This is a genomic window from Streptomyces sp. NPDC031379 (assembly GCF_055569615.1).
The window spans coordinates 516116-572890 of the sequence record NZ_JBVIIT010000001.1 but is presented as its reverse complement, the minus strand read 5'-3'; the positions used below and the strand labels follow the sequence as shown (position 1 = coordinate 572890).

The 56775-nt window shown below is 72.7% G+C and carries 51 protein-coding genes and 1 tRNA gene (2 of these 52 only partly in view); 15 read left to right on the top strand and 37 right to left on the bottom strand.

Annotated features, from left to right (window positions below; translation table 11 throughout):
- Positions 1-202, top strand: partial view of a C40 family peptidase gene (locus tag ACZ5CW_RS02680; protein ID WP_468597686.1) — the 3' portion only. The gene continues 863 nt to the left of window position 1, outside the view; 202 of the gene's 1065 nt are visible here — the last part of the coding sequence; its start codon lies beyond the left edge, outside the window; its stop codon occupies positions 200-202.
- Positions 203-219: 17 nt separating this feature from the next.
- Here ACZ5CW_RS02680 and ACZ5CW_RS02675 read toward each other — a convergent pair whose 3' ends face one another.
- Complete coding sequence (locus tag ACZ5CW_RS02675) at positions 220-966, bottom strand: LuxR C-terminal-related transcriptional regulator (RefSeq protein WP_468597685.1); 747 nt, start codon at positions 964-966, stop codon at positions 220-222.
- Positions 963-2255, bottom strand: coding sequence for an ATP-binding protein (locus tag ACZ5CW_RS02670; protein WP_468597684.1), 1293 nt, complete (start codon positions 2253-2255; stop codon positions 963-965). The genes ACZ5CW_RS02675 and ACZ5CW_RS02670 overlap by 4 nt, the downstream gene beginning before the upstream one ends.
- 211 nt (positions 2256-2466) lie before the next feature.
- On the opposite strand from ACZ5CW_RS02670, the gene ACZ5CW_RS02665 reads away from it, so the two are divergent.
- Complete coding sequence (locus ACZ5CW_RS02665) at positions 2467-3969, top strand: PspC domain-containing protein (protein WP_468597682.1); 1503 nt, start codon at positions 2467-2469, stop codon at positions 3967-3969.
- The gene (locus tag ACZ5CW_RS02660) at positions 3956-4156 is read left to right on the top strand and encodes a hypothetical protein (RefSeq protein WP_468597681.1); all 201 of its coding nucleotides are present in this window, start codon (positions 3956-3958) and stop codon (positions 4154-4156) included. The genes ACZ5CW_RS02665 and ACZ5CW_RS02660 overlap by 14 nt, the downstream gene beginning before the upstream one ends.
- 108 nt (positions 4157-4264) lie before the next feature.
- Here the strand turns inward: ACZ5CW_RS02660 and ACZ5CW_RS02655 are convergent, their stop codons facing one another.
- Both ACZ5CW_RS02655 and ACZ5CW_RS02650 read right to left on the bottom strand, forming a co-directional pair.
- On the bottom strand, positions 4265-4798 hold the full coding sequence (locus ACZ5CW_RS02655) for a DoxX family protein (RefSeq protein WP_468597680.1): 534 nt from the start codon (positions 4796-4798) through the stop codon (positions 4265-4267).
- Between the two features lie 242 nt (positions 4799-5040).
- Positions 5041-6321 (bottom strand): hypothetical protein, encoded by a 1281-nt coding sequence (locus tag ACZ5CW_RS02650; RefSeq protein ID WP_468597678.1) that lies wholly within the window; start codon positions 6319-6321, stop codon positions 5041-5043.
- A 190-nt stretch (positions 6322-6511) separates the two neighbouring features.
- On the opposite strand from ACZ5CW_RS02650, the gene ACZ5CW_RS02645 reads away from it, so the two are divergent.
- The gene (locus tag ACZ5CW_RS02645; protein ID WP_468597677.1) at positions 6512-7399 is read left to right on the top strand and encodes a DUF4429 domain-containing protein; all 888 of its coding nucleotides are present in this window, start codon (positions 6512-6514) and stop codon (positions 7397-7399) included.
- Between the two features lie 46 nt (positions 7400-7445).
- Here ACZ5CW_RS02645 and ACZ5CW_RS02640 read toward each other — a convergent pair whose 3' ends face one another.
- Positions 7446-8240 (bottom strand): class II aldolase/adducin family protein, encoded by a 795-nt coding sequence (locus ACZ5CW_RS02640; protein WP_468597676.1) that lies wholly within the window; start codon positions 8238-8240, stop codon positions 7446-7448.
- 171 nt (positions 8241-8411) lie between these two features.
- Between ACZ5CW_RS02640 and ACZ5CW_RS02635 the strand changes: the two genes are divergently transcribed.
- Positions 8412-8876 (top strand): pyridoxamine 5'-phosphate oxidase family protein, encoded by a 465-nt coding sequence (locus ACZ5CW_RS02635; RefSeq protein ID WP_468597767.1) that lies wholly within the window; start codon positions 8412-8414, stop codon positions 8874-8876.
- A gap of 9 nt (positions 8877-8885) precedes the next feature.
- Here ACZ5CW_RS02635 and guaA read toward each other — a convergent pair whose 3' ends face one another.
- Positions 8886-10466 carry a glutamine-hydrolyzing GMP synthase gene (guaA, locus tag ACZ5CW_RS02630; RefSeq protein ID WP_468597675.1) on the bottom strand — a complete coding sequence of 527 codons (1581 nt, stop codon included), beginning with the start codon at positions 10464-10466 and terminating at the stop codon, positions 8886-8888.
- Between the two features lie 336 nt (positions 10467-10802).
- Between guaA and ACZ5CW_RS02625 the strand changes: the two genes are divergently transcribed.
- On the top strand, positions 10803-11105 hold the full coding sequence (locus tag ACZ5CW_RS02625) for a chorismate mutase (protein ID WP_468597765.1): 303 nt from the start codon (positions 10803-10805) through the stop codon (positions 11103-11105).
- Positions 11106-11698: 593 nt separating this feature from the next.
- Here the strand turns inward: ACZ5CW_RS02625 and ACZ5CW_RS02620 are convergent.
- The 4 genes from ACZ5CW_RS02620 to ACZ5CW_RS02605 all read right to left on the bottom strand — a co-directional run bounded on the left by ACZ5CW_RS02620 (position 11699) and on the right by ACZ5CW_RS02605 (position 17228).
- Positions 11699-13504, bottom strand: coding sequence for a GMC family oxidoreductase N-terminal domain-containing protein (locus ACZ5CW_RS02620; protein ID WP_468597674.1), 1806 nt, complete (start codon positions 13502-13504; stop codon positions 11699-11701).
- A gap of 42 nt (positions 13505-13546) precedes the next feature.
- A complete protein-coding gene (locus ACZ5CW_RS02615; protein WP_468597672.1) occupies positions 13547-15160 on the bottom strand; it encodes a succinic semialdehyde dehydrogenase in 1614 nt (537 codons plus the stop codon).
- 136 nt (positions 15161-15296) lie between these two features.
- Positions 15297-16280 carry a serine/threonine-protein kinase gene (locus tag ACZ5CW_RS02610; RefSeq protein WP_468597670.1) on the bottom strand — a complete coding sequence of 328 codons (984 nt, stop codon included), beginning with the start codon at positions 16278-16280 and terminating at the stop codon, positions 15297-15299.
- A 45-nt stretch (positions 16281-16325) separates the two neighbouring features.
- The gene (locus tag ACZ5CW_RS02605) at positions 16326-17228 is read right to left on the bottom strand and encodes an MBL fold metallo-hydrolase (protein ID WP_468597668.1); all 903 of its coding nucleotides are present in this window, start codon (positions 17226-17228) and stop codon (positions 16326-16328) included.
- Between the two features lie 71 nt (positions 17229-17299).
- On the opposite strand from ACZ5CW_RS02605, the gene ACZ5CW_RS02600 reads away from it, so the two are divergent.
- The gene (locus ACZ5CW_RS02600) at positions 17300-18211 is read left to right on the top strand and encodes an AraC family transcriptional regulator (protein ID WP_468597667.1); all 912 of its coding nucleotides are present in this window, start codon (positions 17300-17302) and stop codon (positions 18209-18211) included.
- Here ACZ5CW_RS02600 and ACZ5CW_RS02595 read toward each other — a convergent pair.
- The 6 genes from ACZ5CW_RS02595 to ACZ5CW_RS02570 all read right to left on the bottom strand — a co-directional run bounded on the left by ACZ5CW_RS02595 (position 18198) and on the right by ACZ5CW_RS02570 (position 30717).
- Positions 18198-19856: a serine/threonine-protein kinase gene (locus ACZ5CW_RS02595; protein WP_468597665.1), complete on the bottom strand. Its 1659-nt coding sequence runs from the start codon at positions 19854-19856 to the stop codon at positions 18198-18200. The genes ACZ5CW_RS02600 and ACZ5CW_RS02595 overlap by 14 nt on opposite strands.
- A 53-nt stretch (positions 19857-19909) precedes the next feature.
- Positions 19910-21685, bottom strand: coding sequence for a serine/threonine-protein kinase (locus tag ACZ5CW_RS02590; RefSeq protein ID WP_468597664.1), 1776 nt, complete (start codon positions 21683-21685; stop codon positions 19910-19912).
- 120 nt (positions 21686-21805) lie between these two features.
- A complete protein-coding gene (locus tag ACZ5CW_RS02585; protein WP_468597662.1) occupies positions 21806-23698 on the bottom strand; it encodes a serine/threonine-protein kinase in 1893 nt (630 codons plus the stop codon).
- A 162-nt stretch (positions 23699-23860) separates the two neighbouring features.
- Positions 23861-26515 carry a protein kinase gene (locus tag ACZ5CW_RS02580; RefSeq protein WP_468597660.1) on the bottom strand — a complete coding sequence of 885 codons (2655 nt, stop codon included), beginning with the start codon at positions 26513-26515 and terminating at the stop codon, positions 23861-23863.
- 163 nt (positions 26516-26678) lie between these two features.
- Positions 26679-28730, bottom strand: coding sequence for a serine/threonine-protein kinase (locus ACZ5CW_RS02575; protein ID WP_468597659.1), 2052 nt, complete (start codon positions 28728-28730; stop codon positions 26679-26681).
- Between the two features lie 277 nt (positions 28731-29007).
- Positions 29008-30717, bottom strand: coding sequence for a glycerol-3-phosphate dehydrogenase/oxidase (locus ACZ5CW_RS02570; RefSeq protein WP_468597657.1), 1710 nt, complete (start codon positions 30715-30717; stop codon positions 29008-29010).
- 283 nt (positions 30718-31000) lie between these two features.
- Between ACZ5CW_RS02570 and ACZ5CW_RS02565 the strand changes: the two genes are divergently transcribed.
- Positions 31001-32209 (top strand): nucleotide sugar dehydrogenase, encoded by a 1209-nt coding sequence (locus tag ACZ5CW_RS02565; protein WP_468597655.1) that lies wholly within the window; start codon positions 31001-31003, stop codon positions 32207-32209.
- Positions 32210-32396: 187 nt separating this feature from the next.
- Positions 32397-32948 carry a hypothetical protein gene (locus ACZ5CW_RS02560; protein WP_468597654.1) on the top strand — a complete coding sequence of 184 codons (552 nt, stop codon included), beginning with the start codon at positions 32397-32399 and terminating at the stop codon, positions 32946-32948.
- Positions 32949-33015: 67 nt separating this feature from the next.
- Here the strand turns inward: ACZ5CW_RS02560 and ACZ5CW_RS02555 are convergent, their stop codons facing one another.
- The 4 genes from ACZ5CW_RS02555 to ACZ5CW_RS02540 all read right to left on the bottom strand — a co-directional run bounded on the left by ACZ5CW_RS02555 (position 33016) and on the right by ACZ5CW_RS02540 (position 37633).
- Entirely contained in the window at positions 33016-34140 is a 1125-nt protein-coding gene (locus ACZ5CW_RS02555) for a GuaB3 family IMP dehydrogenase-related protein (protein WP_468597653.1), read from the bottom strand.
- Between the two features lie 115 nt (positions 34141-34255).
- A complete protein-coding gene (gene guaB, locus ACZ5CW_RS02550) occupies positions 34256-35764 on the bottom strand; it encodes an IMP dehydrogenase (protein WP_468597651.1) in 1509 nt (502 codons plus the stop codon).
- 163 nt (positions 35765-35927) lie between these two features.
- A complete protein-coding gene (locus ACZ5CW_RS02545; protein WP_030641278.1) occupies positions 35928-36515 on the bottom strand; it encodes a sigma-70 family RNA polymerase sigma factor in 588 nt (195 codons plus the stop codon).
- 506 nt (positions 36516-37021) lie between these two features.
- A complete protein-coding gene (locus ACZ5CW_RS02540; protein WP_003948568.1) occupies positions 37022-37633 on the bottom strand; it encodes a response regulator transcription factor in 612 nt (203 codons plus the stop codon).
- A gap of 381 nt (positions 37634-38014) precedes the next feature.
- Between ACZ5CW_RS02540 and ACZ5CW_RS02535 the strand changes: the two genes are divergently transcribed.
- Positions 38015-38344, top strand: coding sequence for a WhiB family transcriptional regulator (locus tag ACZ5CW_RS02535; RefSeq protein WP_468597649.1), 330 nt, complete (start codon positions 38015-38017; stop codon positions 38342-38344).
- Positions 38345-38430: 86 nt separating this feature from the next.
- On the opposite strand, the gene ACZ5CW_RS02530 is transcribed toward ACZ5CW_RS02535, so the two are convergent.
- Complete coding sequence (locus tag ACZ5CW_RS02530) at positions 38431-39339, bottom strand: LysR family transcriptional regulator (protein ID WP_468597648.1); 909 nt, start codon at positions 39337-39339, stop codon at positions 38431-38433.
- 79 nt (positions 39340-39418) lie between these two features.
- Between ACZ5CW_RS02530 and ACZ5CW_RS02525 the strand changes: the two genes are divergently transcribed.
- The 3 genes from ACZ5CW_RS02525 to ACZ5CW_RS02515 all read left to right on the top strand — a co-directional run bounded on the left by ACZ5CW_RS02525 (position 39419) and on the right by ACZ5CW_RS02515 (position 41739).
- Positions 39419-40087, top strand: coding sequence for an MOSC domain-containing protein (locus ACZ5CW_RS02525; protein ID WP_468597646.1), 669 nt, complete (start codon positions 39419-39421; stop codon positions 40085-40087).
- A gap of 96 nt (positions 40088-40183) precedes the next feature.
- Complete coding sequence (locus tag ACZ5CW_RS02520; protein WP_468597644.1) at positions 40184-40957, top strand: SDR family NAD(P)-dependent oxidoreductase; 774 nt, start codon at positions 40184-40186, stop codon at positions 40955-40957.
- A gap of 74 nt (positions 40958-41031) precedes the next feature.
- The gene (locus ACZ5CW_RS02515) at positions 41032-41739 is read left to right on the top strand and encodes an ester cyclase (protein ID WP_468597643.1); all 708 of its coding nucleotides are present in this window, start codon (positions 41032-41034) and stop codon (positions 41737-41739) included.
- Positions 41740-41798: 59 nt separating this feature from the next.
- On the opposite strand, the gene groL is transcribed toward ACZ5CW_RS02515, so the two are convergent.
- From groL to ACZ5CW_RS02495, 4 genes are all read right to left on the bottom strand, one after another.
- Positions 41799-43427: a chaperonin GroEL gene (gene groL, locus ACZ5CW_RS02510; RefSeq protein ID WP_468597641.1), complete on the bottom strand. Its 1629-nt coding sequence runs from the start codon at positions 43425-43427 to the stop codon at positions 41799-41801.
- Between the two features lie 123 nt (positions 43428-43550).
- Positions 43551-43859 (bottom strand): co-chaperone GroES, encoded by a 309-nt coding sequence (gene groES, locus ACZ5CW_RS02505; protein WP_039652762.1) that lies wholly within the window; start codon positions 43857-43859, stop codon positions 43551-43553.
- 229 nt (positions 43860-44088) lie between these two features.
- A complete protein-coding gene (locus ACZ5CW_RS02500) occupies positions 44089-44907 on the bottom strand; it encodes a polysaccharide deacetylase family protein (protein WP_468597640.1) in 819 nt (272 codons plus the stop codon).
- Entirely contained in the window at positions 44904-45845 is a 942-nt protein-coding gene (locus ACZ5CW_RS02495) for a polysaccharide deacetylase family protein (RefSeq protein WP_468597638.1), read from the bottom strand. Before ACZ5CW_RS02495 ends, ACZ5CW_RS02500 begins: the two co-directional genes overlap by 4 nt.
- A 90-nt stretch (positions 45846-45935) precedes the next feature.
- Between ACZ5CW_RS02495 and ACZ5CW_RS02490 the strand changes: the two genes are divergently transcribed.
- Positions 45936-47114 (top strand): THUMP-like domain-containing protein, encoded by a 1179-nt coding sequence (locus ACZ5CW_RS02490; RefSeq protein ID WP_468597636.1) that lies wholly within the window; start codon positions 45936-45938, stop codon positions 47112-47114.
- Between the two features lie 16 nt (positions 47115-47130).
- Here ACZ5CW_RS02490 and ACZ5CW_RS02485 read toward each other — a convergent pair whose 3' ends face one another.
- The 10 genes from ACZ5CW_RS02485 to tsaB all read right to left on the bottom strand — a co-directional run bounded on the left by ACZ5CW_RS02485 (position 47131) and on the right by tsaB (position 55434).
- The gene (locus ACZ5CW_RS02485) at positions 47131-48450 is read right to left on the bottom strand and encodes an RNA polymerase sigma factor (protein WP_468597635.1); all 1320 of its coding nucleotides are present in this window, start codon (positions 48448-48450) and stop codon (positions 47131-47133) included.
- Between the two features lie 45 nt (positions 48451-48495).
- Positions 48496-48852: a YciI family protein gene (locus tag ACZ5CW_RS02480; protein WP_468597634.1), complete on the bottom strand. Its 357-nt coding sequence runs from the start codon at positions 48850-48852 to the stop codon at positions 48496-48498.
- Positions 48853-49033: 181 nt separating this feature from the next.
- Positions 49034-50089, bottom strand: a complete 1056-nt coding sequence (locus ACZ5CW_RS02475; protein ID WP_468597632.1) for an LCP family protein — start codon at positions 50087-50089, stop codon at positions 49034-49036.
- 73 nt (positions 50090-50162) lie between these two features.
- A complete protein-coding gene (locus tag ACZ5CW_RS02470; RefSeq protein ID WP_468597631.1) occupies positions 50163-51512 on the bottom strand; it encodes a glycoside hydrolase family 10 protein in 1350 nt (449 codons plus the stop codon).
- Between the two features lie 102 nt (positions 51513-51614).
- The gene (locus tag ACZ5CW_RS02465; protein ID WP_468597629.1) at positions 51615-52646 is read right to left on the bottom strand and encodes a LacI family DNA-binding transcriptional regulator; all 1032 of its coding nucleotides are present in this window, start codon (positions 52644-52646) and stop codon (positions 51615-51617) included.
- Between the two features lie 144 nt (positions 52647-52790).
- A tRNA-Arg gene (locus tag ACZ5CW_RS02460) sits at positions 52791-52863 on the bottom strand.
- 82 nt (positions 52864-52945) lie between these two features.
- On the bottom strand, positions 52946-53203 hold the full coding sequence (locus tag ACZ5CW_RS02455; RefSeq protein ID WP_468597627.1) for a hypothetical protein: 258 nt from the start codon (positions 53201-53203) through the stop codon (positions 52946-52948).
- Positions 53200-54285, bottom strand: a complete 1086-nt coding sequence (gene tsaD / locus ACZ5CW_RS02450; RefSeq protein ID WP_468597626.1) for a tRNA (adenosine(37)-N6)-threonylcarbamoyltransferase complex transferase subunit TsaD — start codon at positions 54283-54285, stop codon at positions 53200-53202. Before tsaD ends, ACZ5CW_RS02455 begins: the two co-directional genes overlap by 4 nt.
- Positions 54278-54748, bottom strand: coding sequence for a ribosomal protein S18-alanine N-acetyltransferase (gene rimI / locus ACZ5CW_RS02445; protein ID WP_468597763.1), 471 nt, complete (start codon positions 54746-54748; stop codon positions 54278-54280). Before rimI ends, tsaD begins: the two co-directional genes overlap by 8 nt.
- Before the next feature lie 29 nt (positions 54749-54777).
- Entirely contained in the window at positions 54778-55434 is a 657-nt protein-coding gene (tsaB, locus tag ACZ5CW_RS02440; RefSeq protein WP_468597625.1) for a tRNA (adenosine(37)-N6)-threonylcarbamoyltransferase complex dimerization subunit type 1 TsaB, read from the bottom strand.
- Positions 55435-55547: 113 nt separating this feature from the next.
- On the opposite strand from tsaB, the gene ACZ5CW_RS02435 reads away from it, so the two are divergent.
- Complete coding sequence (locus ACZ5CW_RS02435; RefSeq protein ID WP_468597624.1) at positions 55548-56108, top strand: hypothetical protein; 561 nt, start codon at positions 55548-55550, stop codon at positions 56106-56108.
- 22 nt (positions 56109-56130) lie between these two features.
- Here the strand turns inward: ACZ5CW_RS02435 and ACZ5CW_RS02430 are convergent, their stop codons facing one another.
- Positions 56131-56304, bottom strand: a complete 174-nt coding sequence (locus ACZ5CW_RS02430; protein ID WP_468597623.1) for a hypothetical protein — start codon at positions 56302-56304, stop codon at positions 56131-56133.
- A 128-nt stretch (positions 56305-56432) separates the two neighbouring features.
- Positions 56433-56775: the 3' portion of a tRNA (adenosine(37)-N6)-threonylcarbamoyltransferase complex ATPase subunit type 1 TsaE gene (tsaE, locus tag ACZ5CW_RS02425; RefSeq protein WP_468597621.1), read on the bottom strand. 179 nt of this gene lie beyond the right edge of the window; only the last 343 of its 522 coding nucleotides appear in the window; its start codon lies off the right edge, out of view — the gene reads right to left on this strand; the stop codon is at positions 56433-56435.

Here is a 56775-nt window from a genome sequence, read left to right as displayed (position 1 = left end):
CTACGCCCAGATCAACGCGGGCCGACGCCTCTCCCGCTCCGAACTCCAGCCCGGCGACCTCGTGTTCTTCTACTCCGGCATCAGCCACGTCGGGCTCTACGTCGGAGGCGGACAGATGATCCACGCCCCCAACCCGTCGGCACCGGTCCGGCTGGCCCCGGTCGACGAGATGCCCTTCGCCGGGGCCACCCGGGTGGCGTGAGGGCGGCCCCGCAGGGGTCAGACGAGACGGCGCGCGGTCGCCCAGCGGGTCAGCTCGTGGCGGTTGGACAGCTGGAGCTTGCGCAGGACCGCCGAGACATGGGACTCGACCGTCTTCACCGAGATGAACAACTGCTTGGCTATCTCCTTGTAGGCGTAGCCGCGGGCGATCAGGCGCAGCACCTCGCGCTCGCGCTGGGTGAGACGGTCCAGGTCCTCGTCGACGGGCGGGGCGTCGGTGGAGGCGAAGGCGTCGAGGACGAACCCGGCCAGCCGCGGGGAGAAGACGGCGTCGCCCTCCTGCACCCGGAAGATCGAGTCGATCAGGTCGGCGCCGGTGATGGTCTTGGTGACATAGCCGCGGGCGCCACCGCGGATGACACCGATCACGTCCTCCGCCGCGTCCGACACGGACAGCGCGAGGAAGCGCACGGGCCGCTCGGCGTCGGCCGTCAACGCCGCGCACCGGCGCAGTACTTCGACACCGCCGCCGCCCGGCAGGTGGACGTCGAGGAGGACCACCTCGGGCCGGGTCGCGGTGATGACCGTGACCGCCTGGTCGACGTCCGCGGCCTCGCCGACCACCTCGACGCCGGTCTCGGCGGTCTGGCCGATCTCGGCCTGGACGCCGGTGCGGAACATCCGGTGGTCGTCCACGAGCACCACGCGGACGTGCCGCCCGCCCGCGCCGCCGCCGGCGGGCCGGCCGGACCCGGCCGCCTCCGCCGCTGCCGCCGTGCCGTTCGCCTCGGTCGCGTCACTCATGACGTCTTCTCCGCCCTCTCCATCTCCAGTTCGACCTCCGTGCCGCCGTCCGGTACCGCCCGCAGCCGGGCCGTGCCGCCGTTGCGCTCCATGCGGCCGATGATCGATTCTCTGACGCCCATGCGGTCGGCGGGTATCGAGTCCGGGTCGAAGCCCGGGCCGCGGTCGCGCACGGACACGAAGACCGTCTTCCCCTCGACTTCGGCATAGACCTGTACGGCGCCGCCCTCGCCACCGTACTTGGCGGCGTTCACCATCGCCTCGCGCGCGGCCTGCATCTGTGCGGCGGTCTTCTCGTCGAGCGGGCAGTCGCCGACGATGACGACCTCTATGGGCACGCCGTGCTTGTCCTCCACCTCGGCGGCGTTGCGCCGTACCGCCTCCGCGACGGTGTCCGGCTCGTCCGCCTCGTCCTTGCCGGTGCCCTCCGGCTTGTACAGCCAGGTGCGCAGATCGCGCTCCTGGGCGCGGGCGAGGCGGCGCACCTCGCCGGCGTTGTCGGCGTTGCGCTGGATCAGGGTGAGGGTGTGCAGCACGGAGTCGTGGACGTGGGCGGCGACCTCGGCTCGCTCCTGGGCACGGATGCGCATCAGGCGTTCCTCGGACAGGTCCTGCGTCATGCGGACCAGATAGGGGCCCGCGAGCAGCGTGATGCCGACGAGGACGGCGAGCGCGGCCTGCAGGACGGCGCCGAGGTGGGCGGCCGAACCCTGCAGGACGAAGATGGCGGAGACACCGGCCGTGACGAGCAGGACTCCACCGGCCGCCCGCAGCAGGGTGAGGGTGCGCCGGCGCCGGCCGACCTCGACCCAACGGGCCCGGCGGGCGTTGTCCGCCTGCCGCCAGACCAGGGCGACACCGGCCGCGACGAGCACGGCGGGCAGCAGATACGCCTTGGCCGCGCTGCCCAGGTTGACGCTGCCGACGAAGACCATGGACACGATGACCATGAGGAGCAACGCGACGATCTGTCCCCGGTCCGGCTTGCGGGCCACCAGTCTGCGGCGGCCGTCCGGCGAGGTCTCGGTGCCGACCAGCGTCGGCGGCTTCTGCTCGCCGACGCCGCCGACCCCGAGGGGGACGAAGAACCAGAACGCCGCGTACAGCAGCGCCCCGAGTCCGTCGGCCATGAACAGGCCGACGAAGACGAGCCGCACCCAGATGACGGGCAGCCCGAGATGCCCGGCGAGGCCCCGCGCCACTCCGCCGAGCCAGCGTCCGTCGCTGCTGCGGTAGAGCTTGCGCGGCGGCCGCGGGTCGTCGAGTGGCGGGCTTGCGGCTTCCGGCATGGCAACGATGGTCACATGGCCGGCGGGGCAGAGCATCAGGGTCGGCCCCGGAGACGCCCCTGATCTTCGGCGGGGTCGGCCCGGGCTGCGCCGGGCGGGGCCGGTCCGCTGCCGCTCGGACGCCTCCCCAGCCCGCCTCAGGGCCGATTTCAGGGTTCGCCCAGGGTCGTCCCGACTGCCGTCGCGGCGACCGGGCCGTCACCATGGACGCATGACGGATCACGAGCACGCCGCGACGGGTCCGGGACCCGGCACCGGCCCGCGCCCGGCCCCGGGCACCGGACCGACGGATGCCGCGCCCGCCGCGACGGGGAGGACGGGAGCGGCCGGCACGGACACCGGCGCCGGCACCCACACCGGCACAGGAAGCAGGACGAGCGCGGGCATCGGCACCGGCGCCTTTGACCCGGAGCGTGAGCGGGAGCGGGGCACCGCCGAGGTCCCTGCCCGGTTCCGGCGCGACCGCCGGCACAAGATGATCGCGGGCGTGTGCGCGGGGCTCGGCCGGCGGACCGAGATGGACCCGGTGATCTTCCGCATCACCCTGGCCGTGCTGTCGGCGACCGGCGGCATCGGCCTCATCTTCTACGGCTTCGCCTGGCTCCTGGTGCCGTACGAGGACGACGAGGAGAACGAGATCCGCAAGCTGCTGACCGGCCGGGTCGACGGCCAGGCGCTGGTCGCGGTGCTCTTCGCCCTGGTCGGCTGCGGAATCTTCCTGACCATGCTGAGAAACGGCGGGGTGCTGACCTTCGCCGTGGTGCTCTCCCTGCTGCTCGCGGGCGCCGGGTACTGGTCGCGCCGCCGTGGCGCCTCGGACCCCGACCCGCTGGCGGCACAGGCCGCCGCCGACGCCCCACCGGAGGCCCAGGCGCCGCCCGTCGTCACCTTCTACCCCTCCTGGTGGCGGGACCCCATCGTCAAGGACGGCACCCATGTCGGCGGCACCGGATATCTGTGGGGTCCCAGCGACGCCCGAGGGCGGGACCTCGCCCCGGACCTCGACGTCTCCGTCGCCACCCCCTGGACCCACCACGGCCCCCTGCGGCCGCCGCACGCCACCGCTCCTCCGAGACCGCGCGGCCCGCGCTGGATCGGCGGCCCGCTGTTCCTGCTCGCCCTGCTGGCGGGCGGCCTGGGCACCGGGCTGACCTGGGACACGCACCCGCTGGGCACCAGCCTGCAGACGGGCCTCGCCTGTGCGCTCGCGGTCTTCGGACTGGGCGTCGCGGTCAGCGCGTTCCTGGGCCGCACGGGGGCCGGGACGGTGTTCCTGGCGGTCGTCACGGCGGCGCTGCTCGCCGGGGCGTCGGCCCTGCCGAAGGACATCACCACGCACTGGCGGGAGGTGTCCTGGAAACCCGCCGCGGCGGCGCAGGTGCGGTCCGCCTACGAGCTGGGCACCGGGCGGGGCACGCTGGACCTGTCCCGGGTCCGTCCGGCCAAGGGACAGAAGGTCGCCACCGGCGCCCATGTGGGCGCGGGGCAACTGAAGGTGGTCGTGCCCGCGGACGCGACCGTGCGGATGAGCATCGACGTGGGAGTGGGCGACATCCGGTTGCCCGGGGACAGCAGGAAGGACGTGGACGTGCAGCCGGGCAGGCACAAGGACGTGACACTGACGCCGGCCGGGGGCGCCGAAGACTCCGGCACGCTGGACCTCACGCTGGACGTCGGTGCGGGACAGGTGGAGGTCAGCCGTGCTGCGTCATGAGTTCCAGCCCGGGAAGCTGGTCGCCGGGCTCTTCCTGACCGCCACCGGTGCCGTCTACGCCGGGGATGCGCGCGGTCTGTGGGAGACGCCGTGGTTCGTGGTCGTCCCGCTGGTGGTGGGCGGCCTGTGCCTGGCCGGCGTCACGACCGCGCTGACCCGCCGTATACGCGGGCGGGGCGGCGCCTAGGGCGGCTGCCGAGCCCGAGGGGGCGAGGACGTGGTGCTTCCCCGGACGCCGGACGCCGGGCGCCGTCCTACGGTCGCTGTGGGGGTCCGGGTGCTGACCGGTCCGCCTTCAGTGGCCGAAGCCGCCGGACCGCTGTCGGCGCCGGGCGCGCCAGGCCGCGTCCACGGAGAGGTAGGGGGCGCCGGCGAGGATCAGGGGCAGCCAGGCCATCAGGTAGGCGAGGTCGTTGCCGTAGTAGTAGGGGGTCGTCGCCCAGCTGACCGTCAGCCACAGGCTGAGCGAGATCAGCGCGCCGCCGAGCGCGGCCAGCCGGCCGAACAGGCCGAGCAGGGTGCCGATGCCGACGGCCAGCTCACCGAGGGCGATGGCGTAGCCGAAGCCGACGGGGCTCTTGAGGGCCAGGTCGATCAGGGCCGGGACGGCGGCGGAGCCGCGGGCCGCGTTCATGGTCTCGGCGATCGATCCGGCGCCCTGGGCCTTCAGGAAGGCGCTGTCGGTGAGCTTGTCCAGGCCGGCGTAGACGAAGGTGACGCCGAGGAAGACGCGCAGCGGCAGCAGGGCGTAGTGGGCGGCGGTGTCCCGTAGGCCGCGGCGGCCGTCGAGCCGGGGGGTGGGTGTTTCCGTCCGAATGCCATGAGTCATCGCTGCCAGCCGCCTTTCGCCCGCCATACCGCCACCCTCGTCTGACGATACGTATGACGAGGGGGGCCGGTTCAATCCTCTCCTGGAGGATTTTCCGGATTTCAGCTCTTCGTGCGAACGGCGGGGGGCGGGTCAGATCCGGGCGAGGATCTGCCGCGCCGGGCGGCCGGGGACCGGGCCCAGGGCGGCGCGTTCCTCGGGGGTGGGGAAGAAGCGTCGCGGGTTCCGGGCGGCGGTCTCGTTCACTCCGTCACCTGGACGACGCACCGGTTGGTGGCCACCCCGGCCGCGGTCACCACCTGGATCTCCACCGAGCCGGGCTCGACGTCGGCCGGTACGGGCACGGTCAGGACGGTGTCCGTGGGGTTGCGGAAGCCGCCCGCGACGGGGACGAGCGGCACATGGACGTCGACCACGCCGATGCGGACGACCATGCGCGAGAGCCGGTCGGCGCCCTGCGCACCGGGCGGGACGAAGCCGGTGCCGCGGATCTCGATGTCGTCGCCGGTGCGGATCGGTCCGTCCAGGTCGCCGGGTTCGCGGGCGCGGACCACGGAGAGGATGGCCGGGCGGCCGCCCTCGGCGTACTTGCCGGCCAGGTAGGTCGCGGCCGAGATCAGCACGATCACGCCCAGTCCCCAGGGCAGGTCGGGCAGCCGGTCGGGGCGGCGGGCGAGCCGTACGGCGGCGAACAGCAGGGCGCATGCGCTGATGGCGACGTACTGGATGTCGGCGAAGGCGCCCCGGCCGGAGTCGTCGGTGAGCAGGTCGGCGGCGCGCGGCCGGTGGGCCGGCACCTTCTGCAGCCGCTGGGCGAGGATGCGCAGGCCCACCACCCGGCGGACCAGGACGGCGATGCCGCACACCACGCACAGGACGGTCACGACGGCCGCGCCGCGCGCGAGGTCGAGCCCCGAGATCAGCGCGTCGCGTTCGGTGTGGTCGGAGGCGGCGGCCAGCCGGGCGGCCAGCAGCAGGACGGCGTAGACGACGAACAGCACCCAGCAGGCGGCCACGGTGCGGGAGGTGGACATCCGGTTGTCCTCACCGATCACCGGCGCGAGTGCCCCGCCGCGTGCCCGGTGCAGCCGGCAGGCGGCGGTCAGCGCGGCGGCGACGACCAGCGCGGCGAGCAGGGCCGCGGTGCGGGCGTCGGTCCAGCCCGGGCCGATCGCGGTGAGCGCCTCGGTGAGCAGCAGGACGGCGACCGCGCCCCACACCACGCACACCGTCCGCAGCCACAGCCGGGCGAGCCGTGCCGTGCCCTCCGCGCGGCCGCGTTCGGCGACGGCCTCCGCGCGCTGGGTCAGCTCCTCGGAGACCCACTGGCGGGATGCAGAGGCCGAGTGCGCCACCGCGGCCGGCAGGCCCTGCCCGGCCGCGAACTCGTCGCGGTGACGCAGGAACGCGGCGACGGCCCGCCGGTGCCCCTCCCGGGCGCCGTGCGGGCAGTCCCCGCAGGTACAGCCGCCCTCGTGGACCCCGTGGGGGCCCGTTCCCCCTCTCGCTTCCTGCACCGCCACGCCCGACGCCCGCCTTCCCCACGACCTTCCGGCACGGCCGCCGACACCCGCGACGGGCGCGTCGGGGCCGCGCAACTCCCCGGTGACGACAGCGAATTGTGCCCTACCCCGGACCTTCTGGGGGCGCGGGGCCGGGGCACCGCGGGTGAAGCACGCGCCGCCGTGTTGACCCGGCTGCGAGAATTTCCGTATGGCCGAGATCATCCAGCGGGACGGGACCTGGGCCTTCGACGGCAGCACGGTGAGGATCACCCCGGGGCTGCACCGTTCCGTGACGCTGTTCCGGCAGACGTACGGGGAGATCTCCGTTCCCCTGGAGGCGGTGGCGGGCGTCGTCCACGAACCCGAGCGCAGGCGCGGCCGGCTGCGGATGCGGCTGCGCGAGGGAGCGGACCCGCTGCTGCAGGCCACGGGCGGCCGGCTGCCGGACGCGGCCGACCCCTACCGGCTGAGCGTGGACAACGACCGCTCGGGGGTCGCGCAGTACGTCGCCGAGGAGATCCGGCACGCGCTGCTCCTCGAGGAGGTTCCCAAGGAGCCCACGACCGCCTATCTGCTGCCCGGACCCCCGGTGCCGGTGTCGGTGCGGTCCTCCGACGGCACGGTCTCCTTCGACGGCACCCAGGTGCGCATCGACTGGGCCGACACCTCCGACCGGGTCAAGCGCGCGACCGGCCCGCGGATCATCGGCCTCGGCGATCTGGTGCAGGTGGAGTGGCTGCCCAACTCCGGCCACGAGGACGGCTTCCTGCGGTTCGTGACCCCGGAGACGGCGTTCTCCAAGCTGCCGCCCGAGCGGGACCCCTACACCCTGGACCTGTGGGGCAGCGTGCGGCGGGATCTGCTGACCGCGCTGGTCGCGGCGGCCGTCACCGCCCGGCTGCCGCATCCCTCCACCCGCGCGGGCGGCGCGTACGACGGCCGGGACCGGCGGCGGGCCGTCGTACCGGCGCAGGCCGACCACCACGACGTGTTGCTGCGCCGGCTGCGGGAGCTGGGGGAGCTGCATCGGAGCGGGGTGCTCACCGACGAGGAGTTCGCGGTGACGAAGGCGGCCGTACTCAGAGGGTTCGCTTGAGCGGACCGTCTCAGAGGGTTCCCTCGAGCGGATCCGCTCAGGGGGTTCAGCTGAGCAGGTCGGGTTCGCTGCGGCTGATGTCCTGCCACAGCGGCTGGTAGTTGATCCAGGCCACGAGGTCGCCGCCGAGCTGTTCGCGGGTGGCGACGGCCAGTTTGTGGTCGATGAGCACCGGGCGCCCGGCCGCTCGCGCCATGAGCTGCACCTGGCAGGACCGTTCCAGGGACAGGAACCACCAGGCGGCCGCGTCCACGGAGTCGCCGACGGTCAGCAGCCCGTGGTTGCGCAGCACGAGCGCCTTGCGGGAGCCGAGGGCGTTCGCGATCCGGCGGCCCTCCTCGGCGTCGACGGTGACACCGCTGTAGGCGTCGTAGAGCGCCACGTCCTCGTAGAAGGCGCAGCTCTCCTGGGTGATGGGGTCGATCAGCTCGCCGAGCGCGGCGAGGGCGCGGCCGTGCACGGAGTGGCAGTGGGCGACGGCGACGACGTCCGGGCGGGCGGCGTGGACCTGGGCGTGCACGGTGAACGCGGCCTGGTTGACGTGGTAGCGGCCCTCGACGACCTGCCCGTCCTGGTTGGCGAGGACGAGATCGCTGACGGTGACGTGCTTGAACGGCATCCCGAACGGGTTGACCCAGAAGCAGTCGGTGAACTCGGGATCGCGGGCGGTGATGTGCCCGGACACCCCGTCCTCGAGGCCGCCGCGCCCGAAGATCCGCAGGGCGCCGGCGAGGCGCTCCTTGCGGTGCCGGCGTTCGTCCTCGACCGAGTCGTGCATCGGCGGCATGGCGAATCGCAGCTGATCGGTGGGCAGCGGCGGGGGCGGGGTGGGCCCGTGCATAGGTCCTCCAGCGCTGGGAGTGCGGTACGGGCCGGAAATTACCCTCCGTCAGCGCAAAAAGGCAGAGCTGTTCTGTAAAGATGACGCGCAGGCCGGATTCTCCGGGGAATCGACGGCAAAATCCCGACAGAAGATGTCCGGTATCGGCTCCAGACTGAAGCAATGCACCGTATGACCTGGGCGGCCTTCGCCGCCGCCGAACCCGACTTCGCCCGCGCGACCGAGCAGCGCTTCGGCGCCTTCCGTCACCACGTCCTCGCCACTCTCCGCAAGGACGGCTCCCCGCGCACCTCCGGCCTGGAGGCCGACTTCCGCGCGGGCGAGCTGTGGCTGGGCATGATGGACGACTCCCTCAAGGCCCGTGACCTGCGCCGCGACCCGCGCTTCGCGCTCCAGGCGAACCCCGGCGAGGGCCCGGACCTGGGCGGCGGGGACATACGGATCGCGGGACGGGCGTACGAGGCCGGGGACGAGACCAAGGCCTGGTACGTGAAAGAGGTGGAACCGCCGCAGCCGTTCCACCTCTTCCGCACCGAGCTGACGGAGGTCGTGCGGACCTGCGTCGAGGACGAGACCTACCTGGTGGTCCAGGTGTGGAAGCCCGGAGAGCCGGTGCGCACTCTCAAACGGACCTGATCGCCCGGACTACTCCCACTCGATGGTGCCCGGCGGCTTCGACGTCACGTCGAGCACGACCCGGTTGACGTCCCGGACCTCGTTGGTGATCCGGGTCGAGATGCGGGCGAGGACCTCGTACGGCAGCCGGGACCAGTCGGCGGTCATGGCGTCCTCGGAGGAGACCGGGCGCAGCACGATCGGGTGGCCGTAGGTGCGGCCGTCGCCCTGGACACCCACGCTGCGGACGTCGGCGAGCAGGACCACCGGGCACTGCCAGATGTCGCGGTCCAGGCCGGCCGCGGTCAGCTCCTCGCGGGCGATGGCGTCGGCGTCGCGCAGCAGGTCCAGGCGCTCCTTGGTGACCTCGCCGACGATGCGGATGCCGAGGCCCGGGCCCGGGAACGGCTGGCGCTGGACGATCTCCTCCGGCAGGCCCAGCTCCTGGCCGACCATCCGGACCTCGTCCTTGAACAGCTTGCGCAGCGGCTCGATCAGCTTGAACTCGAGGTCCTCGGGCAGGCCGCCGACGTTGTGGTGCGACTTGATGTTGGCGGTGCCGGTGCCGCCGCCGGACTCGACGACGTCCGGGTACAGGGTGCCCTGGACCAGGAACTCCACGGCCGGGCCCTCGTCGGCGATGATCTCGGCCTGCGCCTGCTCGAAGACGCGGATGAACTCACGGCCGATGATCTTGCGCTTCTCCTCGGGGTCGCTGACCCCCTTGAGCGCGGCGAGGAAGCGCTCCTCGGCGTCGACGACCTTCAGCTGGACGCCGGTGGCCGCGACGAAGTCCTTCTCGACCTGCTCGGTCTCGCCCTTGCGCATCAGGCCGTGGTCGACGTAGACGCAGGTCAGCTGGGAGCCGATGGCCTTCTGGACGAGGGCGGCGGCGACGGCGGAGTCCACACCGCCGGACAGACCGCAGATCGCGCGCTTGTCACCGACCAGCTCACGGATCGCGGCGACCTGCTCCTCGATCACGTTGCCGGTGGTCCAGTCGGGCTTCAGGCCGGCACCGCGGTACAGGAAGTGCTCCAGCACCTGCTGGCCGTGCGTGGAGTGCATGACCTCGGGGTGGTACTGGACGCCGTAGAGCTTCTTCTCGTCGTTCTCGAAGGCGGCGACCGGGACGACGTCGGTGGACGCCGTGACCGAGAAGCCCTCGGGAGCCGCGGAGCAGGCGTCGCCGTGCGACATCCACACGTGCTGCTCGTCCGGGGTGCCCTCGAAGAGGGTGGACGAGTTCCTGGAGACGTGCAGGTCGGTACGGCCGTACTCACGGGCGCCGGTGTTGTCGACGGTGCCGCCGAGGGCCTGCGCCATCAGCTGGAAGCCGTAGCACATGCCGAAGACGGGGACGCCGGCCTCGAAGAGCCCGCGGTCGAGGGTGGGTGCGCCCTCCTCGTACACGGACGAGGGGCCTCCGGAGAGGATGATCGCCGCGGGCTTCTTCGCGAGCATCTCCTGGACCGGCATGGTGCTCGGCACGATCTCGCTGTAGACCCGCGCCTCGCGGACGCGACGGGCGATGAGCTGGGCGTACTGCGCGCCGAAGTCGACGACCAGGACGGTGTCGGGGGTGGCGGCAGTGTGAGTCGCTGATGACACGGGGTGCCTTCTGGTGGTCGGGCGGGGGTCTGTGCTACCGAGTCTAACGGTGTGGACGGGACCGCTTCCCCTGAAGTTCGCCGTGGCATACTGGCCGCATGCTCACGCACCCGACCTTCGTCTTTACCTATGGCACCCGGCCCGCCGGCTGCCATGGTCGTGCTGCTTGAGCAAACGCCAAGCGACTTCCCAGGCGCCCCGGGCCGACAAGGCCCGGGGCGCCTGTCGTTTTCCGGGTTCTGTCGTTCCAGGGCATCCACCGTCCCGATCAAGGAGCCCGACGTGACCACCAGCACCCCCGCAGCGACCACCAGCACCCCCGCAGCGCCCGGCGGCATCCCGGCGGCGACCGGCACGCCGGACGCGCCCGCCGCCACCCCGCAAGCCCCGGCGGACCCCGAAGCGACCATCGCCGGCGCCCGGGAGCGCATCGACGCGCTCGACGACCGGATCCTCGGCCTCATCCAGGAGCGGATGGCCGTCTCCGCCGTCGTCCAGCAGACCCGGATCACCTCCGGCGGCCGGCGGGTGAACCTCTCCCGTGAGATGGAGATCCTCGGCCGCTACCGCGACGCCCTCGGCAAGCCCGGCACCGCCCTCGCCATGACCCTGCTGGAGCTGTGCCGGGGTCGCATCTGAGTTCGATCCCGCTCTCACCCGTACGGCGCGTGACCGGCCCGCGCGCAGCTTCGTTGAGGGGGGTGTCCGTGCCAGCCAGGGGCGGGCCCGACAGAACCACGCGTGGCTTGCTGGAGCGATGAGGCGTACGGGTCGTGCCGTACGCCGTGGGACCTCGCTCCGGGGAAGTGACCGGACGGCAGGGGACAGCAGCCCGGTCACCCAAGAGAACGGTCGGCTCCGGGGACGCCCGGGGCCGGCCGGCGGAACACCGCACTTGTGCACCGGTGCCGGGTCGGACGGTCACGGATGACGCGTTCATCCCGCGCGCCGCGTACCAGGCCCACGTCCCTGCGCAGCCCGGCGCCGGCGCTGCCCTGACGCCGGTGTCGGCCGGCGACGGGCCCCGCGCCACTCCGTCCCGCGGGGCCCGTCGTCACACCCCTCCCACCCCCGGTGATGTGACCCGTCCCACACGAAAAACCGGTGGGGTCAGAGCAACCCTTCAAGCTTTTCGCTGATCAAACCTGCCGGATCAAGAAACCGGTTGGAGGGACCTGCCTTCGGAGGGGGATGCAGGTCCCTCTCTGCCGTCCGTGCCCTTTTCCTCCGGGCTACTTCTTCGGCGGCACCGCCGGCATCCCGAGGAACGGCAGCCGCAGCGCGCCGAACGCCTCCGCCGGGACCGCCGGGGTCCCCGGTTCCACCGGCTTCAGCCGCTCGTACGCCGCGCCCGGCGCCGGCCGCGGGTCCTCCTCGCCCTTGTTCGGCCAGAAGGACATCGCCCGCTCCGCCTGCGCGGTGATCGTCAGCGACGGGTTCACGCCCAGGTTCGCCGAGACCGCGGCGCCGTCCACGACCGAGATGCCGGGGTGGCCGTACAGCCGGTGGTACGGGTCGATCACGCCGGTCTCCGCGGTGTCGCCGATGGGGCAGCCGCCGAGGAAGTGCGCGGTGAGCGGGGTGCCCATCAGCTCGCCCACATTGCTGCCGGCGAAGCCGTTGATCTCGGAGGCGAGCGCGGAGGCGGCGTCCGTGGCGGCCCTGATCTGCTTGGGGTTCGGGGAGCCGTGTCCCTGCCGTGCGGTCAGCAGGCCCTTGCCGAGGCCGCCGGGCTTCAGGTACGTCGTCAGGGAGTTGTCCAGCGACTGCATCACCAGGCCGATGATGGTCCGCTCCGACCAGCGCCGGTTGGACAGGGAGCGGGCGACCAGCAGGGGGTGCCGGGCCGCGTTCGCCAGCCAGCCCAGCACCCGGGAGGAGCCCTCGGCGTACGGCACCTGGAGGATCGACAGGCCGCCCATGGAGTTGGAGCCCTTGCCGTAGCGGACGGGTTCGATGTGGGTGTTCTCGTCGGGGTGGATCGAGGACGTGATGGCGACGCCCCGCGTGAAGTCGGCCTTCGGTTCGCCGGTCGCCCGGCGATAGCGGCGGTTGTCGGTCTGCGCGCCGACCAGCGCCTCGGAGTTGGTACGGGTCAGATCACCCAGCCGCTGCGACAGGTGGGGCAGCTGGCCGCCCGCCTTCATGCGGTGCAGCAGGGTCTGGGTGCCGTAGGTGCCGGCGGCGATGACGACCCGGCGCGCGGTGAGGATCCGGCCCGCGCCCTTCTTCTTCCGGTCCGTCGGCAGGGTCGCCACCGCGTACCCGCCGCGCGAGTCGTCCGTGACGGACACGACCGTCGTCATCGGGTGGACCACCGCGCCCGCCTTCTCGGCGAGGTGGAGGTAGTTCTCGTTGAGGGTGTTCTTCGCGCCGTGCCGGCAGCCGGTCATGCACTCGCCGCACTCGGTGCAGGCGTTGCGGGACGGGCCGGCCCCGCCGAAGTAAGGGTCCGCCACCTTCTCGCCCGGCTTCCCCCGCGCCGATCCGTCGGCGTCCTTGCCGTCGCCGAAGAACACGCCGACCGGCGCGAGGTGGAAGGTGTCACCGACGCCCATCCGCTGTGCCGCCGCCTTCAGGTGCACGTCGGAGGGGGTCATCGTGGGGTTGAGCCGTACGCCGAGCATGCGCTGGGCCTGGTCGTAGTACGGCTTCAGCTCCTCGTGCCAGTCGGTGATGTCCTTCCACTGCGGGTCGTCGAAGAAGGCCTTCGGCGGTACGTAAAGGGTGTTGGCGTAGTTGAGGGAACCACCGCCCACGCCCGCTCCGGCCAGCACCATGACGTTGCCGAGCAGATGGATGCGCTGGATGCCGAACATGCCGAGCTTGGGGGCCCAGAGGTAGTTCTTCAGGTCCCAGGAGTTCTTCGGGAGGCTGTCGCGGGTGAAGCGGCGGCCGGCTTCCAGGACGCCTACCTTGTATCCCTTTTCGGTGAGCCGGAGGGCGGACACCGACCCACCGAACCCCGAGCCGACGACGATGACGTCGTAGTCGTACCCGTCCTCGTCCCGGGTCTGGACAGACTTCTCCTGCGACACGTGCTCTCCTCGTTGAGAACGGGGGTGGTGCGGACGGATGGGCTAACGGAACCGGAATGCCTTCATCAGGCGGAGACTGGTGCTCATGAAGGCCGCGTACTTCTCGTCCGTCATCCCCAGCGAGGGCGCCATCGGCAGCAGGCGCTGCTGGGCCACCGTCTGGGCCTCGGTGTACTTGAGGATGCCCTCGGATCCGTGCCGGCGGCCGAGGCCGGAGTCCTTCATGCCGCCCATCGGGGACTGGACGCTGCCGTAGGCAGGTGCGTAGCCCTCGTTGACGTTGACCGTGCCGGTGCGCAGGCGGGAGGCGAGGTCCAGGCCGCGGCGGGCGTCCTTCGTCCACACGGACGCGTTCAGGCCGTACGCCGTGGCGTTGGCGCGCTCGACGGCCTCGTCCTCGTTCGTGAAGCGGTAGATCGAGACGACCGGACCGAAGGTCTCCTCCTCGCACACGGCCATGGAGTCCTCGACGCCGTCGAGGATGGTGGGCTCGAAGAAGTAGGGACCGATGTCGGGACGGGCCACCCCGCCCGCGACCACCTGCGCGCCCTTGGCCACGGCCTCCTGCACATGGCGTTCGACGGTCTCGAGCTGACGCTCGCCCACCAGCGAGCCCATGTCGGCGCCGTAGGCGAGGGAGTTGCCGAGCCGCATGGCCTTGGTGCGGGCGGCGAAGCGCTCCAGGAAGGCGTCGGCGATCGACTCGTGGACGAACAACCGCTCGATGGAGATGCAGAGTTGGCCCGCCGAGGAGAAGCAGGCGCGGACGGCGCCGGCGGCGGCCTTCTCGATGTCGGCGTCGGCCAGCACCAGCATGGCGTTCTTGCCGCCGAGTTCCAGGGAGACGCCGACCAGGCGGGCGGCGGCACCCTGGGCGACCTCGCGGCCGGTGCGGGTGGAGCCGGTGAACGAGACGTAGTCGGCGTGCTTGACCAGCTCCGGGCCGACGACCGGGCCCTCGCCGAGGACGACCTGGAAGACGCCCTCGGGCAGCCCGGCCTCGACGAGCAGGTCGCGGGCCCACAGGGCGGTGAGGCAGGTCTCGGTGTCCGGCTTCATCACCACCGCGTTGCCGGCGGCGAAGGCGGGCAGCGCGTCGCCGACGGACAGCTCCAGCGGATAGTTCCAGGGGGCGATCTGGCCCACGACCCCACGGGGATGGCGCAGTTCGACGGCCTTGGTGAGGGCCGGAACGGCACCGGCGTGCCGCTTGGGGCGCAGATAGGCGCCGGCCCGGCGGCCGTAGTGGCGGGCCGCGACGGCGACGGCCTGCACCTCCTCGTGCGCGTGCAGCCGGGCCTTGCCGGTCTCGAGCTGCACCAGGTCGAGGACCTCGGCCTGCCGCTCGAGGAGCAGGTCGTGGAAGCGGAGCAGGACGGCGGCCCGCTGCCGTACCGGGACCTTCGCCCACACGGCCTGCGCGGCACGGGCCGCCTCGAAGGCCCGGCGCACGTCCTCGGGGGTGGACTCGGGCAGGTCGGCCAGCTTCTCGCCGGTGAACGGGGTGTGGTTGGCGGTACGGCCGGAGCCGGTGACGCCCTTGGTGAGCTGGGCCACCAGTTCCGGCGTGACCACGTCGGCGGCGGTGCGGGCGCCCTCGGGGGCGGGCGCGAGGGGGTTGGTACCGGCGATGTCCGGGGCCTGCGTGTCCGTCATGACGCGCAGGGTATGCCGGTGGGGAAGCTTTGTGTACCCGTCGGTAACGGGGATTCACCGACCGCTCACATACTGCCAGTGATCACTGGCAGCGAATGTGCTGATCAGGGCGTTGGCGCGCCGGCGGGCGGGACGATCATCCGGTGTCCGGTTTTTTCGCGAGGAGCAGGCCGAGAGCGGCGAGAGGGGAGCGCCGGCGCGCGTCGACGGGAGGCGCGGAGGGCGGTGCGGCCGGTGAGGCCGGTGCGGGTGCGGACGCTGCACCCGAGGGCATCGCCTCCGGCGGCTGGGACACCGGCTGCGACACCGGCTCCGGCATCGCCGTCGGCGTCGGCTCCGCCGTCGGCACCGGCACCGGCTCCGGTGCGTCCGGCACGGCCGCCGGGCCCAGGTACGCACGCAGGGCCGCGTCGACCTCCTCCGCGCCGGGCCGAGCCTCGGGCTCCTCGGCACGCAGCCGGTCCAGCAGCGGGCCGAGCGGGCCGGGGTCCGTGTCCCCCAGCGCCGCACGGAGCAGCGCGCCGAGGGACCACAGGTCGGAGGCCGGGCCGGCACCGGGCCCCGCCGCCCGCTCCGGGGCCGCGAACCCGGCGGGCCCGTCCCCCGCATGCCCGTCGCCGATCCCGAAGTCCGTCAGGACGACCCGCCCGGTGCCGGATTCCAGCAGGACGTTGGCCGGCTTGACGTCCCGGTGCACGATGCCGACGGCGTGGGCGGCGCACAGGGCGCCGAGCACGGCGAGTCCGATGCGGGCGGCCTCGGCGGGCGGGAGGGGCCCGCGCCGGAGGGCCTCGTGCAGGGACTCGCCCGCCACCAGCTCCATGACGATCCACGGGACGTGGGCCTCGGTGACGACGTCGTACACCGTGACGGCGGAGGGATGCCGCACCCGGGTGGCGGCGCGGGCCTCCCGGTAGAGGCGGTGCGCGACACGCCGGCTCTCCTCGTCGTCGGCCGGATCGCCGGGCAGCAACGGCTCCTTGACGGCCACCGTGGCCTGCCGCCGCTCGTCCCGGGCGCGCCAGACGGTCCCGCCCGGGCCGGAGCCGAGGCGTCCGGTGAGCCGGTAGCGGCCGCCGATCAGACGTCCGTCGGGCGGGTGTTCGCCGTCTTCAGTCATGTCACATGAGTACCGTGCGCACCACGCCGTTGTCGAAGCGGGCGGTCAGGCGGCCCATCGGTGCAGGGCGAACCCGCCTCGTGCCGTGCGCACCTCCACGGCACCGGCTCCGGCGAAGTGGGCGGGGACGACCAACGCCCGCTCCCCCGCGGCCCGTTCCAGCACGCGCTGCCGGGTGGCGGCCGCTCCGCGCGGGTCGAGGCAGAAGCAGCTGCTGCACTCGGGCCGCAGGATCTGCACCGGGCTGTGCAGGAGATCGCCGACGAACACCGCGCGTTCGCCGCGGGACTCGGCGCGCAGGACGCTGGAGCCGGGGGTGTGACCGGGGGCCGCCTCGAGGACGAGGTGCCCGTCGATCCGGTACGCGTCCTCCCACACCACGGCCTGCCCGGCCCGGTGCACGGGCGCGATGCTGTCCTCGTAGACCAGCCGGTCGTCGGGGCGCACCGCGCCGCCGTATCCGCCCGCGGGCCCGAAGTGGTGGTCGTCGGGGGCCGGGAGGAGGTACCGGGCGTTCGCGAAGGTGGGCACCCACTCGCCGTCCGCGTCGCGGGTGTTCCAGCCGACGTGGTCGGCGTGGATGTGGGTGTTGACCACGACGTCCACGTCCGCCGGGTCCACCCCGGCCCGCCGGAGCCGCCCCGGCAGATCGCCCTCCCGCCGGTGGAAGTGCGGGTTCCCGGGCCGCTCCCGGTCCCGGCCCACACCGGTGTCGACGAGCACGGTCCGCCCGGCACTGCGCACCACCCAGGTCTGCAGCGCGGCCACGGCCAGGTCCTCGGCGGGCTGCCAGTGGCCGGGGACGAGCTGGTCCTCGTGTTCTTTCCACAGCCCGGGACCGCTGTCCGGGACGAGTTGCCGGGCGGGAGCGAAGGGGCCCTGCCATTCGACGATCCGCAGGACCTGGACGTCTCCGATCATGAACTTCTGCACGGTGTCTTCAGCCATGCCCAGGACACTAGGGGCCTCTTCTGAGCATCCCAATGCTCCTGAGCGTCGTTCGAATACGCTGGTGTCTCATGGATGTGGTGAGCGACGCGATCTCCGCCGTACGGGCCGGCCGGCCCTCCTCGAATCGGCTCCGGGTGAGCGGTGCCTGGTGCGTGCGCCTGGCGCCGTACGAGGGCGCGGGGTTCCATGTGGTGCTCAGCGGGTCCTGCCGACTGCTCACGGAGGGGGGCGGGGAGCCGGTGGCCCTGGGTCCGGGCGACGTGGTGCTGCTCGCGCACGGGACCGGGCACCTGCTGGCGGACGGGTCGGCGCGGGCGGTGGACGTACGGCGGGCGGTGCCGTTCGAGGAGCTGCGGGACACGGACGTGACGCTGCCCGGTCCCGGTCCCGAGGTGGAGCTGCTGTGCGGCAAGTACCGGCTGGACCGCAGCCGGACGCATCCCCTGCTGGCGGAGCTGCCGGACGTGGTGCGGCTGCCCCACCGCGACGGGGCGTATCCCGAACTGCGGTCGGCGGTGGAGCTGTTGTGCCGGGAACTGGCCGGTGACAGGCCCGGTGGCAGCCTGGCCCTGCCCAGTCTGCTGGACCTGCTGCTGGTCTACATGGTCCGCGCCTGGACCGCCGAGGCCCGCACCGGCACCTGGCCGGCCGCGCTGACCGACCCGGCGACGGCCGCGGCCCTGCACGCCCTGCACTCCGCGCCGGCCGCGCCCTGGACGAACGACCTGCTGGCCGCGCGCGCCGGCGTGTCCCGCGCCACCCTCGCCCGCCGTTTCACCTCGCTGGTCGGCCGTCCGCCGATGGCGTACCTGACCTGGTGGCGGCTGACCCTGGCGGCGACCCGTCTGCGCGACTCGGACGCGCCGCTCGCGACGGTGGCCCGGGAGACGGGGTACGGCAGCCCGTACGCGCTCTCGCACGCGTTCAGCCGGGAGTTCGGGATCACGCCGGGCAGATACCGCGGCCTCAGGGCTTCGTGATGTCCAGGTTCGCGATCGCCGCCTTCGCCACCTCCTGGCCGCGGGCGGTGAAGTCGCCCTTGGACGGGTAGCCGACGGTGAGCGTGTACAGGTCTCCGGCGGCCGTCCGGTAGTAGAAGATCTGGAGTTCGCGGGGGCGGGGGTCCTGGCTGTCGTCGGTCGTGTAGACGACGGTGTTCTGCGCGGCCTGCCTGCCGTGGTAGGTGGCCGTGTCGTCCGGGTGCGTCCGCGCGCCCTTGGGCATGTCGAGGCTGTACTCGCCGTCGTTCCTGAACTTCTCGTCGTCGGCGTACATCTGGGACCGTGCGGTGTTCTTGATCTCGTGCAGGGAGTCGTCCGACCGGCGGGCCAGGCGCAGTTCGACCCGGATGCCGCCGCTCCAGTCCGAGTACGCCACCCAGTTCCTGTCGGAGTCGTTCTTCTCGGGCCTGGCGGCCTGGTAGTCCGCGGGGACCGCGAGCGTGGCGCCCAGCCGGGCCTCCCGCCGCTTCGCCCAGCCGTCCGGGAGCGGGCCCGCGAAGGGGTCGGCGAGGACGAGGTACGCCGCCACCGCGGCGGCGACCAGGGCCGCGCCCAGGCCCAGCCATGCCGCGCGGCCGAAGCGCCGGGTCGGGGCGGCGGGCGCGCTCACCGCCAGGGGCCGGGTCGGCACCGGGGGCGCCGGGGGCTTCACCGCCTCCTCGAGCAGGGCGCGGACCCGGTCCGCGGGCGGCCGGTGCGCGGGGTCCTTCTGGAGCAGCCCGTTGATGACCTCGGCCAACGGACCCGAGGCGGACGCGGGCGCGGCCGGGGTGGCGTTGAGGACGGACTGGAGGGTCGCCGGGGTGTTGCTGCGGCGGAACGGCGAGACGCCCTCGGTGGCCGTGTAGAGGACCACGCCCAGGGACCACAGGTCGCTCGCCGGGCCGGGCCGCTGGCCCAGCACCCGTTCGGGCGCGATGTACTCGGGCGAGCCGACGAAGCCGCCGGTGTCCGTCAGCCGGGTGTCGCCCTCGATCTGGGCGATACCGAAGTCCGTCAGGACCACCCGGTCGTACCGGCCGAGCAGGACGTTGTCGGGCTTGACGTCCCGGTGCAGGACGCCCGCCGCGTGCGCCGCCTCCAGCGCGCCGAGGACCTCCAGGCCGATCCGGGCCGCCTCCCGCGCGCCCAGGGTGCCCTCTCGCAGCGCGTCGCCGAGGGTGCGGCCGTGCACCAGCTCCATCACGATCCACGGCCGGCCGTCGACCACCGCGACGTCGTACACGTTCACCACCGCCGGGTGGTCCAGCCGGGCCGCCGCGCGGGCCTCGCGGCGCATCCGCTCGAAGGCGTTGGCGCGTTCCCGTTCGGGAAGGTGATCCGGTACGCGGGGCTCCTTGACGGCGACCTCGCGGTCCACCATCTCGTCCTTGGCCCGCCACACGGTGCCCATCCCGCCATGACCCAGCTTGCCGAGCAGACGGTAACGTCCCGCGACGAGCCGCTCACCCGCCGCGTCCGGGGCGGGGACATCGAGGGTCGGCACCGGGTGGGCTCGCGGCTGCGGCTCGGCAGCCGGCTGCGGGACCGGGTACGCGTCGGGCCGCGACCGCGGCTGCGGCGGTTGCAGAACAAAACTCGTCGTGTCGTCGGTCCCGTGGCCGACTCCCCCGTCACTGCTCATGCCTCATCCATATCGCGCCCGCGCCGCCCGAAGCCACAGCTCACACGAACCGGTCACACACCCGTGACCGAGAAGGTGCCGACCGCCACGTCGAAGTACTCCTGGGCTTCCTGCACTCGGCCCACCGGCGCCGACACCCACACGTCGTACGTCCGCCCGGCCTCCTCCCAGCACAGGTCGTAGGTGTGCCGAGGGCCCTCCGCGGCGCTGAAGCCGTCCCAGGAGAACTCCCACAGGGCGGCGGGGTGTCCGTCGTGCGTGGTCGGGGTGACCCGGCCGTCGTGGTATCCGGGGTTGGTGGAGGGCCCCTTGGCGGCCGAGCGTTCCATCATGGCCGTGGGGCCGCCCGGTTGGGAGTCGGAGATCCTGATGCCGAGCCGGAAGGTCTGCCCCGGCGAGAGGTAGAAGACGCGCTCGCCCTGGAGGCTGCGGGTGAAGTCCTCCGGCACGGCGAGGGAGAACCCCGCCGCGTCCCGGGCGGTGCGGTAACCCGAGGGTGCCGTGGGCGAGTCGGCTCCGGTCGGGCCGGTGCCCGCCGGGCGTGCCGCGCTGGGAGCCGGGGAGGTGCCGGTGGGAGTCGGGGGCGCGCTCGTGCTCGTGCCGGTCCTGGGTGCGGGAGTCGTCGCCGTACCGCCCGGGGTGCCGCCGCCCCCGTCCCCGTCGCGGTGCAGCAGCAGCGCCGCGGCCGACACGCCGGCCCCGGCCAGCGCGGCGACGAGCAGGGCGGCGATCAGCACCCCGCGCGGGGACGGCCGGGCGGGGGACGGCGCCGACGGCCGGGTCGCGGCGGACGGGAGCGGGCCGCCGTACGGGACGTCCTCCTGGGTCGGGGTGTAGGGCGCCGGGGCCGTGGGCGGCCGGCTGCCGGAGCCCCCGGACCGCGAGGTGTGGCTGCCGGCCGTCCCGGATCTGGGTGAACGGCCGCCGCCGAGCAGGTGGATGCGCGCGCCGCCGTGCGGGCCCGCCGTACCGTGGCCGCCCGGCGCGGCCGGGGTCCGGCCCGTCTCCAGGTAGGTCCGCAGCATCCACTCGGCGTCCGCGGCGCCCAGCCGGCGGTCGGGGTCGCGTTCCAGCAGGCCCCGTACGACGGGCAGCAGCGGCCCGGCCTGCGCCGGCGGCCGGATGTCGCCGGCGACGACGGCGTGCAGGATGCCGCCCAGCGAGTCGCGCCGGAACGGCGACTCGCCGCTGAGCGCCGTGCACAGCAGCGCGCCCAGCGACCACAGGTCGGACTCCGGCCCGGTGCGCAGTCCGGACATCCGTTCCGGTGCGGTGTACTCGGGCGAGCCGACGAAGGATCCGGTCTCGGTGAGCGTGGTGGCGCCCGCGACCTGCGCGATACCGAAGTCGGTGAGCACGACCCGGTCGGTGCCGGACTCGATCAGGACGTTCGCGGGCTTGATGTCCCGGTGCAGCACCCCCGCCTCGTGCGCGGTGTGCACCGCGCTCAGCAGGGCGATGCCGATCCGCGCGGCCTCGGCGGCGTCGACCGGGCCCTGCCGGGCGATCCGGTCGGCGAGCGAGCCGCCGTCCACCAGCTCCATGACGAGGTACGGCCGTTCGTCCTGCTCCACCACGTCGTGCACGACGATGATGTGCGGGTGCCGCAGCTGGGCGACCGCACGGGCCTCGCGGAAGGTGCGGTCACGGCGACGGCGGGCGTCGTCCTCCGGGAGCGAGTCGTCCGGGAGGAGTTCCTTGACCGCCACGTGACGGCCCAGCAGTTCGTCGCTCGCCCGCCACACGACGCCCATGCCGCCGCGCCCGATGCGTTCCTCCAGGCGGTAACGGCCCGCGATCACCCGGAAGTCGGCGCCTTCGGTCCCCATGGGCCCCATCATGCCGCACCGGACCCATGCGCTCCGGGGCGCCGATCGGCCAAGCGGCGCGCCCAGCCTGCCATTTTCGGCCTTCTCGGCGTTTCGGCCGTCTCGGTGCCGCCGGCCGGGTCAGCCCGCGTCCGGCTGCCGCCAGCTCTGCAGCACCCACGTGAACTGCTTGCTGGTCGTGGCCCAGTCCTCGGCCGGCGAGGACATGTAGATCACGTACTCGGTGCCCTGCCGGGAGAAGTACGTCTGCTCGATGGCGTGCCGCGGCCCGGGGACGTAGGGCGGGTCCTTCTTCAGAGCGGTCCAGGTGTACTCCCACAGCGAGCCCTTGCGGTCGCGGTAGATGTTCTCCTTCAGGGTCACGCGCTGGTAGTCGACCAGCCGCTGGAGCTGCTGCTCCAGGTCCTTCTGGTGGAGCTGGGCGTCGGCGAAGTCCGGTGAGCCGTCGATGGCGATGCGGACGAAGTGCTTGCCGTCGTCGGGCGAGTAGTCGATCTGCTTGAGGTCGCCCTGGATGCCGTAGACCTTGCGCTTCCAGCCCTTGGGCAGCGAGAGGCCGAAGCCCAGCGGGTCGGCGTGGGTCTCCCAGCCGGCCGGGATCGTGCCGTCCTGGCCGGGCGCGTCGCTGCCGCTCGCCGAGGACGCCGGGGCCGGGGACGTGTCACCGCTCGCCTCGCTGTGGCTCGGCTTCCCGCTCCCGCCCCACTGCTGGAAGGCCACCGCCGCCCCGCCGCCGAGCACGGCCGCGACGGCGACGACGAGCGCGAGGGTGCGCAGCCGGCGCCGGGGACGGCCGGCGGCCGGGCGCGTCTCGCCCGTCGGCCCCACGACCGTGTGCGCCAGGGCGGTCGGGTCGGTCGCGGAACGGCCCGCGCCCGCGCCCGCCACCGCGCCGGCGCCGTGGCCGGGGGCGTTCGCCCCCGCGCCGTAGCCGGATGCCGACGTGCCGGAGCCATGCCCGGAAGCGGCCGCCCCGGAGCCGTGACCCGACGCGCCCGGCGCATGGCCGGAGGGGCCCGGCCCATAGCCGGGGGTCGTGCCCGACGCGTAGCCGGAGGCACCCGGCCCGTAGCCCGAGGCGGTGCCCGACGCGTAGCCGGAGGCGCCCGGCCCGTGGCCGGAGGTGGCCGTCCCCGGTCCGCCTCCCGGGCGGACGCCCGAGCCCTGCGTCGGTACGAACGCCTGCGCCGCGTGCGGCCGGCGGCCCTCCGCCGCCTCGGCGAGCATCTGCTCCGCGTCCTGCGCGCCCGGCCGCCGGTCCGGTTCCTTGCGCAGCAGGGCGGTGATGACCGGTCCGAGCGGACCGGCGTGGCGCGGCTCGTCCGCCTCCTCCTCGACGACCGCCTGCATGGTGCCCAGCGGCGAGGTGCGGCGGAACGGCGAGCGGCCCTCGACGGCCGTGTACAGCGTGGCGCCGAGCGCCCACAGGTCCGAGGACGGGCCGGGGTCGTGGCCCCGCACCCGCTCCGGAGCGAGGTAGTCGACCGAGCCGACGACCTCTCCGGTACGGGTGATCGTGGTGTCGCCCTCGATCTGGGCGATGCCGAAGTCGGTGAGCAGGACCCGGCCGTCCCGGCCGAGCAGGACGTTGCCGGGCTTGACGTCCCGGTGCAGCACGCCGGCGGAGTGCGCGGCGCGCAACGCCCGCAGCACCCACAGGCCGATCCGCGCGGCCTCCCGCGACTCGACGCGTCCCCGCTCCTTGAGCGCGTCGGCCAGGGAGTGGCCCTCGACCAGCTCCATCACGATCCACGGGCGGCCGTCGTGCTCGAGGACGTCGTGCACGGTGACGACGGCGGAGTGGTTGATGCGCGCGGCGGCCCGGGCCTCGGCCCGGGTGCGGGCGAGCAGAACGGCCCGATCGCTGTCGGAGACGTAGAGCGAGGCGGTCAACTCCTTGACGGCGACCGACCGGTGCAGCACCTCGTCGTGGGCGCGCCACACCCGGCCCATGCCGCCGCTGCCGATGGAATCGGCAAGCCGGTAGCGGCCCGCTATGAGCAGGCCCTGCATCTGATTCACGTTGCCCCGCAATGCTCTTGACAGGGTCAGACTAAGGACCGCCCCTTCCTCTGGGAACAAGCGGGGTGCCAAGGTGACAGTCCTGTGACGGTTGCCGCTCACGCGCCCGGACGGCGAGCGGATCCCGCTCCCCTCCGCCGGTATACGGGGCGCTCAACCGGTGTAGCGGTACGTCGCGGTGGCTTGCTCGTACAGTCGCGTCACCTCGTCCCGCTCGGCCTCCGGACCACGGACCTGGACGACGTGGTAGCGGCCGTCGAGCAGGATCGCCATGTTGCGCACGAACAGGTCGCGGCCCTGCCCGTCGGTCCAGGTGAACTGGCCCTCGGCCATGGTCCGTCCGCCCACCTCGATGGTTCTCAGACCGGTGGCGGTGGCCCAGCTGGAGTTCCGGTACGGCTGCAGCTCGCCCTCCTTGTCCCGCTGGTAGACCATCGGATCGCTGCCGTAGGAGGAGGCGCCGTCCCGGCCGGGCACGAGGATCAGCTCGAACTTCCCGCCGGCGTAGACGACCTGGCCGCTGCCGTTCTTCGGGGTGCGGCCCCAGCCCTTGGCGACGGCGACCTGGAAGCCGTCCGGGTCCTTGCGCAGGGTGAAGCCGTCGGCGACGGAGGGGTCGCCGCCGGTCTGTGTCTCGGTGGCGGGCGCGGAGGCTGAGGGGCTGCCGTCCGGCGTGCTCCCCCCGGCCGACGGTTCCGCCGACCGGGAGGGCGCGGGGCTCGCCTGCCCCGCACTGCCGGTACGGTCGCCGCCGGCCGCGCCGCTGTCCTTCTGCTTCGGCATGAACAGCATCGCGTACGCGATCGCGCCGGCCAGCAGGAGCAGGATCAGCACGAGCAGGGTGCGGCCCAGGCTGCGCGGCGAACGGCCCTCCTCCCGACCCCGCTTGTGCCGGCCGTGCGACTGGGCCGCGGGCAGTCCGGCGCGCCGTCGCCGCACCAGCTCGCCACGGCGCCGGACGATCGGCAGCCGGCTCGGGTCGGCGGGCGGGACGGGGACGACATGGGCGCCGGCGTCCGGCTCGGGCGCGGACCGCACCAGCGACCGCAGCCAGCCGCTCAGTTCCTCGAAGTCCAGCCGGTCGGTGGGGTCCTGACGCAGCAGCGACTCCACGACCGGACGCAGCGGTCCGCACTCCTCGGCGAACGCGGGCGGCTCGGCGCACACCAGCTGCACCAGCTCGGCCGTCGACTCCTCCGGGTACGGCGCGTGCCCCTGCACCGCCCGGAACAACAGCGCGCCCAGCGCCCACAGGTCGGTGGCCGGGCCGATCGGCGCCGCCAGCTGCCAGTTCTCGTGCACGGGCCCGGCCTGCTCCGGCGCCCACCGCTCGGTCACCGGGCCCACGACGGTCATCCGCAGCTGCCGCGCCCGTTCGGCGGCCAGCGCGGTGGCGGGCCCCCGGCGCACGGTCCCCGCGGTGCCGGTGTCGTCCCAGCGGGCGGCCGCCTGTGCGGGCAGGGCAGGGGTCCGGGAGGCGGGCGGGACGCCCTGGCCGCCCGGGGCGGGGACGATGTCCCGGTCACCGGCGGCGGAGTCGAGGGGGACGGGGGTTCCGGCCCGCGGCGAGGCGCCGTGCCACGGCGCGCCCCGCACGCCGTACGGGTCGGCGATCCGGCCGGGCGGCGTCGCGCTGCCCGGCTCGGCCGGGTACGACGGCCGACCGGCTCCGTCGGCCCGGTCGGCACCGGTGTCGTCCTCGGCGGGCGGCCGGGCCCCGGGCAGGGCGGCGCGCCCGTTCTGCTGGGCCTCGTGCACCCGGGCGGCGGCGCGGGCACCCGCGCGGTAGGCGGCGATGGCCCCGGCCCGGGCGGCACGGATGTCCGCACCGCTGTCCAGGGCACGCTGTCCCGCCGCACCGGACGCCTCGAGCGCACCGGTCCCCGCGGAGACCCCGTGCCCGCCCGGCACCGGCAGCCCGCCGGACGCCCTCGCCTGGATCGCGGCCCGGCGCGCGGCCTCGGGATCGGCATCGGCTCCCGGCACACCGCCCGCACCGGCGGACCCGCCGACCGCACCGCCCGCCCGGCCTGCCGCACCACCTGCGCGATCACCGGAACCGGTGGAACCACCCGGGCCACGGCCACCGGCCGCCGGCACCCCCGGGCCGCCGGCGCGGTCTGCCCCGGCTCCCGGTTCAGGGCCCGCTGCCCGCTCCGGTCCCTCCGGGCCTTTCGCGAGGCCCTCCGGAACCGGCACCGGGTCGTATCCGCTCAGCGCCTCCTCCGCCGCGCCGACCGCGAGGCCGGTCAGCATCACACGGCCGTCGTCGCAGACGAGCACCGTGCGGGCGGTGATGTTGCGGTGGACCCAGCCGTGGGCATGCAGCACCCGCAGCGCCATGAGCACGTCGGAGGCGACCTCGGCCGCCCGGTACGGCGTCAGCGGCTTCTCGGCGAGCAACGCGGCCAGCGGACGCGCGGCCACCGACTCGCTGACGATCCACAGCGAACCGCCCTCGGCGAAGACGTCGAAGACCTGGTCCAGTCGGGGATGGTCGGGGATGCGGGCCGCCGCCTGCACGGCCTCGACGGCGCGCCGGACCGCGGGGTCGACGGGCCGCCGGGTGGCGTTCCGTGCCGCCGGCGCCGGGCGTGTCCCGCGCGCGCGTGCGGTGAAGCCCTCGGGCAGTCCCTCGGCGTCCAGCACCTCCGCCTCGACGACCTCCGGCAACGGCACCTGCCGGACGAGCACTTCCTGGCCGCTGTAGGTGTCGAAGGCACGGGTCTCGGTGAGTTCGTACTCGTCCGAGGGCGGCAACGGCAGGCGGTAGCGGTCGGCGAGCACCCGACCCGCGTAGTCGTCCACTTTGCCTCCCCCGGCCGCCCGGTCGCTCACATCCGTTCGCCTCACGACCCGTTTCGCACACACATCCGGCTGCGTACGGTCCGCGACCCTTCACGATACGTGCCGGAGGCAACCCGCATTGAGAGGATGACGGATTCTCACGCGCCAAACCGGCGCCGTCCTCCTACGACTTGGGCTTGAAGGACTTCGTCAGCGTCTTCCAGGTGTCCTTGCGCAGCGCGCTGTCCCAGTTCGCGGCCTTCGCCGTGTACATCAGCCCGTAACCGAGATGACCGTTCACCACGAACCCCCGGTCGATGCTGCGGTACTTGGTGCCGTCGTCGGCGTAGGTGAACTCCCAGTCCGCGGTGTTCCAGCCGCGGTAGTCCACCTTTTCTATGCGGATCCTCTGGTACTGGGAACGGACCATGCCGCGTTCCTGGTTCGTCCAGTCCGCCACCGGGTCGTCCTTGGGCGAGCCGGTCCACCCGACGAGCAGCTTCTGCCCGTCGGGCCCGGTGTAGCGGTCGCCGGCGTTGTCGGAGGACCTGTACCTCCACCCCTTGGGCAGGCCGATCGAGTAGCCCTGGCCGCTCTTGCGGGTCGAGACCGCCGGCGCGCTCCCGCCCTTCCTGGAGCCGGACGCGTCCGGCGAACCCGAGCCGTCGGCCGTCGGGCTCGCGCCGGCGCCGGGCGCTCCGGTACCGGTGCTCGCGGGCGTCGGGGCGGCACCGTCCGTCCGCGCGCCGTTCTCCTTGCCGTCCGCGCCGCCGGTGTCCTTGTCCTGCTTGGTGGACGCGCTCGCGCCGGTCGTGGCCCTGGCCCCGTTGTCCTTGTCGCCGTCGTCGCCGCCCAGCGTGAGGGCCAGCACCGTGCCGAGCACCGCGAGGACGACCACCACGGCGATGATCACCAGCGTGCGCTTGGGCACCACGTCGGTCAGCGGCGCCCTCGGCACCGGCCGCGGCCGCAGGTCGAGGTCCGGCGGCGGCACCACGGGCCAGCCCGAATTGGCCTTGTTCGCGCTGGAGTTCGGCACAGCGGCGGAACCCGAGGCGGGACCCGCCGGCCTCCCCGCGGGTCCGGTGCCCAGCGGTCCGGAGGGCGCGGGCCGCGCCCCACCGGCGGCCGCGCCGCCCACACCCGGCGCACCGCCCGCGCCCGGCGCGCCACCGGTACCCGGCGCGGCCGTGTCGCTTCCGCTCTTCGCCCGCGCCGTGGCCGCGGCGGTGGCCGCCCCGGCCGCCTTGCGCACCGAGCGCAGCGCGCCGCGCAGCTTCTCCGCGGCCTCCTCGCCCCGCTTGCCCTCGGGCGAACCGGGCTGCCCCGGCAGCGGAACCACCCGTGTGGCGTCCATCGGCTCCGGCTCGGGCGCGTGGATCACCTTGTTGAGCAGGGCCCGGGCCCCGCTGTCGTCGAGCCGCTGGGCCGGGTCCTTGTTGAGCAGGCCGTAGATGACGTCCCGGAGCGGGCCCGCGTTCTTGGGCTCCTCCAGGGGTTCGGTCATCACGGCGGTGAGCGTGGCGATCGCCGAGCCCTTGTCGTAGGGGGGCAGGCCCTCGACCGCCGCGTACAGCAGGCCGCCGAGCGACCACAGGTCGGCCGCCGGGCCGGGCTTGTGGCCGCGGGCGCGCTCGGGCGAGATGTAGGAGGGGGCGCCGACGAGCATGCCGGTGGAGGTGATGGACGGGTCACCCTCGACCTGCGCGATGCCGAAGTCGGTGAGCACGACCCGGCCGTCCTCGGCGATGAGCACGTTGGACGGCTTCACGTCCCGGTGCAGGATGCCCTCGCGGTGCGCGGAGCGCAGCACGTCGAGGACGGCGAGGCCGACCTCGGCGGCGCGCTTCGGCTCCAGCAGGCCGTCCTCGCGGATGACCTCGGCGAGGGACTTGCCCTCCACCAACTCCATGACGATCCAGGGCCGGTCGTCCTCGTCGACCACGTCGAAGACCGTCACCGCGCTGTTGTTGCGGATCCGGGCGATCGCCTTGGCCTCGCGCAGGGTGCGCGTGATCAGGCGCCGCTTCTCCTCCTCGTCGATGTTCGACGGGAACCGCAGCTCCTTGACGGCGACCGTCCGGCCCAGGGTCTCGTCCTCGGCGCGCCAGACCGTGCCCATGCCGCCACGGCCCAGCACGTCTCCCAGCCGGTACCGCCCGGCGAGGAGACGCCGCTCGTTCTTGCCCTGACGAGTCTCCTGACGGGATGTCCCCGCCCGCTCCGCCTCCGACATGCGTCCCCTCATACAACCCGCCCTGACAGAGCCTCCATTGTCTCTCACCCCACAAGTGCCCGACGCCCAGGGGGCCCCTGGGCGCAGCACGCCTTCCGTACACCGGAAGACCCCCTGAAGCAGGTGTTCCGCTTACCGGATTGATGGGCCGTAGGCTCCCAGAACCCCACGCTTCGCTCGACGGAAGACATAACGGCCCCCGGGCCGTGGCGCACGGCCCGGACGGGTGTGGTGAGGCCGGGTGCGGTGCGACCAGGTCAGGTCAGGTCAGGTCAGGTCAGGTCAGCGGCACGATGTCCGGCGCCCCCAGCCGTGCCGCGTCCGCCGTCTGGTCGTCCGGCTGGAGCTGGGACTCCCGCTCGGCCTCCACCCGCTTCTCGTAGTGCTCGACCTCGCGCTCGATCTGGTCCTTGTCCCAGCCGAGGACCGGGGCCATCAGCTCGGCCGCCTCGCGGGCGCTGCGGGTGCCCCGGTCGAAGGTCTCGATGGAGATGCGGGTGCGGCGGGTGAGGACGTCGTCCAGGTGCCGGGCCCCCTCGTGCGAGGCGGCGTAGACCACCTCGGCGCGCAGATAGTCGTCGGCGGCCTGCAGCGGCTCGCCCAGGGCGGGATCGGCGGCGATGAGGTCCAGGATCTCCTCGGCCATCGAGCCGTAACGGTTCAGCAGGTGTTCCACGCGGACCACGTGCAGCCCGGTGCGGGCGGCGATCCGTGCTCGCGCGTTCCACAGCGCCTGGTATCCCTCGGCCCCCAGCAACGGGGTCTCCTCCGTCACGCAGTCGGCGACGCGCATGTCCAGGCCGTGCACCGCCTCGTCGACGGCGTCCTTCGCCATCACCCGGTAGGTGGTGTACTTGCCGCCCGCCACGACCACCAGCCCCGGCGCCGGATGGGCGACCGTGTGCTCCCGGGACAGCTTGCTGGTGGCATCCGACTCACCGGCCAGCAGCGGCCGCAGGCCCGCGTACACGCCCTGCACGTCGTCACGGCTGAGCGGCACGGCGAGCACCGAGTTGACGCGCTCCAGCAGGTAGTCGATGTCGGCGCTGGACGCGGCCGGGTGGGCCTTGTCCAGGTCCCACTCGGTGTCCGTGGTGCCGACGATCCAGTGCCGGCCCCAGGGGATGACGAAGAGCACGGACTTCTCGGTGCGCAGGATCAGGCCGGTGGTGGAGTGGATCCGGTCCTTGGGCACGACCAGGTGGATGCCCTTGGAGGCGCGGACGTGGAACTGGCCCCGCTCGCCCACCATGGCCTGTGTGTCGTCGGTCCACACGCCGGTGGCGTTGACGATCTGCTGGGCGCGGATCTCGTACTCCCCGCCGCCCTCCACGTCCCGCACCCGGGCGCCGACGACCCGCTCGCCCTCGCGCAGGAACCCGGTCACGCGCGCGCGGTTGGCCACCTTGGCGCCGTAGGACGCCGCCGTGCGCACCAGGGTGGCGACGAAGCGGGCGTCGTCCATCTGGGCGTCGTAGTACTGCAGGGCGCCGACGAGGGCCTCCTTGCGCAGGCAGGGGGCCACGCGCAGGGCGTGACTGCGGGTCAGGTGGCGGTGTATGGGCAGGCCCCGGCCGTGACCGCGGGCCATGGACATCGCGTCGTACAGCGCGACGCCCGAGCCGGCGTACCACCGCTCCCAGCCCTTGTGCTGCAGGGGGTAGAGGAACGGCACCGGCTTGACCAGGTGCGGGGCGAGCCGCTCCAGGAGCAGACCGCGCTCCTTCAGGGCCTCGCGGACCAGCGCGAAGTCGAGCATCTCCAGATAGCGCAGGCCGCCGTGGATCAGTTTGCTGGACCGGCTGGAGGTGCCGGACGCCCAGTCGCGGGCCTCGACCAGGCCCGTGGACAGGCCGCGGGTGACCGCGTCCAGCGCGGTACCGGCGCCGACCACTCCGCCGCCGACCACCAGCACGTCCAGCTCGCGCTCCGCCATCGCCGCCAGTGCCTCGGCGCGCTGCGCCGGTCCCAGAGTCGCTGTCCTCACCGCTGCCTCCCGCTGTCGCACAACTCGCTCGCGTCGGCCGCACCCGGTGGGCGAAGCCCGGTTTCATCCCCTCCTCATGCCCAAATTCTGACCGGGTTGCCCGACTTCAGCCACCACGCGCTCCCAACCTGTGGACAACTCGCTGACAACCCTCGGAAGACACACGAACACAATCACACATATCGGTCATATTTGTACCTAGTCTGACACCGCACTCGCTCACGCTGTCCACAGCGGTTGCGCACCTGTCCCGCTTCGGTTACTGGGAAGGACGGCCCACGCCATGCCCGCAGACCTCGCCGTCATCGGACTCGGCCCCTACGGCTTGCCGCTGGCCCAGGCCGCCGTCGCCGCAGGCATCCACACCGTCGGTTACGCCACCGGCCCGGAGGCGGGCTCGCTCAGCGCCGCCGAGCGGCGCCGGATGCACTCCGCGGGCTTCCGGCCCGGCACCGACCCGGCCCAGCTCGGCCGGGTGCGCACCGCGGTGATCTGTGCACCCACCCCGCGCGGCGCCGACGGCGGACTCGACCTCGGCCAGGTGGAGGCCGCCGCCCGCGCCCTGGGCGAGCGGCTCCGCCCGCACACCACAGTCATCCTGGAGTCGCCGGTGCTGCCCGGGACGACGGAGGAGTTCCTGCGCCCCCTGCTGGAGAAGGGCTCCGGCCTGCGCGCCGGCCGCGACTTCCACCTCGCCTACTCCCCCAGCCGGGTCGACCCCGGCAACCGTGACCACACCCCCGCCAACACGCCCAAGGTCATCGGCGGCCTCACGCCCGCCTGCACCGAGTCGGCCGCCGCGTTCTACGGCCGGCTCACCGACAAGGTGGTACGCGCGCGCGGGCTGCGCGAGGCGGAGACCGTGCAGCTGCTGGAGACCAACTTCCGGCACGTCAACATCGCGCTGGTCAACGAGATGGCCGTCCTCTGCCACGAGCTGGGCGTCGATCTGTGGGACGTCATCCGCTGCGCGGAGACCAAGCCCTTCGGCTTCCAGGCGTTCCGGCCGGGCCCGGGCGTCGGCGGTCACGCCGTCCCGCAGGACCTGACCGGCCACGCCACCCGCACCCTGCGGATGGTGGAGCTGGCCCAGCAGGTCAACCACCGCATGCCCCGCTACGTCGTGCAGCGCGCCGCCACCCTCCTGAACGAGCACGGCAAGTCCGCGCGCGGGGCCCGCGTCCTGCTCCTCGGCGTCACGTACAAGGCGGACCTCGCCGACCAGCAGGGCACGCCCGCGCAGGAGGTCGCGATCCGGCTGATGGAACTGGGCGCCTCGGTGAGCTACCACGACCCGTACGTGCCCGCCTGGAAGGTCCTGGGCCGGCCGGTCCCGCGCGCGGACTCCCTGTACGAGACGGCCGCCGACGCCGACCTGACGATCCTGCTGCAGCAGCACCGCACCTACGACCTGCAAGGCCTGTCGGTGAAGGCCCAGCTGCTGCTGGACACGCGGGGGGCCACGCCCACGGGGGCCGCGCACCGGCTCTGAGAGGGGTCACGGACGGCAAACGGTCACGAACGGAGAACGGTCGCACAGGGAATGCGGTCACGGGCGGAAATCAGCCGGGGCGTTGTCGTTCCCGGCTGTTAGTCTCCCCCGGACTCGCCGCACACGTGTGCGTGCGGGTCTTCCGTTCCCGTCATCAGTCGTGCTCCACATCGGGGGGATTTCTGTCATGAGCGAGTCAGCTCCACCGCCTCAGCCGCCGCAGTCCGGTCCGGTCGACGGCAACCCGTACGCCCAGCAGGCGCCGGGTGCGCCCGGGACGCCGTACCCGCCGCAGCCGGGCGCCTTCGCGCCGCCGGCCGCCCCGGCCGCGCCCGTCCGGAACAACCTCGCCCTCGGCCTGGTCGCCGCGGTCGTCACCGCCGTGGCCGCCGCCGCGCTGTACGGCGTCATCATCGGCGCCACCAAGCACGAGATCGGCTGGGCGGCCGTCGGCGTCGGCTTCGTCATCGGTCTCGCGGCGGGCAAGGCCGGTGGCCGCAACCCGGCTCTCGCCGTCGTCAGCGCCGTCCTCGCGCTGGGCTCGGTCTACATCGGCCAACTGGTCGGCGAGGCCATGATCGGTGCCGATCAGCTGGGCGTGGGCTTCAACGAGCTGTTCTTCGAGCACTTCGACGTGGTCCAGAAGGTCTGGAAGGAAGACGCCGACCCGCTCACCTTCGTCTTCTTCGCCATCGCCGCGTTCGCCGCGTTCTCGGGCAGCAAGAAGGCCGCCGGCTGATCCGGCGCCCGCACGGGAAGGGGCCCGTCCACCGCATCCGGTGGACGGGCCCTTCGCGTCGTACGGGTCAGCGCCGGTGCTGGCTGTCCGCGACCGTCACCTCGACGCGCTGGAACTCCTTCAGCTCGCTGTAGCCGGTCGTGGCCATGGCGCGGCGCAGGGCGCCGAAGAAGTTCATCGAACCGTCGGGGGTGTGCGACGGGCCGGTGAGGACCTCCTCGATCGTGCCCACCGTGCCGAGGTCGACCTTCTGGCCGCGGGGCAGCTCCTCGTTGACGGCCTCCATGCCCCAGTGGTGGCCCTTGCCGGGGGCGTCCGTGGCGCGGGCCAGCGGGGAGCCCATCATCACCGCGTCGGCACCGCAGGCGATCGCCTTGGGCAGGTCGCCGGACCAGCCGACACCGCCGTCGGCGATCACGTGCACGTACCGGCCGCCGGACTCGTCCATGTAGTCACGGCGGGCCGCGGCCACGTCGGCGACGGCGGTCGCCATCGGGACCTGGATGCCCAGCACGTTGCGCGTGGTGTGCGCGGCGCCGCCGCCGAAGCCGACCAGGACGCCGGCCGCGCCGGTACGCATCAGGTGCAGGGCGGCCGTGTAGGTGGCGCAGCCGCCGACGATCACCGGGACGTCCAGCTCGTAGATGAACTGCTTCAGGTTCAGCGGCTCGTGCGAGGACGACACGTGCTCCGCCGAGACCGTCGTACCGCGGATGACGAAGATGTCCACGCCCGCGTCCACGACCGCCTTGGAGAACTGGGCCGTGCGCTGCGGGGAGAGCGCGGCCGCCGTGACCACGCCGGAGTCGCGCACCTCCTTGATGCGGGCGCCGATCAGCTCCTCCTTGATGGGAGCCGCGTAGATCTCCTGGAGGCGGCGGGTCGCCTGCTCGGCGGGCAGCTCGGCGATCTCGTCCAGCAGCGGCTGCGGGTCCTCGTACCGCGTCCACAGGCCCTCGAGGTTGAGCACGCCGAGGCCGCCCATCTCGCCGATGCGGATGGCCGTGGCCGGGGAGACGACGGAGTCCATGGGGGCGGCCAGGAACGGCAGCTCGAAGCGGTAGGCGTCGATCTGCCAGGCGATCGAGACCTCCTTCGGGTCCCGCGTACGGCGGCTGGGGACGACGGCGATGTCGTCGAAGGCGTACGCCCGGCGGCCGCGCTTGCCGCGCCCGATCTCGATCTCAGTCACGTCTGTGGCCTTTCCCTGATGCGTTTCAGCGTCTTCCAGTATCGCCGACGCCCATGACAAGGGCGGCCCCGGAGAACCCGGGGCCGCCCTCAGACAGTCTCCACGCGCGCGTGGGTCACCTCTTGCTGCTGTAGTTCGGCGCCTCGACCGTCATCTGGATGTCGTGCGGGTGGCTCTCCTTCAGACCCGCCGAGGTGATCCTCACGAACCGGCCGTTGCTCTGCAGGTCCGGGACCGTCCTGCCGCCGACGTAGAACATCGACTGGCGCAGGCCGCCGACCAGCTGGTGGACGACGGAGGACAGCGGGCCGCGGTAGGGCACCTGGCCCTCGATGCCCTCGGGGATCAGCTGCTCGTCGGAGGCCACGCCCTCCTGGAAGTAGCGGTCCTTGGAGAACGACCTGCGGTCGCCGCGGGTCTGCATCGCGCCGAGCGAACCCATGCCGCGGTACGACTTGAACTGCTTGCCGTTGATGAACAGCAGCTCGCCCGGGGACTCCTCACAGCCCGCGAGCAGCGAGCCGAGCATCACCGTGTCGGCACCCGCGACCAGGGCCTTGGCGATGTCGCCGGAGTACTGCAGACCACCGTCGCCGATCACCGGGACACCGGCGTCCTTGGCGGCCAGCGCGGCCTCGTAGATCGCGGTGACCTGCGGGACACCGACGCCGGCGACCACGCGGGTCGTGCAGATGGAGCCCGGTCCGACACCGACCTTGATGCCGTCGGCGCCCGCGTCGACCAGGGACTGGGCACCGTCGCGCGTGGCGACGTTGCCGCCGATGACGTCGACGCCGGAGGAGTTCGACTTGATCTTGGCGATCATGTCGCCGACCAGGCGGGAGTGACCGTGCGCGGTGTCGACGACGATGAAGTCGACGCCCACCTCGATCAGCGCCTGGGCCCGCTCGAAGGAGTCACCGGCCACGCCGACCGCGGCGCCGACCAGGAGGCGGCCCTCGGCGTCCTTGGCGGCGTTCGGGTACTTCTCCGCCTTGACGAAGTCCTTGACGGTGATCAAGCCCTTGAGGACGCCCTCGTCGTCGACCAGCGGGAGCTTCTCGATCTTGTGCTTGCGCAGCAGCTCCATGGCCTCGGGGCCCGAGATGCCGACCTTGCCGGTGACCAGCGGCATCGGGGTCATGACCTCGTGCACGCGTCGGCTGCGGTCGCTCTCGAAGGCCATGTCACGGTTGGTGACGATGCCGAGGAGCTTCTTGTCGCCGTCGGTCACCGGGACGCCGCTGATGCGGAACTTGGCGCACAGCGCGTCGGCCTCGGCGAGCGTGGCCTCCGGGTGGATGGTGATCGGGTCGGTGACCATGCCGGACTCGGAGCGCTTCACCAGGTCGACCTGGTTGGCCTGGTCCTCGATGGAGAGGTTGCGGTGCAGGACGCCGACGCCGCCCTGGCGGGCCATCGCGATCGCCATGCGGGACTCGGTCACCTTGTCCATGGCGGCGGACAGCAGCGGGATGTTGACCCGCACGTTCTTGGAGACGTACGAGGCGGTGTCGATCTCGTCGGGTGCCATGTCCGACGCGCCGGGCAGCAGCAGCACGTCGTCGTAGGTCAGCCCGAGTGTCGCGAATTTACCGGGCACTCCGTCGACGTTTGCAGTCATGACACCTTCCCCAAATGGCCTTGATCGGTGCGGATGTCCATGCTAACGGGAAGCGTCGCTAGCAAATTCCACGGTACGGGGTCGCTTCCGGCTTCGTATGTTCGTACGGAACCGGCGGCGCACCCGTTCAGAGGCGGAGCTACGGCAGCTCCGCGAAGGGTGGTTACTGCTCGGCGAGCGCCCTGAGGCGGCTCAGCGCCCTGTGCTGGGCGACCCGCACCGCCCCGGGTGACATTCCCAACATCTGCCCCGTCTCCTCTGCGGTCAAGCCCACGGCGATGCGCAGCAGGAGCAGCTCGCGCTGGTTCTCGGGGAGGTTGGCCAGCAGTTTCTTGGCCCACTCGGCGTCACTGCTGAGCAGGGCGCGCTCCTCGGGGCCGAGGGAGTCGTCCGGGCGCTCCGGCATCTCGTCCGAGGGGACGGCCGTGGATCCCGGGTGGCGCATCGCGGCGCGCTGCAGGTCGGCGACCTTGTGGGAGGCGATGGCGAAGACGAACGCCTCGAAGGGACGGCCGGTGTCGCGGTACCGGGGCAGGGCGAGGAGGACCGCCACGCAGACTTCCTGGGCGAGGTCCTCGACGAAGTGGCGCGCGTCACCGGGAAGCCGGGACAGCCGGGTACGGCAGTAGCGCAGCGCCAACGGGTGGACATGGGCGAGCAGATCGTGCGTGGCCTGCTCGTCCCCGTCGACGGCACGATGCACGAGCGCACCGATCGCCCCGTGGGCCGTGCCCGCCTCGTCGTCGCGCATCGGTCCATGGTGCCTTGCGGCCGTCCGGTCCGTCGCATCGTGTTCGTGGTTGTGCACCGAAGCGTTATGAGCAGGTGCGCCGGCACTCATCCCCTGCGCCCTCCCCTTCCGCTCGACCGACTCGTCCCCGAGAGACTCCACACCCTCAAGGATGCGGCATCCGCGCCGAAACGAGCAGCGGGCGTCCGGCGGGGCGCCTTGCACACCACCCGCCGGCACGTCCGGCGGGATCGTAGACCCGGCGCGCGAGCGGCCGGCGCGCGAACGCCCCGGCCCCCGTCGAACGGCCCCGCCACGGATGCCTCCACCGAAGCGGGACACGGGGCATGACCTGCGCCGCGCCGGCGTCGGCGACCGGCTGCACGCAGCCGTGCGCACCCTCGGAACACCTGACGCGCCGACCCGGTGTCGTCCGGCTGCTGCCGAGGGAGGCGGAGCCGTTCCCGGCCTCGGGAACGGTGCCCGGTGCGGTCCGGTCCCGCCTGCCCCGCAGGGCTGCGCATGTCCTACCGGACCAGTCCCCAGCGGAACCCGAGCGCCACCGCGTGGGCCCGGTCCGAGGCGCCGAGCTTCTTGAACAGGCGCCGGGCGTGGGTCTTGACGGTGTCCTCGGAGAGGAACAGCTCGCGGCCGATCTCGGCGTTGGAGCGGCCGTGGCTCATGCCCTCCAGGACCTGGATCTCCCGCGCGGTGAGCGTGGGCGCGGCGCCCATCTCGGCCGAGCGGAGGCGGCGCGGGGCCAGGCGCCAGGTGGGGTCGGCCAGCGCCTGCGTCACGGTGGCGCGCAGCTCCGCGCGCGAGGCGTCCTTGTGCAGGTAGCCCCGGGCGCCGGCGGCGACCGCGAGGGCCACACCGTCGAGGTCCTCGGCGACGGTGAGCATGATGATGCGGGCGCCCGGGTCGGCGGACAGCAGTCGGCGGACGGTCTCCACGCCGCCCAGGCCGGGCATGCGCACGTCCATCAGGATGAGGTCGGAGCGGTCGGCGCCCCAGCGGCGGAGGACTTCCTCGCCGTTGGCCGCCGTCGTCACGCGCTCGACACCGGGCACGGTCGCGACCGCGCGGCGGAGCGCCTCTCGGGCAAGCGGGGAGTCGTCGCAGACGAGGACGGATGTCATGACCGCCCTCCGCAGCTGATGCGCGTCACCTTGAGCCTCCAGGCTGGTACGGAATCGTCACCTGTGCGGTCGACCGTCTCGGACGCCTGCCCGAGCGCTTGTGTTTTCAACCGCCTCCGCACTCTCAACGACGGTCACTCGAAAGAGTTACGGGGCTGCGTGCCGTCTTCGGCACTCTATGTGAGGGCACCGACACGGTGCAGACATGCCCGACAGACCCTCAACTTTTCATCACAACCAATGCCCCATTTAGCCGTTTTTGCTCCCGTTTCTCAGTGTCTGGAGCTAGATTCGCAATGAGTCATATTTTCATCTCCTTAGACCGGACATGTACGGTCGTTGGCACCGTATCCGCCCAGAACGGCTACAAGGGGTCACGTAATGGCAGATTTCTCCCGCCTTCCCGGACCGAACGCGGACCTGTGGGACTGGCAACTGCTGGCTGCCTGCCGCGGGGTGGACAGCTCGCTCTTCTTCCACCCGGAGGGCGAGCGCGGGGCGGCTCGGAGCGCTCGCGAGAACTCGGCCAAGGAGGTCTGCATGAGGTGCCCGGTCCGTGCGGAGTGCGCGGCGCACGCCCTGGCGGTGCGCGAGCCGTACGGGGTCTGGGGCGGCCTGACCGAGGACGAGCGTGAGGAGCTGATGGGACGGGCACGCAACCGCCTGGTGACGGCGTCGACCACGAGCGGGGACCCCGCCCCGAATCACTGAAGGAACGTTTCTGCATCCATGGCCCGCCAGGCGTGGCCACTCCCTCACGGGCACGCGCGCGCGTGCCCACGTCCTTGCCGGGGCCCTTATGAACGCCCGGCCACCCGGGCCGCCCGGGCCAGCTGTTCCAGCGTCGCCGCCACGGTCGGCACCTGCGCCAGGTCGGGCAGGGTGAGTGCGACGATCTCCCGCCGCACCGCCGGCTCCAGCCGCACCGCCCGCACCCCCCGCGGCCGTACCGACTCCACCGCCAGCTGCGGCAGCACGGCCACCCCGAGTCCCGCGCCGACCAGGCCGACCACCGCCGGGTAGTCGTCGGTCGCGAAGTCGATGCGCGGAAGGAAACCGGCCCCCTCGCAGACCTGTACGAGCTGGCCGCGGCAGCGCGGGCAGCCCGCGATCCACGGCTCCTGGGCCAGCTCCCCGATGGCGACGGTCTCCGCACGCGCGAGCCGGTGCCGCTCGGGCACGAGGGCCACCAGCCGGTCCGTCAGCAGGGGCCGTACGACCAGGTCGTCCCAGTCCTCGGCGACCGCGGCCCCCTCATAACGGAAGGCCAGGGCCAGGTCGCAGTCGCCTTCGCGCAGCAGTTCGACGGACCTGGGGGGCTCGGCCTCCTCCAGGGAGACGCGGGTGCCGGGGTGGGCGGCGCGCAGGGCGGCGAGGGCGGTGGGGACCAGGGTGGAGCTGCCGCTGGGGAAGGAGACCAGCCGGACCCGGCCGGCCCGCAGGCCCGCGATGGCGGCGACCTCCTCCTCGGCCGCGGTGAGTCCGGCGAGGATGCCCGAGGCGTGCCGGACCAGGGCCTCACCGGCCTGGGTCAGACGCATCTCGCGGCCGCTGCGGACCAGCAGCGGGGTGCCGACGGAGGATTCCAGGGCCTTCATCTGCTGGCTGACGGCGGGCTGGGTGCAGCCCAGTTCGCGCCCCGCCGCCGAGAAGGAACCGGTGGTGGCGACGGCGCGCAGGACGCGGAGATGACGGGCCTCGATCACCCTCTGAGTATAAGGGCAGCTTGGGGGTGGCGCCCCATATTCGCTCGACGCTTTGAGGCAGGTCACGTACCGTGCGGGCATGAAGCTTCTCTCGGTCAACCTCGGCCGCCCGCAGCCGGTGTCGTACACGGACCAGCCGGACGGCGTGACGGGCATCGACAAGAAGCCGGCCGACGGGCCGGTGCGGGTGGCGGCGCCGGGCCTCAAGGGGGCCGGCGCGAGCGGGCTCGCCGGCGACGCGGTGTGCGACCTGCGGCACCACGGCGGCGACGACCAGGCGGTGTACGCGTTCGCGCGCGAGGACCTCGACGACTGGGAGCGCGAGCTGGGCCGATCGCTGCCCAACGGCTGCTTCGGGGAGAACCTGACGACGAACGGACTGGACGTCTCCGGCGCGCTGATCGGCGAGCGCTGGCGGATCGGTTCCGGGGTGCTGCTGGAGGTGACCTCGGGGCGGATTCCGTGCCGCACGTTCCAGGGCCATCTGGGCGAACGGGGATGGGTGAAGAGATTCACCCGGAAGGGCGCCACCGGAGCCTACCTGCGGGTGATCGAACCGGGCGAGATACAGGCGGGCGACGCGGTCGAGATCGTGCACCGGCCGGAGCACGGCGTGACGGCGGCGATGCAGTTCCGCGCGGTCACCACCGAGCGGGAACTGCTGCCGCGGCTGCTCGCCGCGGGCGCGGCACTGCACACGGAGACCATGGTGAAGGCCCGCGAGTACGTGGAGCGGTACGGCGGCTGAGGACGCGTCAGCACGGCCGTGGGAGGCGTCGGCGCGGCTGTGGTGAAGGCGCCGTGGGCAGCGGACGCCGTCGGGCCGGGTCACTACCCTTGGGCCATGACAACGGCTCTGATTACGGGATCGACCGCGGGGATCGGCGCCGCGTTCGCGCGGCGGCTGGCGGCTGACGGACACGACCTCGTCCTGGTGGCGCGGGATACGAAGCGGCTGCGCGAGCAGGCGACCGAGCTGCACGACCGGCACGGCGTCGAGGTGGAGGTGCTGACCGCCGATCTGTCCGAGGACAAGGGCATCGAGGCGGTCGCGGACCGGCTCGGCGACCGGAAGAACCCGGTCGACCTGCTGATCAACAACGCCGGGTTCGGCAACAAGGGCCGCTATCTGGACGTGCCCATGGCGGACGAGCTGAAGATGCTCAAGGTGCACTGCGAGGCGGTGCTCCGGCTGACGTCGGCGGCCGCCGCGGCGATGCGCGAGCGCGGGCGGGGCGGGGTCGTCAACGTCGCCTCGGTGGCCGCCTTCGTGCCGCGGGGCACGTACGGGGCGTCGAAGGCCTGGGTCGTGCAGTTCACGCAGGGCGCGGCGAAGGACCTGGCGGGCAGCGGGGTGCGGCTGATGGCGCTGTGCCCCGGCTTCGTGCGCACCGAGTTCCACGAGCGGGCCGGTATGGGCACGGACAACATCCCGGGGTGGATGTGGCTGGACGCCGACAAGCTGGTCGCGACGGCGCTGGCGGACCTGGCGCGCGGCAAGTCGCTGTCCGTCCCGGACCCGCGGTACAAGGCGCTGATGGGTCTGGTGAAGGTGACGCCCCGGGGGCTGATGGGCGGGATCTCCTCCAGGACCGGGCGCAGGTACGGGCCGCGGTAGCGAACGGGTGGCGCTGCCGCCCCGGTGCGAAAATGGGGGGGACGGTACCGGGCGAGGGGCCGGGAGGCGGCGTCATGACCTTCGTACAGCTCATCGAGTGCAGAACGAGCCGGCTGGACGAGATGAACCGGCTCATGGACGACTGGGTCGCGCAGACCAAGGGCAGACGGACGGCGACGCACGCACTGGTCGCCAAGGACCGGTCGGACGCTTCGCACATCGTCGAGGTGGTGGAGTTCCCGTCGTACGAGGACGCGATGCGGAACTCGAACCTCCCGGAGACCGACCGGATCTTCCAGGAGATGGTCGCGCTCTGCGACGAGATGCCGACCTTCACGGACCTGGACGTCGTACGGGACGACCAGCTGACCGTGGAGAGCGTGCGGCGGTTCTTCGACACGCTCGCGACCCGGGGCGACCTGCCGCCGCTCAACGACCTCCTCGACGAGGACGTCCACAGCCACAACCCGATCAACCCGCAGGACATGATCGGGCTGGACAACGTCCGCAGCGAGTACCGGATGTGGCGCAGCGGCTTCGACTTCGCCTTCGCGCTGGAGGACGTGATGGCCCAGGGCGACCGGGCCTGCGCGCGGTGGACCTGGAACGCCACGCACAAGGGTGACTTCCTGGGGATCGCGCCCACCGGCAGGGACGTCACGATGACCGGAGTGACGCTGTTCCGGTTCGGCGACAACGGAAAGATCGCCGAGACCTGGTGGCAGCACGACCAGCTGGGTCTGATGCAACAGCTGGGCGCGCTCGACCAGTTCGAGGAGTAGACGCGAAGGCCCGGCGCCCCCGAGGGGGTGCCGGGCCTCAGTGCCTGAACCGAGCTGCGTCAGTGGGCGTGGCCGTGGCTGTGGCCGTGGCCCGCGTCGGCCGGCTCCTCTTCCTTCTTCTCGACGACCAGGGTCTCGGTCGTGAGCAGCAGGGAGGCGATGGAGGCGGCGTTCTCCAGGGCGGAGCGGGTGACCTTGACCGGGTCGATGACGCCGGCCTTGACCAGGTCGCCGTACTCGCCGGTGGCGGCGTTGTAGCCCTGCCCGTTGTCCAGGTCCTTGACCTTGGACACGATGACGTAGCCCTCCTGGCCGGCGTTCTCGCCGATCCAGCGCAGCGGCTCGACCACGGCCTTGCGCACCACGGCGACACCGGTGGCCTCGTCGCCGGTCTTGTCGAGGTTGCCCTCGAGGACCTTGGAGGCGTGGACCAGGGCGGAGCCACCACCGGAGACGATGCCCTCCTCGACCGCGGCGCGGGTCGCGGAGATGGCGTCCTCCAGACGGTGCTTCTTCTCCTTCAGCTCCACCTCGGTGGCGGCGCCGACCTTGATCACGCACACGCCGCCGGCCAGCTTCGCGAGGCGCTCCTGGAGCTTCTCGCGGTCCCAGTCGGAGTCGGTGTTCTCGATCTCGGCCTTGATCTGGTTGACGCGGCCCACGACGTCCTCGGACTTGCCGGCGCCGTCGACGATGGTCGTGTCGTCCTTGGTGACCGTCACGCGGCGGGCGGAGCCCAGCACGTCCAGGCCGGCCTGGTCGAGCTTGAGGCCGACCTCCTCGGAGATGACCGTGGCGCCGGTGAGGACGGCCATGTCCTCCAGCATCGCCTTGCGGCGGTCACCGAAGCCGGGGGCCTTCACCGCGACCGCGTTGAAGGTGCCGCGGATCTTGTTCACGACCAGGGTCGACAGGGCCTCGCCCTCGACGTCCTCGGCGATGATCAGCAGCGGCTTGGAGGCACCCGACTGGATGACCTTCTCCAGCAGCGGCAGCAGGTCCTGGATGGAGGAGATCTTGCCCTGGTTGATGAGGATGTACGGGTCCTCCAGGACGGCCTCCATGCGCTCCTGGTCCGTCACGAAGTACGGCGACAGGTAGCCCTTGTCGAAGGCCATGCCCTCGGTGAAGTCCAGCTCGAGACCGAAGGTGTTGGACTCCTCGACGGTGATGACACCGTCCTTGCCGACCTTGTCCATCGCCTCGGCGATCAGCTCGCCGACCTGCTGGTCCTGGGCGGACAGCGCGGCCACGGCGGCGATGTCGGACTTCTCGTCGATCGGGCGGGCCGTGGCGAGCAGCTCGTCGGAGACGGCCTTGACCGCGGCGTCGATGCCCTTCTTCAGGGCCGCCGGAGAGGCGCCGGCGGCGACGTTCTTCAGGCCCTCGCGGACGAGCGCCTGGGCCAGCACGGTGGCGGTGGTGGTGCCGTCACCAGCGATGTCGTTGGTCTTGGTCGCCACCTCCTTCACCAGCTGCGCGCCGAGGTTCTCGTACGGGTCCTCGATCTCGACCTCGCGGGCGATCGTGACACCGTCGTTGGTGATGGTCGGGGCGCCGAACTTCTTGTCGATGACGACGTTGCGGCCCTTGGGGCCGATCGTCACCTTCACCGTGTCGGCCAGCTTGTTGACGCCGCGCTCGAGGGCGCGACGGGCGTCCTCGTCGAACTTCAGGATCTTCGCCATGACAGCGGGAGCCCTCTCGGAAATCTGTGGGTGAAAAAGGCACTGCGCCCCGGGCGCCCGGCTTCTTAAGTGGTCGCGGGGGCCAGGGGCGCAGCGTCAAGCATCAAAAGTGCTCGAGGTGACTTACTTCTCGATGATCGCGAGGACGTCGCGAGCCGAGAGGACGAGGTACTCCTCGCCGTTGTACTTCACCTCGGTGCCGCCGTACTTGCTGTACAGGACGACGTCGCCGACCTTGACGTCGAGCGGAAGGCGCTCGCCGTTCTCGAACCGGCCCGGGCCCACGGCGAGGACGGCGCCCTCCTGGGGCTTCTCCTTCGCGGTGTCCGGAATGACCAGGCCAGAGGCCGTGGTCTGCTCGGCGTCCAGCGGCTGGACCACGATGCGGTCCTCGAGCGGCTTGATGGCAACCTTGGAGCTGGCGGTCGTCACGATCCGACCTCCCCCTTCGGAGATCTCACGGGGTTAACTGTCTGAGGTGGCGACCAGGTCGATCCGTCGTCGCGGGTGCCGGACCTGCCCGTCGCGTTGTTGGCACTCTCCAGGGGGGAGTGCCAGAGCCGAGACTATGACCGCGATTAGCACTCGGTCAAGCGGAGTGCCAATCCCGTGCCGCGCGTCGGCCGGAGCCGGCCTCCGCCGGAAGCCGCTCGGCACCCGGTCACAGGTAGTCCTCGAGCCGTCCCACCGTCAGCCCCCGCCGCTGCACGCCGCGCAGAACCCGTGTGGTGCGTTCCGTCAGGGTCGGGCCCGTGGACTCGTCCGGACCGACCAGGACGATGTCCCCGGGGCGGAGGCGGTGGTCGCCCCGGGGGAAGTCGAGGTCCGCCGGGGTCACCGCGGCCCGCCACAGGACGACCGCGGAGATGCCGCACTCGGCCGCCGCGCGCAGGGTGGTGGTGTCGTACGTGCCGTAGGGCGGGCGGAGGAGGCGGGGGCGGACGCCGAGGCGGGCGTCGAGCCGGTTCTGCTGGCCGCAGATCTCGGCGCGCTGGGCGGCGTACGGCTGTCCGGCGAGCGCGCGGTGGTCGAGGGTGTGGTTCTGGATGCCGGCGCCGAGCCTGTGCAGACGGGCGAAGTGGCCGTGCCCGGGGCCGGCGACGCTGCCGGTGAGGAACAGACTGACGGGCAGGTGGAGTTCGCGGACCATGTCGGCGAAGCGGGGATCCCGCTCCGCGCCGCCGTCGTAGGTGAGGAAGACGACCCGGTCGCGGGTGGGGACGTGGTCCACGACGCGGGGCAGGGTGCCGCCCCCGGTGCGGGGGCCGAGGGCGAGGGGCCGGGTGGCGGGCCGGGGCGGGCGGGCCAGGGGCCGGGACAGGCCCCAATGACGGTAGGCCAGGTCGGGTGCGGGGCCGTGCGGGCGCACCCCTTCGGCCGCCTTCTTGCCGAGGCGTTCGATGGGGTCGACGGACTGCGCGCAGCCCGCGAGGAGGAGGGCCGAGGCGAGGACCGCGGCCAGGCCCCGCGCCCGCCTCACAGGTAGTCCTCCAGGCGGGCCACGGCGTAGCCCTCGCGCGTGACCTTGTTCAGGAAGCGGCGCATGTCGTCGACCATCGTGCCGTCCCAGTCGTCACGGCCGCGGAAGTGGGTGAGGACGATGTCGCCTCGGCGCAGCTGCCGGTCGTCCTCGCGGTACTCCCAGTGGTCGACGAAGACCTCCTCGTTCCAGATCGGCGCGTACTTGATGCCGCAGGCCTTGGCGGCGACCAGGGTGTCCTGGTTGTAGTTGCCGTAAGGGGGGCGGAAGACGGTCGGCGCCTTGCCGAACTGCGCCTTCATGACGGCCTGCATGCCGCAGATCTCGTCCTTCTGCTCCTCGTAGGACAGGCCCGGCAGGTAGGGGTGGTGCAGCGTGTGGTTGTCGAGGGTGTTGCCGTAGGACCGCATCTTGCGGAAGTAGGCGTAGTCGTCCGCCACCAGGTAGTTGCTGAGGAAGGCGGTGTACGGGATCTTCAGGTCCCGCATCATGGCGAGGAACCTGGGATCCTTCTCGGCGCCGTCGTCGATGGTCAGGAAGACGACCTTCTGCCGGGTGGGGACCGTGGTGAAGACCGGCGGCAGGTCCCAGTCGTCCTGGTGGTCCACCTCGAACCCGGCGCGGGCGGTGATCTTCGGCTTCACCGCGGGCGGGGGCGGAGGCGTCAGCGGGACCTGTTCCAGTCCCCAGCGCCGGGCGGCGGCGACCAGCCGGGCGTGCTCGGCGGCCGGGCCGCCCCCCTGGTCCCGGGCCTGGGCGGGACCGCCCTGGCCGGGCGCGGTGCGGGCGGAGTCCGGGCCGGCGCAGCCGGAGAGGAGGGCGGCGGAGGCCATCGCGACGGCTGTGCAGCCGAGGGTCAGGGACCGGGAACGAGACCGGGCCCGCGCCCACACCGGAGACCAAGTCCTATTTTTGTCATTTTGTACTACTAGTCGCATGGTGCCGGATCCTCCCAGGTCACGGCCCGCGACCCGGTCCGACACCGCCGCCGGAGGCGCACCGTCCACCGACTGGCCCACAATGACCCGGTGAACGACCTCGCCCTCCTCCTCACCCCCGAAGGCCGCGCCCTCCTCGACGAGGTGCGCGACACCGAGCCCGCGCAGGAGCTGGCCGTGGCCACCCGGCTGCGCCGCGACCACCCGGCCGAGCTGGTGTCGGCCGCGCTCGGCCAGGCCCGGCTGCGGCAGCGGGCGGCGGCGAAGTTCGGGGCCGAGGACGCCGGGCGGATGTACTTCACGCCGAACGGGGTCGAGCAGTCGACGCGGGCGAGCGTGGCCGCGTACCGGGCGCGGCGGCTGACGGACCTCGGCGTGACCTCGGTCGCCGACCTGTGCTGCGGGATCGGCGGGGACGCGATCGCGCTGGCGCGGGCCGGGATCCGGGTGCTGGCCGTGGACCGGGACCCGCTGACGGCGGCGGTGGCGCGGGCGAACGCCGAGGCGCTGGGGCTGGCCGGCCTGATCGAGGTGCGCGAGGCCGACGTCACGGAGGTGGACACCGCCGGCTACGACGCGGTGTTCGTGGACCCGGCCCGGCGGGGCGGGCGCGGCCGGATCTTCGATCCCGAGGCCTACTCACCGCCCCTGTCCTGGGCGGTCGGCGCGGCGCGTACGGCACCCCGCGCGGCCCTGAAGATCGCTCCGGGCATTCCGCACGAGGCGGTGCCCGCGGAGGCCGAGGCCGAGTGGATCTCCGACGGCGGGGACGTGAAGGAGGCGGTGCTGTGGTTCGGCACCGGGGCGCCGGGCGCCGTACGGGCGACGCTGCTGCCCGGCCCGCGCACGCTCCTCGGCCGGGGGCTGCCCGATCCCCGAGTGCGCCCGGTGGGGCGGTACTTGTACGAGCCCGACGGCGCCGTCATCCGGGCCCACCTGGTCGCGGAGGTGGCCGATGAGGTCGGTGGCGGCCTCGTCGACGAGACCATCGCGTACGTCACGGCCGACGAGCTGTGCCCCACCCCGTACGCCTCCGCCTACGAGATCAACGATCAGCTCCCCTTCAACGTCAAGAAGCTGAAGGCCCTGCTGCGGGAGCGGGAGATCGGCACGCTGACCGTGAAGAAGCGGGGCTCGGCGGTGGAACCCGAGGAACTGCGCAGGAAGGTCAAGCCGCAGGGACCGGGCGCGGCCACGGTGTTCCTCACCCGGGTCGCGGGGGCGCCGACCATGCTGATCGGGGGTCCCGCGCGGCCGGCCGCCGGCTGACCGTCGTCGCCCGTGGTCAGGGTGCGCACTCCTCGGCCCTGCCCAGCAGCAGGTCGCGCTCGCGCCGGTTGCCGGCCAGTGCCGCCGCCCGTACGAACTCCTCGCGGGCCTCGGCGGTGCGGCCCAGCCGCGCCAGCAGGTCGCCCCGCACGCCGGGCAGCAGGTGGTACGACCGCAGGGCGGGCTCGCCGGCCAGGGCGTCCACCAGCTTCAGCCCCTCGGCCGGGCCCTCGGCCATCGACACGGCGACGGCACGGTTCAGTTCCACGACCGGGGACGGGGCGCGGGCCGCGAGCAGGGCGTACAGGGTGGCGATGGAGCGCCAGTCGGTCTCCTCGTAGGTGTACGCGTGCGCATGGCACGCGGCGATGGCCGCCTGAAGGGCGTAGGGGCCGGGGAGGCCGGACGGTGACGTGGCCTCGGCGCGGGCGAGGGACCGGATGCCGCGGGCGATGAGCATGCGGTTCCAGCGGCGGCGGTTCTGGTCCTTCAGAAGCACCGGCGCGCCGTCGGGGCCGGTGCGGGCGGCGGTGCGGGAGGCCTGGAACTCCAGCAGCGCGGTCAGCGCGTGCACCTCGCCTTCCTCGGGCATCAGGGAGGAGAGCACACGGGCGAGCCGCAGGGCGTCCTCGCACAGCCCTGGACGCAGCAGGTCGTCCCCGGCCGACGCCGCGTACCCCTCGTTGAAGATCAGGTAGATGACGTCCAGGACGGAACCGAGGCGGGCCTCCCGGTCGGGCCCGTACGGCACCTCGAAGGCGACGTTCTTGGTGGCGAGGGTCCGCTTGGCCCGGACGATGCGCTGGGCGATCGTCGGTTCCGGGACCAGCTGGGCGCGGGCGATCTCGGCCGTGGTCAGGCCTCCGAGCAGGCGCAGGGTGAGCGCGGTGCGGGCCTGCGGGGACAACACCGGATGGCAGGTGGTGAAGACGAGCCGGAGCAGGTCGTCGTCGATGTCGTCCGGGTCGCCCGGTTCCTCGGGCGGGACCGTGGTCCGCAGGTCCCGGCCGATCTCGGCCAGTTTGCGGGCGTAGGTCTCGCGGCGCCGGATCAGGTCGACGGCGCGGTGCCGGGCGGTGGCCATGAGCCAGGCGCCGGGGTTGTCGGGCACCCCGTCCCGGGGCCACCGTTCCAGGGCGGCGACCAGCGCGTCCTGCGCCAGTTCCTCGGCGATGCCGACGTCCCGGACGATCCGGGCGATGCCGGCGATCACCCGGGGCGACTCCAGGCGGAAGACGGTCTCGATCGCGTGTGCCGCGGCCGGCGCCGGTGCGACGGGCTGCGGTGCGGGGGTCGCCGGTGCGACGGGCTGCGGTGCGGTGGGCTGCGGTTCCACAGCCCACCATGCAACACCCCCCGGCGGCCGAGGGCCACCGGCCGCTCAGCCCTCGGCGATCTCCCGCACCTCGCAGGTCACCGTCCAGAAGTCCTCGTGGACCTGCAGGAACCGCTTGGTCCACTCCAGGGCTTCGGCCTTGTCCTTGCACTGCATGAGCGCGTAGCCGCCGATGACCTCCTTGGACTCGGTGAACGGCCCGTCGGTGACGGAGATCCGGCCGCCCTCCCAGGTGGCCCGGGTGCCCTGGGCGGACGGGGTGAGTCCGGCGGTGTCGAGCAGCACGCCCGCCTTCGTCATCTCCTCGATCAGCTCGCCCATGCGCCGCATCAGCTCCTCGCTGGGGCCCTCGGCGGGCGCGGAGGTCTCGTCGACGCGCACGAGCGACAGGTAGCGGGGCATGGTGACTCCTTCGGTCGGGGGCGGCGGGACCGTTCCCGCCGCTCACCCGTGCGTCGAACGGAGGGGACCCGGATCGACACACGCGCCGGAAATTCTCGAAGATTTTTCCGGCCCGGTGTTCTCGCAGCTCAGCGGGCTGATGACAGGGCAGGCCGCCCCGCCTTGCCTTGCCTTGCCTTGCCTACCGCAGGGACGCCCACAGGTCGCTCGCCGCCGGCTCCTTCGCGACCACGCGATTGGCATCGGAGGGGGCGGGGACGACCGGCATCGTCACCGTCTTCACCTGGTCGGCCGTGAGGTTCTTCAGGCTCTGGCCGAGGTCCATCAGCTCCTTCAGGGAGTCGAGGCCGGTGTCGGTGGTCAGGCCGGCGGTGACCGCGTCGGCGGCCTTGTAGAGCTTGGCGGGGTCGGTCAGCAGGTCGGCGGTGGCGATCTGCTCCAGCAGGGCTTTCACCAGCTTCTGCTGCAGGCCTATGCGGCCGAGGTCGCTGCCGTCGCCTATGCCGTGGCGGGTGCGGGCGAGGGCCAGGGCTCGGGTGCCGTCGAGGTGGTGGGCGCCGGCCTCGAGGCGCAGATGGCTCTTGCCGTCGTCGATGTCCTGGTCGGTGGTCACGTCGACGCCGCCGAGCGCGTCCACCAGCTTGGCGAAGCCGGAGAAGTCGATCTCGATGTAGTGGTCCATGCGGACGTTCGTGACCGACTCGACGGTCTTCACCGCGCACACCGGCCCACCCGCCGAGTAGGCGCTGTTGAACATGGCTCGGTGCACCACCGCCGTGGATCCCCCGGAGGGGAGCGGGCAGGACGGAAGGGTGACGAGGGTGTCGCGCGGGATGCTGACGACGGTGGCCCGCGTACGGCCCGCGTCGATGTGCACCACCATCGCGGTGTCGGACCGGGCGCCGGAACTGTCGCCGCCGCCCAGCGCCTTGTTGGCCTTGCCGCTGCGCGAGTCCGAGCCGAGGACCAGGATGTTCAGGGAGCCGGTCGGCTGCGGGGAGGCGGCGGCCGGGGCGGTCGCGGACGGGGCGATCACCGCCCGGGCGGGCCGGTCGTCGCCGAGCGCGCTGTTGATGTCGACGCTCGTGATGTTGTCGTTGAGGTGCCAGTACGCCCAGCCCGCGGCGACAGCGCCCAGTACCAGGGCACCCGCCAGGGTGAGGCCGACGGTCCTCAGTGCTCTCGACCGCCGGCCCACCGGTCCGCCCGTGCCGCCCTGCTCGTCGTGTCGCGTCACGGCAGGAACGTAAGTCCGAATTATTAGGGGACTGTTAGCAGAAGCGGCGTGCGTCGGTTTTCTAGTGAAATTCTCATCCCAGCGTCACCGCCGGCACCGGATTGCTGCCGCTCCAGGACGCGTTGAACCCGAACGTCACCGAACCGCCGTCCGGCAACGCCCCGTTGTACGAGGCGTTGGCGCACGAGACCGTCGCGCCCGACTGGGTGCAGGTGGCGTTCCAGGCCTGTGTGATCCGCTGGCCCGCGCCGAACGTCCAGCCGGCCTTCCACGAGGACAGCGAGGCCCCGGAACAGGAGATCTTCACCTGTCCGGTGAACCCGTTGTTCCACTGGGCGGTGACGCTGTAGGCGGCGGTGCAGGCGCCCGTGCCCGGGGGTGGGGTGGTGGTGGAGCCGCCCAGGGCCTCCGCGATGCCGCGGTACGCCGGTTTCGGCTGGTAGTTCTCGTCGTACGGCGTCGCCGCCCCGTACCCCGGGAAGGTGCTGGGCACCCAGGAGTCGGAGTCGGTGAAGCCCCACACGGTGACGTTGACGCACCGGCTCACGGCCGCGCACGCGGCCACCACGGACTTGAAGTCGGCGGCCTGCTGGGCCAGTTTCGCGCTGTCGGCGGGCAGTTGCATCCGTACGTCCAGCTCGGTGATCGCCACGTCCACGCCCAGGTCGGCGAACCGCTGGATGTTCTGCTGGAGCGTGCCCGGCACCTGGCCGAGGATCAGGTGGGCCTGGAGGCCGACGCCGTCGATCGGGACGCCCTGCGCCTTCAGGGACTTGACCAGGTTGTACAGGGCGGTGGACTTCGCGTTCACGCCCTCGACGTTGTAGTCGTTGATGTACAGCTTGGCGTTCGGGTCGGCCGCGTGGGCCCAGGTCAGGGCGTCGGCGACATAACCGGAGCCGAGGCCGTCGTACCAGAGGGTCGAGCGGTAGGTGCCGTCCTCGTTGAAGGGCTCGTTGACGACGTCCCAGGCGGCGATCCTGCCCTTGTAGCGGCCGACCTCGGTGCTGATGTGGTTCTGCAGCAGGCCGCCGAGCTGGGACGGCGTCCAGCTGCCGTTGGTCAGCCAGCCCGGGTTCTGGCTGTGCCAGACCAGGGTGTGGCCGCGCACCTGCTGGTCGTGGGCCTGCGCGAAGGCCACGATCTGGTCGGCCTCGGCCCAGTTGAAGCTGCCCTGGGCGGGCTCGACACTTTCCCACTTCATGGCGTTGCCGGGGGTGAGCGAGCCGAACTGGGCCCCGGCGAGGTCGCCGTAGGTCCCGGTGAGCTTGGAGCCGGTGACGGCGGTGCCGACGACCTTGCCCTTCGCTGCCGCGAGGTCGCGCAGGGGGGTGTCGGCGGCGTGTGCCGCGGGCGCCGTCAGCAGCAGCGCGGCGCCGGTCAGCAGGGACGCGAGGGGTAAACCGATTCTCAGAGATCTCATCGCGGGTGCCTCCGAAAGTTTCGGTCGAACAACCGATTGACTTCGGAGGAGTGTGGGGGCACTCACCCCACACGTCAATACGTCACCTTCCGGCCACCGGCGTCACACCACCGCGGGAGCCGCCGTGCTCGACCGCACCACCAGGCTGGTCGCCAGCTCCACCCGGGTCGCCGCCCGCTCCTGCTCCGCGCGCCCCAGCTCCAGCACCAGCCGGGCCGCGGCCTCGGCCATCTCGGTCAGCGGCTGCCGCACGGTCGTCAGCGGCGGGCCGACCCAGCGGGCCACCGGCAGATCGTCGAAGCCGACCACGCTGAGGTCGTCCGGGATGCGCAGCCCCAGCTCCCGGGCCGCCTCGTACAGGCCGAGCGCCTGCAGGTCGTTGCCCGCGAAGACCGCGGTCGGCCGGTCGGGGCGGCGCAGCAGCTCCAGGCCCAGGCGGTAGCCGGCGTCATGGTGGAAGTCGCCGGTCAGCACGAGCGAGGGGTCGACCGGCAGTCCGGCCGTCTCCAGGGCCGCCCGGTAGCCGTCCAGCCGGGCCCGGCTGCACATCATCCGGGACGGTCCGCTGATCGCCCCGATCCGGGTGTGCCCGAGTTCCACCAGGTGCCGGGTGGCGGCGAGTCCGCCCTGCCAGTTGGTGGCGCCGATGGAGGGCACGTCCGGGCCCGGGTCACCGGCCGGGTCCATCACCACGAACGGGATGGACCGGCTGGTCAGCAGCGCCCGCTGGGACTCGTCGAGCCCGGACAGCACGAGCACCACCCCGTGCGGGCGGCGGGCGGCGACCTGGTCGGCCCAGGTCCGCCCGGGGGTGAGCCGTCCCGCCGACTCGGAGAGCACGACACTCAGCCCCGCGTCCCGGGCCACGTTCTCCACACCCCGGATGACCTCCATCGCCCAGGCGCTCTCCAGCTCGTGGAAGACCAGGTCGATCAGCGGGGAGCGGGAGGCCTCGGCGCGCCGGCGCCGGTAGCCGTAGGCGCGCAGCAGCTCCTCGACGCGGGTGCGGGTCGCGGGGGCGACGTCGGCGCGGCCGTTGAGGACCTTCGAAACAGTCGGAGCGGACACCCCGGCCTCACGGGCGATTTCAGCGAGGGTCGCCGTCTGCGTTTCTGCGGGCTTCGAGGGCTTCATGCCCGCGATCGTATCCTTGCGGGGCCTCTTGACGAAGGCCTTGTCACGCCACGACTCCCGGAACATTCGGAATTCGATCCGAAACATTCGGCATGAGGGGAACGGAAAAACCCCGCCCCCGGTGAACCGGGGACGGGGTTTTCGTGGAGCGCCGGGCAGGCCTTGCACCTGCATCTCCCCGCAGGAAGCGGGACGTCTTTCCTTGGACCACCAACGCACTGCGTCCGGACCGGGTTCCCGGCCGTTCGCGTGTGATGATCATAGCGCAGCCGGAGCGGTTCCCCAACTTCCCTCCCACGCTAGTCGTCCGCCACCGACTCGAACCGCCACCGGTGCACCGGACGCGTCACCGACCCGGCGGGCGGCTCGGGCAGTTCGGGCAGCGAGGCGTCGTACGGCGCGTCCCACCAGGTGATCACCAGCACCCGGTCCTGCGGCGCCCGGAACGTCTCCCGCCGCAGCGGCTCCGCGCCGAGCCGCTGTTCCCGCGCCCAGGCGAGCAGTTCCTCGCCCCGGCCCTCGGCGGCCCTCGCCTCCCACATCAGGGCGACCGTCACGAGTACAGGTTCTCCTTGCTGACCTCGTGCACGTGGTCGTGGCCCGGGACGTGGGGATCGGTGACCGGCAGGGAGGAGTCGGCCGACAGGTCCCAGCTGGAGGCGGCCCGGTCGCGGGCGACCATCTCGGCGCCGAGCGCGGCCACCATCGCGCCGTTGTCCGTGCACAGCTTGGGGCGCGGGACGCGCAGCCGGATGCCGGCCGCCTCGCAGCGCTCCTGGGCGAGGGCGCGCAGCCGGGAGTTGGCGGCCACGCCGCCGCCGATCATCAGGTGGTCGACGCCCTCGTCCTTGCAGGCGCGGACGGCCTTGCGGGTCAGGACGTCGACGACGGCCTCCTGGAAGGAGGCGGCCACGTCGCGGACCGGGACCTCCTCGCCGGCCGCGCGCCTGGCCTCGATCCAGCGGGCGACGGCCGTCTTCAGGCCGGAGAAGGAGAAGTCGTAGGCGGGGTCGCGCGGGCCGGTCAGGCCGCGCGGGAAGGCGATCGCCGCCGGGTCGCCCTCCTTCGCGTACCGGTCGATGACCGGGCCGCCGGGGAAGCCCAGGTTCAGCACGCGGGCGATCTTGTCGAAGGCCTCGCCGGCCGCGTCGTCGATGGTCGAGCCCATCGGGCGGACGTCGGAGGTGATGTCCGTGGACAGCAGGAGCGAGGAGTGGCCGCCGGACACCAGCAGGGCCATCGTCGGCTCGGGCAGCGGGCCGTGCTCCAGCTGGTCCACACAGATGTGGGAGGCGAGGTGGTTGACGCCGTACAGGGGCTTGCCGAGCGCGTAGGCGTACGCCTTCGCCGCCGAGACGCCGACGAGGAGGGCGCCCGCGAGGCCCGGGCCCGCGGTGACCGCGATGCCGTCGAGGTCCTTGGCGCGGACGCCGGCCTCCTTCAGGGCGCGGTCGATGGTCGGCACCATCGCCTCCAGGTGCGCCCGTGACGCCACCTCCGGTACGACACCGCCGAAGCGGGCGTGCTCGTCGACGCTGGAGGCGACGGCGTCCGCCAGCAGGGTGGTGCCGCGGACGATGCCGACGCCGGTCTCGTCGCAGGAGGTCTCGATGCCGAGGACGAGAGGTTCGTCAGCCATTGATCTCGGTTCCTTGTACTGAAGAAGGGTCGGTCAGACGCATGACCAGGGCGTCCACGTTGCCCGGCTGGTAGTAGCCGCGGCGGAAGCCGATGGGCTCGAAGCCGAAGCGCTCGTAGAGCTTCTGGGCGCGGACGTTGTCGACCCGGCACTCGAGCAGCACCTCGTGGCACTCGAACGCGGTCGCCGCGCGCAGCAGCTCGACCAGCAGGCGCCCGCCGAGGCCGGTGCCCTGCTGGTCACGGGCGACCGCGATGGTCTGGACGTCCGCCTGCTCGCCGGTGGCGACGAGGCCGGCGTAGCCGACGATGCGGCCGTCGGACTCGGCCACGAGATAGCGCCGGGTGGCCTCGGCGCCCCGGGAGTGGGCCAGTTCGGACCAGAACATGCCCCGGGACCAGGCGTCCTCGGGGAACAGGTCCTTCTCCAGCTCCAGGACCGGGTCGATGTCCCACCAGCGCATCTCGCGCAGTCGGGGGGGTGCCGGCTGAGTCACTTGGGGGTGACCACCTTGTAGTTCTTGGGGACCTGGGCGTCCGGGCGGCGCAGGTACAGCGGCCGGGGGGCCGGCAGCTCCTCGCCCGCGGCCAGCCTCTCGGCGGCGAGCGAGGCGAGGGCTGCGGCGGACACGTGCTCGGGCTCGTGGGCGCTCGGGAAGGTGTCCGGGTAGAGCAGCGCGCCGGCGCCGACCGCGGGAAGCCCCGCGACCCGCTCGGCGATGTCGGCCGGCCGGTCCACGGCGGGGTCGGTCAGCCGGGTGCGCGAGTCGGCGTACGTCGCCCAGTAGACCTCCTTGCGCCGGGCGTCGGTGGCCACGACGAAGGGGCCCTTCTCGATGTCGGCGGCGTAGGCGAGCCCGTCCAGCGTGCACACGCCGTGCACCGGGACGCCGAGCGCGAGGCCGAAGGTGTCGGCGGTCATCAGGCCGACCCGCAGGCCGGTGTAGGGGCCGGGGCCGATGCCGACGACGATCCCGGTGACCGCCTCCAGCTTGAGCCCGGCCTCGGCGAGGACCCGGTCGACGGCCGGCAGCAGCAGCTCACCGTGCCGGCGCGCGTCCACCTGGCTCGAGGAGGCGATGACGTCCGTGCCGTCGTGCAGCGCGACGGTGACGGCGGGTGTTGCGGTATCCAGAGCGAGCAAGAGCACGCGAACAGCCTACGGCGCCCGCGCCGCTCGCATGGCCGTCCGGGTCGTACGGTCACCGACTGCTACGGTCTGAACGAAGTACGACATATCGCACGAGGCAGAGGTGGGCGCAGGTGGCAGGGACCAGCTCGGTGATCGTGGCCGGCCTCACCGCGGCGGCCGTCGCAACGGTCGGTTTCCTCGCCTACCAGGCCCAGGCGACCGTCCCCGCGGGCCTGGGCGGCAAACCGTCGGCGAACGCGTCCGCCTCGGCGGCCGCGTCCAAGGCGCCCCGGGACCGGCGCAATCCCGCCGCCCTGCCGAGCGGCTCCGGTGCGGGTGAACGGGTCGTGTACTCGGTGGACGACGACCGGGTCTGGCTGGTCGACGAGCGCGGCCGGGTGCAGCGCAGCTTCAAGGTGACCCCGGGCAACCTCGACCCGCTGCCGGGCACGTACTGGGTGTCGTCCCGCTCGAACGCGGTCACCGGCACCGACGGCACCCCCATCGAGCACGTCGTGCGGTTCACCAGCGTGGACGGGACGGCGATCGGCTTCAGCGCGGCGGTGGACGGCGGCTCGCGCACGGCGGCCGATCCGAGCGTGAAGACAGGCGGCATCCGGGAGACGCGGGCGGACGGGAACGCGATGTGGATGTTCGCGACGATCGGCGTGCCGGTGGTCGTGATCCGCTAGGGCACTGTCGTCACGACAGGCCCTAGGCGGCCGCGCGCCGGTCCCCGGGGGGCCGGGGCGCCCGCTGCCGGGGTTCGGGGTCCCGCGGGGGCCGGGAGATCGCTTCCGCGGCCGCGCACGACGCCAGCAGTTCACGCATGGAGGGCCCGGTGGGCGCGCCCGGACGGGGCTGCTCCGTGGGACGGGGAGCGGTCATGAACGCCTCCTGAGGTGCGGGGGCGGGCGAAGTTAGGTACACCTAACTCCGGACTGGACACCATGTCACCACGCCCGGGACGTCCTGCGCAATACGGGTGCCGACAGCTAGTCGGGAAACCGGGGGGATCAGGCCGCGACCGTCTCGAGACCGGCGTCCGCCCAGCGCTCCCCCAGCCCGGTCAGCGTCACGTGCCGTACCTCGTCGGTGGTGTCTCCGACGGCCCGGTGGATGACGACCTGGAGGCGTTCCTCGGTCAGCTCCTCCACCTTGCCCTCGCCCCACTCCACGACGATCACCGAGTCGGACAGCGAGACGTCGAGGTCCAGGTCCTCCATCTCGTCCAGGCCGCCGCCGAGCCGGTAGGCGTCCACGTGGACCAGGGGCGGGCCGTCGCCGAGGGCCGGGTGCACCCGGGCGATCACGAAGGTCGGCGAGGTGACCGCGCCGCGCACGCCGAGCCCCTCGCCG

Bases quoted from the DNA above. Each gene is read 5' to 3' on its own strand.
- ACZ5CW_RS02675 (WP_468597685.1), bottom strand. From the start codon at position 966: ATGAGTGACGCGACCGAGGCGAACGGCACGGCGGCAGCGGCGGAGGCG.
- ACZ5CW_RS02670 (WP_468597684.1), bottom strand. From the start codon at position 2,255: ATGCCGGAAGCCGCAAGCCCGCCACTCGACGACCCGCGGCCGCCGCGC.
- ACZ5CW_RS02665 (WP_468597682.1), top strand. From the start codon at position 2,467: ATGACGGATCACGAGCACGCCGCGACGGGTCCGGGACCCGGCACCGGC.
- ACZ5CW_RS02655 (WP_468597680.1), bottom strand. From the start codon at position 4,798: ATGACTCATGGCATTCGGACGGAAACACCCACCCCCCGGCTCGACGGC.
- ACZ5CW_RS02645 (WP_468597677.1), top strand. From the start codon at position 6,512: ATGGCCGAGATCATCCAGCGGGACGGGACCTGGGCCTTCGACGGCAGC.
- ACZ5CW_RS02640 (WP_468597676.1), bottom strand. From the start codon at position 8,240: ATGCACGGGCCCACCCCGCCCCCGCCGCTGCCCACCGATCAGCTGCGA.
- ACZ5CW_RS02635 (WP_468597767.1), top strand. From the start codon at position 8,412: ATGACCTGGGCGGCCTTCGCCGCCGCCGAACCCGACTTCGCCCGCGCG.
- ACZ5CW_RS02615 (WP_468597672.1), bottom strand. From the start codon at position 15,160: ATGACGGACACGCAGGCCCCGGACATCGCCGGTACCAACCCCCTCGCG.
- ACZ5CW_RS02610 (WP_468597670.1), bottom strand. From the start codon at position 16,280: ATGACTGAAGACGGCGAACACCCGCCCGACGGACGTCTGATCGGCGGC.
- ACZ5CW_RS02605 (WP_468597668.1), bottom strand. From the start codon at position 17,228: ATGGCTGAAGACACCGTGCAGAAGTTCATGATCGGAGACGTCCAGGTC.
- ACZ5CW_RS02600 (WP_468597667.1), top strand. From the start codon at position 17,300: ATGGATGTGGTGAGCGACGCGATCTCCGCCGTACGGGCCGGCCGGCCC.
- ACZ5CW_RS02595 (WP_468597665.1), bottom strand. From the start codon at position 19,856: ATGAGCAGTGACGGGGGAGTCGGCCACGGGACCGACGACACGACGAGT.
- ACZ5CW_RS02590 (WP_468597664.1), bottom strand. From the start codon at position 21,685: ATGGGGACCGAAGGCGCCGACTTCCGGGTGATCGCGGGCCGTTACCGC.
- ACZ5CW_RS02585 (WP_468597662.1), bottom strand. From the start codon at position 23,698: ATGCAGGGCCTGCTCATAGCGGGCCGCTACCGGCTTGCCGATTCCATC.
- ACZ5CW_RS02575 (WP_468597659.1), bottom strand. From the start codon at position 28,730: ATGTCGGAGGCGGAGCGGGCGGGGACATCCCGTCAGGAGACTCGTCAG.
- ACZ5CW_RS02565 (WP_468597655.1), top strand. From the start codon at position 31,001: ATGCCCGCAGACCTCGCCGTCATCGGACTCGGCCCCTACGGCTTGCCG.
- ACZ5CW_RS02560 (WP_468597654.1), top strand. From the start codon at position 32,397: ATGAGCGAGTCAGCTCCACCGCCTCAGCCGCCGCAGTCCGGTCCGGTC.
- guaB (WP_468597651.1), bottom strand. From the start codon at position 35,764: ATGACTGCAAACGTCGACGGAGTGCCCGGTAAATTCGCGACACTCGGG.
- ACZ5CW_RS02545 (WP_030641278.1), bottom strand. From the start codon at position 36,515: ATGCGCGACGACGAGGCGGGCACGGCCCACGGGGCGATCGGTGCGCTC.
- ACZ5CW_RS02540 (WP_003948568.1), bottom strand. From the start codon at position 37,633: ATGACATCCGTCCTCGTCTGCGACGACTCCCCGCTTGCCCGAGAGGCG.
- ACZ5CW_RS02535 (WP_468597649.1), top strand. From the start codon at position 38,015: ATGGCAGATTTCTCCCGCCTTCCCGGACCGAACGCGGACCTGTGGGAC.
- ACZ5CW_RS02525 (WP_468597646.1), top strand. From the start codon at position 39,419: ATGAAGCTTCTCTCGGTCAACCTCGGCCGCCCGCAGCCGGTGTCGTAC.
- ACZ5CW_RS02520 (WP_468597644.1), top strand. From the start codon at position 40,184: ATGACAACGGCTCTGATTACGGGATCGACCGCGGGGATCGGCGCCGCG.
- ACZ5CW_RS02515 (WP_468597643.1), top strand. From the start codon at position 41,032: ATGACCTTCGTACAGCTCATCGAGTGCAGAACGAGCCGGCTGGACGAG.
- groL (WP_468597641.1), bottom strand. From the start codon at position 43,427: ATGGCGAAGATCCTGAAGTTCGACGAGGACGCCCGTCGCGCCCTCGAG.
- ACZ5CW_RS02495 (WP_468597638.1), bottom strand. From the start codon at position 45,845: ATGCGACTAGTAGTACAAAATGACAAAAATAGGACTTGGTCTCCGGTG.
- ACZ5CW_RS02480 (WP_468597634.1), bottom strand. From the start codon at position 48,852: ATGCCCCGCTACCTGTCGCTCGTGCGCGTCGACGAGACCTCCGCGCCC.
- ACZ5CW_RS02470 (WP_468597631.1), bottom strand. From the start codon at position 51,512: ATGAGATCTCTGAGAATCGGTTTACCCCTCGCGTCCCTGCTGACCGGC.
- ACZ5CW_RS02465 (WP_468597629.1), bottom strand. From the start codon at position 52,646: ATGAAGCCCTCGAAGCCCGCAGAAACGCAGACGGCGACCCTCGCTGAA.
- tsaD (WP_468597626.1), bottom strand. From the start codon at position 54,285: ATGGCTGACGAACCTCTCGTCCTCGGCATCGAGACCTCCTGCGACGAG.
- rimI (WP_468597763.1), bottom strand. From the start codon at position 54,748: ATGCGCTGGTGGGACATCGACCCGGTCCTGGAGCTGGAGAAGGACCTG.
- ACZ5CW_RS02430 (WP_468597623.1), bottom strand. From the start codon at position 56,304: ATGACCGCTCCCCGTCCCACGGAGCAGCCCCGTCCGGGCGCGCCCACC.